Source organism: Caballeronia udeis (assembly GCF_001544555.2).
In the GTDB taxonomy this organism is placed as follows: Bacteria; Pseudomonadota; Gammaproteobacteria; order Burkholderiales; family Burkholderiaceae; genus Caballeronia; species Caballeronia udeis.
In genome coordinates this window covers 1-57,258 of record NZ_FCOK02000057.1, presented here as the reverse complement: position 1 = coordinate 57,258, position 57,258 = coordinate 1, and the positions used below count along the sequence as shown (strand labels likewise).

Sequence of the window (57,258 nt, the reverse complement as noted above, 5' to 3'; positions counted from 1 at the left end):
GCTGGGTTCAGGGCGCACCGGTCGTCGCCGTGCTGTTCTACCGCGCCCATTTGCAGTCCGGCAATACAGACGTGTTCGATGCCTTGATCGAGGCCCTGGAAGCGCAGGGCCTCAACCCGCTGCCGATCGCGATGGCGTCGCTCAAGGACCCGTTGAGCCGCGAAGTCGTGCAGCAGCTTTGCGCCGATCACGCCGTGTCACTGGTGCTGAACACGACCTCGTTCGCCGCGGGTGTCATAGACGACCCTGTGCCGTTCGAACTGGCGGGCGACGCGCCGGTACTGCAGGTCATCCTCAGCGGGGGAAACCGCGAGGACTGGTTGAAGGACAACCATGGTCTGAACTCGCGCGATGTCGCCATGCATGTCGCCTTGCCGGAAGTCGATGGCCGCATCATCACCCGCGCGATCAGCTTCAAGGGACTTGCGTATCGATGCAAGATCACGCAGGTCGACGTTGTGCGATATCAGCCCGACCTTGAACGCGTGCGTTTCGTGGCCGAGTTGAGCAAACGCTGGTGTCGCTTGCGGCAACTCGCCAACGCCGAAAAGCGCGTCGCGCTGATCCTCGCGAACTATCCGTTGAGTGAAGGCCGCATTGGCAACGGCGTGGGTCTCGACACGCCCGCGTCCGTCGTCAACATTCTTTCGATGCTCGCAAAAGAAGGGTATCGAGTAGATGAAATTCCGGCCGATGGAGACGCGCTGATGAAGACGCTGACCTCGGGCGTGACGAATGATCCGGTGGTTCGCGACTTGCGTCCCGCGTTGCAAAGCCTGTCTCTCGACGACTACCTCGATGCTTTCACCAAGCTGCCGCATGATGTCCAGCAGGAGTTGAATACACGCTGGGGTCCGCCCGAAAGCGATCCCACGATCCGCCGCGGCCGCTTCATGATCGCGGGCTGGCGCTGCGGGCATGTGTTCATCGGTATCCAGCCGGCGCGTTCGCGTGAGCGTGGCGACTATGCCAGTTATCACGACGCGGAGCTTGTGCCGCCGCACGCGTATCTCGCGTTCTACTTCTGGCTGCGGCTGCGATTCAAGGTGGATGCGATCGTTCACGTCGGCAAGCATGGCAACCTCGAATGGCTGCCGGGCAAGAGCGTTGCATTGAGCGCATCGTGCTGGCCGGACCTGACGCTTGGCGCCATGCCGCATCTGTACCCGTTCATTGTCAACGATCCGGGCGAGGGCAGCCAGGCGAAGCGGCGGACGCAGGCGGTCATCATCGACCATTTGATGCCGCCGCTCACGCGCGCTGAAAACTACGGTCCGCTGCAGGACCTGGAGCGTCAGGTCGATGAATATTATGAAGCGCTGATGGTCGATCCGCGCCGCGCAAAACTTCTGCGCAAGACAATTCTTGCAAGCATTGTCGAGCACAGGCTGCATGAAGAACTCGGACTCGATAAACCCCGCGATTCCGATACCGAGGACACGTTGCTGACACGTGCCGACGCGTATTTATGCGAGCTTAAAGAGGCGCAGATCCGCGATGGCTTGCATGTGTTCGGCGCGTCACCGCAAGGCGTGCAACGCCGGGATACCCTGCTTGCCCTCGGCCGTTATCCGACCGGCGATGCACAGGGCGCGAACGCGAGTGTGCTGAGCGCGTTGGCTCGTGACTTGAACCTGGGCGAGACATTCGATCCGCTCGATGCCGACTGGACCGCGCCATGGACCGGCCCCCGTCCTGCTGAACTCGAAAGCGTGATTGACACGCCTTGGCGACACCATGGCGACACCCGCGAGCGTCTTGAGTTGCTCGCCACGTCCTTGCTCGACCGGCAATCCGGCACGGCGGGGCCGAACACGTCGCAGGTACTGACGCGCCTGAACGGCGACTTGCTCGCACGGCTCGACGCGTGCGGCCCCCAAGAGCTAAAGCAGCTTCAACGCGGTCTCGACGGACGTTTCGTACCGCCGGGTCCTAGCGGATCGCCCTCGCGTGGAAGGCCCGACGTCCTGCCCACCGGGCGCAATTTCTACTCCGTCGATACCCGCGCCGTGCCAACGCGCGCAGCATGGACGCTTGGCCTGAAATCAGCCAACCTGCTGATCGAACGCCACCTCCAGGAACACGGCGATTACCCGCGCGCGATTGGTTTATCGGTGTGGGGCACGGCCACCATGCGCACCGGCGGCGACGATATCGCCCAAGCCATGGCGCTGATCGGCGTACGACCGAAGTGGGCGGCGGGCAGCAACCGCGTGACCGATTTCGAGGTGTTGCCTATCACCATTTTCAATCGTCCGCGGATTGACGTGACGCTGCGCGTTTCGGGATTTTTCCGCGATGCGTTCGCGAACCTGATGCATCTCTTCGATGCCGCCGTGCAAGCCGTGGCCGAACTTGACGACGAAGCTGAGGACATCAACCCGATCCGTGCACGCATCATGCGCGAACGCGACGAGCACATGGCGCGTGGGCTGGACGAGCAGGAAGCTCGCTTGCGTGCGGGCTGGCGTGTGTTCAGCACGAAGCCCGGCGCCTACGGCGCGGGCCTGCAGGAGATGATCGACGCGAAGCAATGGCAATCCGATGCCGATCTGGCCCGCGGTTTTCAAAGTTCGGGCGGTTATGCGTATTCGCAAAAGGGCGATGGCGTGGAGGCTCGCGAGTGCTTTGGCGCGCGCCTGTCGACTATTGATGTGGTGGTGCAGAACCAGGACAATCGCGAACACGACCTGCTGGATTCGAACGACTATCACCAGTTCCAGGGCGGCATGGTGGCAGCCGTGCGGCATCTTTCCGGTACCCAGCCGCAGGCGTATAACCCCGATCACAGCAACCCCGCCGCGCCGCGTATTCGTACGTTGCAGGAAGAAATCTCACGCGTGATCCGCTCTCGTGTGGTCAATCCGAAATGGATCGATGGCGTGAAGCGGCATGGTTACAAGGGCGCGTCGGAACTCGCCGCGACGGTGGATTATCTGTTCGGTTACGACGCCACTGCGCGAGTTGTATCGGATCATCAGTATGCGCTTGTTGCCGACGCTTACGTCAATGACACCGCCACGCGCGAGTTCATGCAACAGCATAATCCGCATGCGCTGCATTCGATCTGCGAGCGTTTGACCGAAGCGATGCAACGCGGCTTATGGCAAAGTCCGGGCGCGTATCAGGAGCAGATAGAACACCATCTGCTGAACGCCGAACAGCAACTCGAAGGGCAACGAACGTGAACGAATTCATCTTCCCGTTTGCCGCATTGGTCGCACAAGAACCTTTGCAGCAAGCACTTTTACTCGCTGCGGTCGATCCCGCACTGGGCGGTGTGCTGGTCAGCGGTCCGCGTGGCACTGCGAAATCGACAGCCGCGCGCGCACTCGCCGCACTGCTGCCCGAAGGCCAGTTCGTGACTTTGCCGCTGGGGGCGAGCGAAGAGCAGTTGATCGGTTCGCTGGATATTGAAGCTGTGTTGCGCGACGGCGGCGTGCGGTTTTCGCCGGGTTTGCTCGCGAAGGCGCATCAGGGGGTGCTGTACGTCGATGAAGTCAATCTGCTGCCCAATCCACTCGTGGACCAGTTACTCGATGTAGCCGCGAGCGGTGTGAATGTGATCGAACGCGACGGGGTTTCGCATCGGCATGAAGCGCGGTTTGTGTTGATCGGGACCATGAATCCGGAGGAAGGTGAGCTCAGGCCGCAATTGCTGGATCGCTTCGGTCTGGCGGTCTCGCTACGGAACTGTTTTGATGTGGAAACACGCCAGGAAATCGTCAAGGCGCGTCTCGCATTCGATACGGGTCCTGACTCTTTCTGTTCGCGATTCGCGGGGCAACAGGGTGCTTTGGCACTAAAGATTCGCCAAGCGAGAGCAAGGCTTCAGGCCCTCGAATTCGACGACGCGATTCATGCACGCGTCAGCGAGTTGTGTATCGAAGCACACGTGGACGGCTTGCGTGCCGATCTGGTCATGCTGCGCGCAGCGCGAGCGCTGGCCGCATCGGAAGAAGCTTCAGCGGTGAACGTGGAGCATGTCGAGCGCGTGGCGGAATCGGTGTTACTGCATCGGCGCAAGGAAGGCCGTGCTCCCGGCGATCAAGGCGCTGCTGAGGCTCGTGCACAACAACGTCCCCAAGACACCGACGAAGCCAGCCATGGCTACATGCCACCGGAGCCTGTCGACATAACAGCAGTCAAGAACGTAAGGCCGCTTGCCGCAAAAAAATCCTGAGCCATCGAAGGCCGGATGCACAGGCCGAACCCGGCCGCCTTCGATGGCTAGGCACTTCGGCCTCAGGAAAAACGCGATCACGCGAGGGTGAACCCGGCACGCGTATCGACTGGTTGCAAACGCTGCTGGCGAAGCGCAATCAGCCTTTGGCCAAAACGCATCTGAGGTTCCGTCGTGAGCAAGGCGATAGCACCGCGTTGCATTGCTTCGTGCTCGATTGCTCCGGATCGATGCTGAGCGGCAAGCGGCTTGCGCTGGCCAAGGGCCTGGTCGTAGCGTTGTTCGACCAGGCGTATCGCGAGCGCGCGGAGGTGGCGCTGGTCTGCTTCGGCGGCGCGACGGCGCAAGTGCGTCGCGAACCCGGCGCGGCGCATTGGTGGAACGATCGATGGCTTGCGCCCATAGGGGGTGGCGGGGGCACGCCGCTCGCTCTGGGCGTGCGCACCGGCAGCAATGTCCTTGCTAAAGCGGCTCGCCGCCAACCCTCCCAGCGGCGTTTCCTGTGGTTGCTGACAGATGGCCGCAGTCCGGAAACCCCGTCTCGTCCGGATGCCGCGGATCAGATCGTCATCGTCGATTTCGAGAGCGAGTCGGTGCGTTTGGGGCGTTGCGTGACGCTCGCCGAGTCATGGCAGGCCGAGTATCGGACGGCCGCTTCCATGACCTCCGCCTAGTTCACTCGTACCAGCGCGGCGTGTATACCCAATCGCCATTGCCGTCGGTCCGTGGAAAACTGCGCGTAGTGGACGAGCCAATGATCACCATTGTGCGCATATCGACCTGACTGGATTCCAGCTTATCCAGCGTTGTGGTGGTCAGCGTTTCGCCCGGCCTGCCGATGTTCCGGCCCAGCACGATAAGGGTCGCGCCGCTGCGGTGCTCCCGCACGATATCCAGCGCACGATCGAGTTGCCAGGGCCGTGCACGGGATACAGGGTTATAGAACGCCATCACGAGATCGGCTTGAGCGGCGTGACGTAAGCGCGTTTCTATTACGGCCCACGGTTTGAGATTGTCCGAAAGAGACAGCATGCAGAAGTCGTGGCCAAGCGGTGCACCGGCGCGAGCAGCAGTCGCGAGCGCTGCGGATACACCCGGTACGATCGACAATCCGACGGCGTTCCACTGCTCGTTATCGCGGGCCTGGTCGAGCGCTTCGAGCACGGCTGCGGCCATTGCAAAGACCCCGGGGTCTCCCGACGATACGACCACCACATGACGTCCGGTACTCGCCAGTTCGAACGCATGACGCGCGCGCTGCATCTCTTCGCGATTGTCGGTGCAATGAAGCACCTGATGCGGCGCGAATGGACCGGCCATGCGCACATAGGTCTCGTAACCGAGGATATCGTCGGCTTGCGTCAAGGCGAGTCTTGCTGCGGGCATCATCAGATCCGAGCTGCCGGGGCCGAGACCAATCACGGTCAGTGTGCCGCGTGCTTGCCCGAGCGTCGACGGATCGACCGGTTGAGGCGAGAGGGCAATCATGATGCCGTCATCACGAGCCCCAAGCGTTTCGAAGCCTGCAGGAAGCGTTCCGAAGCGCAGCGGCACATCCAGCGCCCGCGCTGCTGCAGCTAACGGCGCAGAGGCCATCATGCTCAAAGGCGCGAGCACGGCCGCCAGCGACATCGGTACAAGGCGATGTTCACACAACGTTTCACGCACGCGTTCGACGACTGAGTCCTCTGAAGACAACGCCGTCAAGCATGCAACCACGCAGCGCGGATGAATCATCAACTCACCGGCAACGTCGCTTGCATACGGTGTGACGCGGATCGCGAGGTCAGCGTGCTCGGCTCGCGGCAGGTCCGCTGTATCGAGCCACGGCGCATCGCCATCCACGCGGGTCGTGGCGCCGGCCAGCAGGTCGGACACAAAACGCTTCCCGTGCTCGATATCGGCGAGCACATAACCCGTCGGCGGGTTCAGCAGGCACGTGCCGAAGCGTAGTTCTCCGCTTGTGGTGATCGCCGGTGCGACGTCCAGCACCTCCGCTATTTTACGCGCCATCACGTTGACGCCGCCCAGGCCGCCAAGCAAAGGCACGACCGCACTGCCGTCCTCGGCGACAGCCAGCACAGGCGGTTCAATGGTCTTGTCCGCGAGTTGGTCCGCCAGCGCAGACGCGAGGCAACGGATCACGATACCCGCCGCGCATAACGCGACGATCGGCGTGTTGCGGGCATAGAGGTCACGCAGATGCGGGCCCAGTTCCGTGAACGCGACGTCGCCCTGCACGCGGCTCGCAAGCCCATGAATGAGCGAACCCGGATACCGCGCTTGAATACGACGAGCGGTGTCGAGTGCCCCCATCCCCAGCACCACGATTGCCGCAGGAACCCGATCGTTCAACACGCTCACACCTGCCATTTTTCCCCCGGCACGACGAGCAGCGAGAAGTAGGGCGACGCCATGGGATCGACTTCTTCCAGCGGCACGATGCGCTGGTTCGCCATGGTCGCGCGCTCGACATACAACGCGCGTTTGTCCAGCCCGAGTTCGGTCAGCACACGGCGCACCTTATCGAAGTTGCGGCCGAGTTTCATGATCACGGCGGCATCCGCGGTGCCGAGGCGTTCCCTGAGATCCGCTTCCGGCAGCACGCCCGATAACACCGACAAACTCTGGTTCCGGTACACGAGCGGCACGCCCAGCACGGCGACGCCTCCCAGCATGGAACACACACCGGGCACGACGTGCGCTTCGAAGCGCTCGGCCAGCCGGTCATGCAGATACATGTACGAGCCGTAAAAGAACGGATCGCCTTCGCAGATGACGGCGACATCGCGGCCCGCTTCGAGATGATCCGCGATGCAGAGGGCGGATTCATCGTAGAAGCCGGCGATGATCGTTTCATAGCAAAGCGGCGGTTCAAGCGCTTCGGTCGTGACGGGATAAACCAGCGGCAAACGCGTCTGGGTCTCCTTGAGATGCCCTTCAATGATCCCGAACGCGTTGCCTTTCTTGCCCTTCGCCACGAAGTAGGCGACCACGTGCGCGGAGGTCAGCAAACGCAGTGCCTTCACTGTGATCAGCTCGGGGTCGCCAGGACCGACACCAAGGCCATAGAGGCGTCCGCTCATCTATTCGGTCTCCGTTGCCAGCGCGTTCACGGCGGCCGCCGCCATGGCGCTGCCACCACGTCTGCCGCGCAATGCGACGAACGGCACGCCGCGGCTATCGGCAGCAAGCAGCGCCTTCGATTCCGCTGCGCCTATAAAACCGACCGGAAAGCCCAGGATCAGCGCAGGTTTGGGCGCGCCCGCGTCGAGCATGTCGAGCAGATGGAAGAGCGCGGTGGGCGCATTGCCGATCACCACTACGCTGCCTTCAAGATCCGGTTCCCATAACTCGAGCGCAGCCGCGGAGCGCGTGTTGCCAAGCGCTCGGGCGCGTTCAGGGACGGAAGCATCGTTGAGCGTGCAGATCACGCGGTTGTCTGCCGGCAGCCTTGCACGAGTGATGCCCTCGGCGACCATGCGTGCATCGCAGAAAATGGGGGCGCCTCGGCCAAGCGCTGCACGGCCTGCCGTGCCCGCGCCCGGCGAGAACACGAGGTCGTCGATCACATCCGTCATGCCGCATGCATGGATCACGCGCACGGCAAGTTTCTCGAGATCGGCGGGGATGGCCGAGAGGTTGGCCTCGGCGCGAATGGTCGCAAACGACGCGCGATAGATCGCCTGGCCGTCGCGAATGTAGTCAAGCATCGAGGGGGCTCCGGGCTAGCCAGCAGGCTGCCTGTTCAATGGTGAGATGGCGGGCGAGTGCTTCAGGCGCGTCGCCGTAAAGATCGTAACGGCCGGGTGCGACGGCCATCAAGGTGGTCCTGACAGGGTGAGCCGCCGCGCATGAGCGCGCGCAGCCGCTCAGGTGGACATCACCCATAGATGGCATCGACCGCGCGAGAAGGTGGGCGTCGGCTTTGGTATCGGTGAAACTTTTGGTGCAGCCTTGTGAACCTGTGCACGCGATCAGGCGCGCGAACGGTTCGTCGGGCGTGGTCGCAAGGCCGAGTGCAGCGAGTTGTTCAAGCACCGCTTGCGCCGCGGCGGGCGGCACGTCGAGCAGCATGACGCTTTGCCAGGGCGTCATGCGCAATCGCGGTGCGAGATCAGCGAGGGCGGACAATGTCGCTGCACTCAACCGTCCAAGCGGGACCTGCGCACCAACGCACACGCTGTCGCCTGTTCCTTGACGATGCACGCCGAAACGCAGCCGTGCATCGGAAGCGGGACGACGCCAGTTTTCAACATCGTGATGCAAAGGGGAACCAAGCTTGTCCTGAACGCGGCCAAGAATTTCTTCGATGGAACATGTCGTCAGCAGATCACGCATCCTGGTCTGCGAGGGCAGCGCGAGATCGAGGAAGGTATGCAACAGGGCATTGACCAGTGCGGGGACGTGAGCGGTTTCCAGCACGGCCAGCGCAGGCGCATCGTGTTCAGCTCTCGGTGGACAACCCGCGAGCCCGAATGCAAACCGCTGCGCCGACACCGCCGAAATCCATACATCGTGAGGATGATCGAGCATTGAAAGCCGCTCGCCGCCGTCCACCATCAACGCAAATTTTGGCGAAAGCTGATGCAAACGCGCGTCGCTCTGTAACCGGTCGAGCAGAACGGAAGCGAGCGGCGTGACATCGAAAACAGCGTCCGGGTCCAGGCCCGCGAGCGGACTCAGCATCACATTACGCAGGTCATCGGAACCCGGCGTGGCCGGTCCAAGCCCTGCACCGAGCACTCGCGAGATCAATGCTTCCTGCGAGTCTTCCTGTACGCCTCGGATCTGCAGGTTCGCGCGATTGGTCACGTCGATGACACCCGAACCAAATGCCTGCGAAACCTCCGCGACCACGCGCGCCTGCGCCGCACTCAGTTCACCCCATGCAAGGCGAACGCGGCACAGGCCGCCGTCGCGCGCAGGCACGATCAGCATCAGGCCCGGACAAGCCGATGGCCGTGATGCTTGCGTTGCTGCCTGCATGGTAGTGAGTGATTCGTTCAAAGCGTGACCCGTTCGGTCTCGCGCGGCGCCGCGAGCATGCCGGACCCTTGGGGCGGAGCGGCACGTTCGTGGCATCGGTACACCCCGCCCGATGTTGGCTTGCACGAAGAATTCCGGTCGGCAGGTCTCTTGGCTCGCAGGTCGCCGTCCGTACCGGCCTTCCCAGTCGAAACCAGTGGCAGTGGAGCGCGGACTCGCTGCGTACAATTGCGGGGGCAGCCACAGTTTTGCTGTGTTCCCTGTTAGGCCCGTGAGGGCACCGACTAACGCGGTATTATGCCCGTTTTTGCTGCGGTTAAAGCGCATCGGCGTCAGGCCGGGCGTGCGTTAACCGCGTTATAGACGCGACGTAACCAGTGAATGAGCCAGCGAATGAATCAAGTGAGGATCGGCGCATGTCACCGTGGCTGACCGTGGTGGGGATCGGGGAGGATGGCTGGCGTGGACTGAACCGGCCTGCGCGCCAGGCGCTGCTTTGTGCCGATACGATTTTCGGCGGAGCGCGTCATCTCGCGTTGTTGCCGGCCCGCCTGGGTGGCGAGCGTCGCGCATGGCCCACGCCGTTCACGATCGCGCCCGTGCTTGAACGGCGCCACGAAAACCAACGGGTGTGCGTGCTTGCAAGCGGCGACCCGATGCTGTTCGGCGTTGGCAGCACGTTCGCCCGCGAACTGCCAGCCGCTGAGTTCAGCGTGCTGCCCGCGCCGTCTTCGTTGTCACTCGCCGCAGCGCGCTTGCACTGGCCGCTGCAGGACGTCGCGATGGTGTCGCTGGTCGGGCGCCCGGTCGCGGCGCTTGAAATGCAGCTTCATCCCGGTACGCGTCTGTTCGTTCTCAGCAGCGGCGCGTCGAGTCCGGCTGCAGTTGCCGAGTTGCTGACCAGGCGCGGTTTCGGCGCGAGCCGCCTGAGTGTGTTCGAGCATCTGGGCGGCGAGCGGGAGCGTCGTATCGATCAAGTGGCGAGTGACTGGCAGGCAAGTGATGTGGCCGCGCTGAATCTTGTCGCTATCGAATGTATCGCGGAGAGCCATGCGCTGCGTCTGCCGCTGACGCCGGGTCTTCCCGACAACGCATATCGGCACGATGGCCAGCTTACGAAACGCGATGTCCGTGCGATCACGCTGTCGCGGCTCGCGCCCGAGCCGGGAGAATTACTGTGGGACGTAGGCGCGGGATGCGGGTCGATAGGTATTGAATGGATGCGTTCGCACCCGAGTTGCCGTGCGATTGTGATCGAAGCGGACAGTGAGCGTCAACGCCTGATCGAACACAATCGCGACGCGCTTGGCGTGCCCGGACTGCAACTGGTCGAAGGTCAAGCGCCCGGTGCATTGACCGGACTTCCGACGCCCGATGCGATTTTTATCGGCGGTGGCGTAACCGCGCCGGATATGCTCGACACCTGCTGGTCTCATCTGAAGAAAGGCGGCCGGATGATTGCCAACGCCGTCACCATCCAGAGCGAGGCAACACTGGTCGCGTGGCGCGCGCTTCATGGCGGCGAATTGACGCGTATTGGCGTTGCACACGCACAGCCTTTAGGCGCCTTCGATACCTGGCGCCAGGCGCTCCCCATTACGCTGCTGCATGTGGTCAAGCCATGACGTCCATCCTCACCCGGCATCCGGCGCAATGAAACGGATCCTGCTATTGGGCGGCACCGGCGACGCATTGACCATCGCGCGACGGCTTGGTCACGGTCACGTCTACAGCCTTGCCGGACTCGGCCGCATGCCGGGTGATCTCGCCTGCAGTGTGCGCGTGGGCGGCTTTGGCGGGGTAGAAGGATTAAAGGCCTTCATTGAAGCGCAATCCATCGGCTTGATCGTCGATGCAACGCATCCTTACGCCGCGCAAATGAGCCGTCACGCGAGCGCGGTCAGTGCATTGACAAGCGTGCCGTGCTGGGCGCTTCGGCGTGCACCATGGCAACCGCAAAGCGGAGACGCATGGTGCGAGGCCACCGACTTCTCGTCCATCCTCCAATCCATTGCGCCTTACCACCATCCCCTCTGGACGCTTGGCCGCGAACCGCTTGCGCATCTTGACGAGATTCCCCCTTCACAACACTGGACCATCCGCTGCCTCGATTCGTATCCCGGGAACGCGCGGGCGACCATCATTGGTGCGCGTGGCCCTTTCTCGCTCGATGGCGAACGTGCGCTCTTCAACACACAGCAAACCGATGTGCTCATCAGCAAGAACAGCGGCGGTGCGGCAACCGAGGCGAAACTGGCGGTTGCGCGGGAACGAGGCTTGCCCGTGGTCATGCTGCAGCGGCCGAGCTTACCGCCGGTCGAGTGCGAATTTTCCGATGCAAGCTCGCTTCTGGACGCGCTCGCTGCATGGCTCCATCCGCATCCACTTTTCGATAAAACCCCTTAAATGACGGTCTATTTCATTGGCGCAGGTCCCGGAGATCCCGAACTCATCACGGTGAAGGGGCAGCGCCTCATTCGCACGTGCCCGGTTATCCTGTATGCCGGGTCGCTCGTGCCGGACGCCGTGTTGAGCGGACACAGCGCGGCAAGCGTGGTGAATACAGCCGATCTTCACCTCGATGAAATCGTCGCGTTGCTCGAAGCCGCGCACGCCAGAGGGCAGGATGTCGCGCGTGTGCATTCCGGCGATCCGTCCTTGTATGGAGCGATCGGCGAACAGATCAGGCGTCTGAATGCGCTCGCGATACCGTACGAAATCGTGCCTGGCGTCACGGCGGCCGCGGCATGTGCCGCGTCGCTTGGCTGCGAATTCACGTTGCCGGGCATCTCGCAGACCGTGATTCTCACGCGCTTCGCCACGAAAACATCGATGCCCGAGGGTGAGCAACTTGCCGATCTCGCGCGCCATCGCGCGACCATGGCTATCCACCTTGGGGTGCGCCATATCGAACGGATAGTCGCTGACCTGATTCCGCATTACGGCCAGCAGTGCCCCGTGGCCGTGATCTTCCGCGCAAGCTGGCCTGATGAAGAGAAAGTGCTGGGCACCCTTGCTGATATCGCTGGAAAAGTGCTTGAAAAAGGCATCGAAAGGACAGCGCTGATCGTGGTCGGGTACGTGCTGAATGCGGAGGGTTTTGCGGATTCTTCGCTGTATCGCAAGCCAGTCTGAGCCGTCTCCCATGCGCGATCTCGACACCGTGTTCGACGCCTTGTCGCATTCGAATTTTCGGAAGCGTTTCCGGCTTGGTGCACGCGAGGAAGCCTATCTGCGCGAGCACGGCATGATGGAAGTGATCGGCCATGCGCGTGAGCTGATCACGCGGCGGCTTGCACCGGAGCAACCGCCGAATGACGGCAAGCAGACGCCGTTTCGCGGCCATCCGGTATTTATCGCGCAGCATGCCACGGCGACTTGCTGCCGGAGTTGCCTCGCCAAGTGGCACGGCATAAGCGCGGGGAAACGACTGGACGATGAAGAACGAGAGCATGTGGTGCAGGCAATCGAGCGCTGGCTGACGGCGCAGAAAGTGGCCGGCGCCGATAAACCGCCGCGTCAACCCGACTTGCCGTTCTGAAAAAAACGCCGCGCGGTTTGAGGCCGCGCGGCGTGATGGGGCTGTTGCGGGTTATCGCGCCATCATTCGAAAGCGCGCTTCTTTTTCGCCCTTCGCGACAGCATGTTCAGCCCCTCGACCAACGCCGAGAACGCCATCGCCGCGTAGATGTAGCCCTTCGGCACGTGCGATCCGAAGCCTTCGGCGACCAGCGTCATCCCGATCACGAGCAGGAAGCCGAGCGCGAGCATCACAACGGTCGGATTCCTTTCGATGAAACGCGACAGCGGTCCCGCTGCGAACATCATCACTGAAACGGCCCCGACCACCGCCACGAACATGATGGGAATGTGTTCCGTCATGCCGACCGCGGTCACGATACTGTCGATGGAAAACACGAGATCCAGCACCAATATCTGGCCGATCGCCGACCACGGCGTGAGTGTGGACGTCTTCACGGCACCGCCGCCATTTTCGCCTTCACCGGAGACATGATGATGGATCTCGGTGGTCGCCTTCCACACGAGGAACGCACCGCCGGCAATGAGGATCAGGTCGCGCCACGAGAAGTCATGACCGAACGCGGTAAAGATCGGCGCGGTCAGGCGCACGATCAGCGCGACCGTGCCGAGCAGGCCAAGCCGCATCACCAGCGCCAGGCCGATGCCGAGCCGCTGGGTGCGCGCACGATGCGCCTCAGGCAATTTGTTCGTAAGAATGGAGATGAAGATCAGGTTGTCGATACCTAGCACGACTTCCATGACAAGCAGCGTCGCCAGTGCGGCCCACGCGCCGGGGTCGCTTGCCAATGCAACTAAATAGTCCATGAGATCCGAGGGTCTTGGGGAAGTAGAAAGAAACGGTGTAGTCGCCTGCGCGGCGGCCGATCGCGATGATACGTGACGCGTCAGGCAAAAATGAAAGCTTAATGAAATAATTGAGAGCGGCGCGGAGCCGGAAAGTTCGCCGGTCGAAAGCGTGGTGTCGGCCTATCCCCAAAATGGTGCGTCACCAAATACGGGTAAACTCCCGTGCTGATCGCTGACTCGTCAGTGCGCATTACTTTAGCCGGAACCGCATTGGAACTGGCGCCTTCAATTTTCGCTGCCCGTTTTCGGCAGTCCTTTTCAGGTTTCGCATGCAGGGAAAATCGCAACGGCTGGTTGAGCTGGATTTTTTTCGTGGCCTTGTACTGCTGGTGATCCTGGTCGATCACATTGGCGGCAGCATGATCTCCCGCGTAACGCTTCACGCGTTCGCGCTCAACGACGCCGCGGAGGTGTTTGTCTTTCTCGGCGGCTTCGCCACTGCCACGGCCTATGTGTCGATGGCCGCTCGCCGCTCGGAATCCGCTGCCCGCGTGCGGTTTTTCCGCCGCGCGTTCGAGATCTACCGCGCGTTTGTAGTGACCGCGGTCCTCATGCTATTGACGAGTTTCTTGCTGCGGCCATTTTTCGGCAGCGCGCCGAATCTGGCTATCGCCGACCTGGACAGCTTCCTCGCCGCGCCGTTCGCTGCGATCACCGACGTGCTGCTCCTGCGCCGTCAGCCGTATTTGTCGTCCGTGCTGCCCATGTATGCGTTCTTCGCGCTGGCCGTGCCGCTTGTCTTGCCGCTCGCGCGTAACAAGCCGTGGCTTCTGCTTGGCGCGAGTGTCGCGCTGTGGGCAGTGGGGGTGCCTGTTGCCGAGTATTTGCCGTCGGCGAACGACTTGCTGTGGGACTTCAATCCCGCCGCGTGGCAGTTGATGTTTGTTCTCGGTGTGCTCGCTTGCTGCGAGCCTGTTTATCAGCGCGTGAGTTCGCATCGGTTCAGTTGGGTTGTCAGCCTCGCGGCGCTCGCGATTGTCGCGGTCATGGCGTATTACAAGTTGCTCGTGCTACCCGTTTCCTTCGATGGCGACATGAAGCGCAACCTGGCTGGTGCGCGCATCGTCAATTTCCTGTGCATTGCATGGCTCGCAAGCGATCTGGCGCGACGCGGAGTGGTGAAGCAGATTGCTCGCCGGTTGCCATGGGTTGGCGCAGTCGGTCGTGACGGCCTCGTGTGTTTCGTGGCGGGCGCGGTGATCTCGTTGACGGTCGATTCAGTGTTGTTCACGCTTACCAACGGGCTGATCGACGTTCCGCTGGGTCTTGCCGCCGACGCTCTCGCGGTGGGCCTGCTGCTCGCGATTCCACATCGCCAGCGTGTTTTCGAGGCAATGCGTTCAAGGTCAGTCGCGGCCGTGGCGAAGAGGGAAGGGTAGCGCCGCGTGGTTCGATGAAAGGCGGGTGGCCTCGTCGTTTGTCGAGCAAAAAGCGACTAACGGTCTGCGTCCGCTACATCCGCTTGCTGCGGAAGACATCGTTGGATCAGAACGGTTTCTAGGGCGCAAGCACTGAACCCGATCCACTCGCTGCCGGTAACAACGCATCGCTATCGTCCTTGAGCTTGACGCCAGTCAGCTTCAGCCTTGTCGCTTCGGTCAGCAGGTAATGCAGCTTGAAAGCGGCCGCGTCGTAGCCAAGCCCTTCAGGTCGCACGTTTGAAATGCAGTTGCGTTCGGCATCGCTTTTGCCAACGCGCGGCTCATACGTCAGGTAGATACCAAGGCTGTCGGGGGAACTCAAACCGGGCCGTTCGCCGATCAGCATCACCATGATCCGCGCCCGTAAAAGCTCACCAATACCATCACCCAGCGCGACTCGCGCCTGTCGTGCGACGACTATCGGACCCATGCTCACGCCCGCCAGCTTCGAGCGCATCCGTTCGAGCAACGGCACCGCATGACGTGTCGAGGCGTAAGCCGACAAACCATCGGCGACAACAAACACCACATCGAACGCCGCCGCAGCAGCCGCGTAGTCGCGCAGCCGCACCGTGCTTTCATCGCTGAGTTTGCGGCCGAGATCAGGACGACGCAGATAATGCTCGCGATCCGGTGCGGCGCTTTCCACGTCGAGCGTATCGAAGCCGGACTCGCGCAACGACGCATGCAGCGCGGCCACATCAAGCGGTTGATGCACGGCGTCACGCGCTTGCGCATGCGAGAGATTGAACGCAAGCAATGGCGCGGTCGGCAGGCTGCTGCCGGCGCGGCCCAGCGCAATGCGCGCGTTCGTGAAACGACGCAACGCGTCCCACGGGTTTGCGTTCACGGACGAGGGGGGATCGTTGGAATCGGTCATTACGTGCTCATCCATTCAAGCAGCGGTTGCGGTGCGGACTGATTCAGCAACATGCCGCGCGTATCGACGATCCGCATTGATTCAAGCCATGCTTCGAACTCCGGCGCACGACGCAAGCCGAGCACATTGCGCACATAAAGCGCGTCGTGGAACGACGTGCTTTGATAGTTGAGCATGACGTCGTCGGCGCCGGGAATGCCCATGATGAAGTTGACGTTGGCAACACCGAGCAGCGTAAGCAGGGTGTCCATGTCGTCCTGATCGGCTTCGGCGTGATTCGTGTAGCAGATGTCGCATCCCATTGGGACACCGAGCAGCTTGCCGCAGAAATGATCTTCGAGCCCGGCGCGAATGATCTGCCGGCCATCGTACAAATACTCGGGCCCGATGAAACCCACCACCGTGTTCACCAGCAGCGGCCTGAACTTGCGCGCGACTGCGTATGCGCGCACTTCGCAGGTCTGCTGATCGACGCCGTGATGCGCGTCGGCGGACAACTCGCTGCCCTGGCCGGTTTCGAAATACATCAGATCATCGCCAACGGTGCCGCGTTTCAGCGACAACCCCGCCTCATGCGCCTCCTTGAGCAACGCCAGCGAGACACCGAAACTGCTGTTCGCTTTCTCGGTGCCCGCAATCGACTGGAACACGAGATCGACGGGCGCGCCTTTCTCGATCGCGGCAATGGTGTTGGTCACATGCGTAAGCACGCACGACTGCGTCGGGACTGCGTAGCGTTGCCGGAAGTCGTCGATCATCACGAGCAGCGTCGTGATTGCGCTCAAGGAGTCGGACGCCGGATTGATGCCGATCATCGCGTCGCCGCAGCCGTACATGAGGCCGTCGAGCATGGATGCCGCGATGCCCTTGACGTCATCGGTGGGATGGTTCGGCTGCAGGCGCACCGACAGATGGCCGGGCAAGCCGATCGTATTGCGAAAGCGCGTGACCACCGGCCGTTTTTTCGCGGCGAGAATCAGGTCCTGGTTGCGCATCAGCTTCGATACCGCCGCGACCATCTCGGGCGTCAGCCCCGCGCTCACGCGGACCAACGCGGCGGAATCGGTCGTGTCCGCCAGCAGCCAGTTGCGGAAATCGCCTACCGTGAGGTGCGAAATCTCGGCGAAAGCCTGCGGAGAATGATCGTCGATGATCAGCCGCGTGACCTCGTCGCTCTCGTACGGGATCACGGCTTCGTTGAGGAACGTGCGCAGGGGGACTTGCGCCAGCGCGATCTTCGCCGCCACGCGTTCTTCTTCGGTGTCGGCCGTGACGCCGGCAAGCTGGTCGCCGGAACGCTGCGGGCTGGCTTTCGCCAGCAGCGTCTTCAGGTCGTCGAAACGGTAGGTCCGCAGACCGATGGTCTCGTTATAGCTCATCGTGTAATCCTCGTTCCAAGGCTTCGCTAGGCACTTGCTTTGCCCCGGCTGGCCGGACGGCAGATCCTGTGAACGTCATGCCGCAGGTCGATTGGCCGTCGATTCAGGCCTCTATCTCGAAGTATGCGGGAAAACACCAAGAGGCCAAAAATGCCGGAACGGTAATTTGAATGACGCAGGCGGATGCCCATTCCCGTTCAACGGTCCGGATGGCGCGCCGGCCACGCGGCGACCCGATTTTCCGCATGCGATAATCCCGGTCTTCCCATCCGGGTACTTTTGCGCGCCGCACCTTGAAAAACCTGCTTGTTTCCCTCGACCGCCTGGCTGATTTCGACGAAATAATCGACGTCCGCACGCCACTCGAATTCGCTGACGACCACATTCCCGGCGCGATCAACGCGCCTGTGCTGAGCAATGAGGAGCGGGTGCTGGTCGGGACGATGTACAAGCAGGTGTCGCCGTTCGAGGCGTCCCGCGTGGGCGCGGCGCTGGTCGCACGCAATATCGCGCAGCACCTCGACACGACCTTTGCCGGCCGGCCGCGCAACTGGCGCCCGCTGATCTATTGCTGGCGCGGTGGCACCCGGTCCGGCTCCGTCACCACGGTATTCAGCATGATCGGCTGGCAGGCGCGGCAACTGGAAGGCGGTTATAAGACCTACCGGCGCGCGACCCTCGATACGCTCGACCACCTGCCCACCACGTTCCGGTACATCGCGCTAACCGGCCCCACCGGCAGCGGCAAGACGCGTTTGCTGCACGCGCTGCGCGAGGCCGGCGCGCAGACGCTGGACCTGGAGCAACTGGCGGCGCATCGCGGTTCACTGCTCGGCGCGCTGCCGGGCGAGCCGCAGCCATCGCAGAAATGGTTCGACACGCTGCTGGTCGGCGCGCTGCGCAGCTTCGACCCGGCACGGCCGGTGTTCGTCGAGGCGGAGAGCCGGCGGATCGGTGCGATTTCGTTGCCGCTGGCGCTGGTGGAGTCGTTTCATCGCGGCGCGTGTGTGGAGGTCGAGGCAAGCCGCGAGGATCGCGCCACGTTCCTGCTGCACGACTATGCGCATCTTTTCCAGCGTCCGGAGTCGTTCAAGGAGCAGTTGTCGCGGCTGATCGGACTGCATAGCCGCGAGCGGGTGAGCGGCTGGCATGCGCTGATCGACGCGGGGCGGGAGGCTGAGCTTGCCCGCGAACTGATCGACCTGCATTACGATCCGGCCTACGCGCGCAGCAGCCGCCAGAATTTCAGCGAGTTGTCCCGCGCCACGCACATGCTGTTCCGGCCGAACGGCGCCGATGTCGTCGAGCAGGCAAGGGCGCTGCTGGCACGGCTCGACTCCGCGCGTTCCGCGGAAAGGCCGCCCGTCAGTCCGCCCATCACGCCGGCCTGAAGCCGTTTCATTCCAATACAAACTAACCAAGACCATGCAATCCACTCTTCGACAACCCCGCGTCGCGCTCGGCTGGATCACATTCCTGCTGATCGCGGTCGTCGGCCTGTTCTACGTCAAATGGTTTCCGTACTACAACCGCGCGTTCGTGGCGGCCAGTCAGCATTCCATCGGCAAATCGATCCTGATGGGCACCGCCGCGAGCGCGCCTGCGCCGTCGTGGCAGGCCGCTATTGACTATGCGATTGCCTATGGCAAGGCGATCTGGCAGGCCATGGTGCTCGGCCTGTTGCTCGGCTCGGCTGTACAGGCGCTGATTCCGCCGCAATGGGTCGCACGGGCGCTGGGCAAGAGCGGCTTCGGCAGCGTCGTGAACGGCGGCCTGATGTCGCTACCCGGCATGATGTGCACCTGCTGCGCAGCGCCGGTCGTGGCGGGCCTGCGGGCGCGCCACGCGGCGCCGGGTGCGGCTATCGCGTTCTGGCTCGGCAACACCGTGCTGAATCCGGCCACGCTGATCTTCATGGGCTTCGTGCTCGGCTGGCAATGGGTGGGGTTGCGGCTCGCGCTGGGAATCGTGATGGTGTTCGGTCTTGGTTACGTGGTGAACCGGATGGTGACGCCGAAGGAAGCGGAAGCGTCACGCAGCGCGATGGCGACGCTGGTTATCGAGGAAGATCCGGGCACGGCATTCACGCGCTGGGTTCGTATTCTCGGGCGCATGACCATCCGGCTTGTGCCGGAGTACATCGTGCTCGTGCTGGTGCTCGGCGCGGCGCGGGCATGGCTGTTTCCGCATATTGGTCCGAATATCGACAACAGCGTGCTGTGGATCGTGGCTCTCGCTATTGCGGGCACGTTGTTCGTGATCCCGACGGCCGGTGAAGTGCCGATCATCCAGGCAATGCTGTCGCTCGGCATGTCGGTTGGTCCTGCAGGCGCATTGCTGATGACGCTGCCGCCCGTCAGCTTGCCGTCCGTCGCCATGCTTGGCCGCTCATTTCCGCCGCGCGTGCTGACGGTTGTGGCGGTCTCGGTCGTGGGCTTGGGGATTGTCGCGGGGTTGCTTGCGGTGGCGCTGGGGTTCTGACACACGCCGACGATGCAGCAGTACCTGAGGTTGCGTTAAAAACAGGAGAGGCCGTTTTCAACTCGCATTGAAAACGGCCTCTTTTTCGTACACGTGAACGGCTCATTGCAGTGGGAACGCGCGCCTGATGCCCTTGCTACACCGCTAATGCGCGGCTGCCTGAATCAGCAGCTTGAAGGGCAACGCCAGCAGCATCGCGCCGCCTACGCCGACGCACCATAGCGCGACGAACCACAACGCGCTCTTGAGCCGCGTGCTCTTGCTGCGTTTGATATCGTTCTCAGTGATAGTGATGTTCGCCATGGCGCACCTTGCCGCGAAAAACCCAGTAGCCGAGCGTCGTGTACGCGATGATCACGGGCAAGATCACCGCCGCGCCAATGAGCGTGAATTTCTGGCTCGAGTGGGGAGCCGCGAGCTCCCAGAGCGACACGCCGGGGAAGATGGCATGGGGCGAAATGCTCGCCACCAGGCCGCTATAACCAAGCAGGACGAACGCCAACGCCATCATGAACGGCCGCGTTTCATGCCGTGAACGGATGGACCGGCGCATCAGCCATGCACACGCGACCACCAGCACAGGCACCGGCAGGAATCGATAGAACCAGGGGGTATCGAACCAGCGCGTTGCAATGCCGGCGTCCTGCAGCGGCGTCCAGATACTGACGACCACGATAGTCCCGAGTTGCAGCAGCGTCAGCGGCCACACCATGCGATAAAAGCGGCGTTGCAGATCGCCTTCCGTTTTCGCGATCAGCCAGCAGCAGCCGAGCAGCGCATAGGTGACCACCAGCGCGAGTCCGGTGAACATGCTGAAGGGCGTGAACCAGGTGAAGGCATCGCCGGAAAAACGGCCGTCCGCGACCGGAATGCCGTTGAGGAACGCGCCAAGCGTCACGCCCTGGAAGAACGTCGCGCCCGCCGATCCGCCGATAAACGCAAGATCCCACATGTGCTTCGTGCGGGTTGCCTTCGAGCGAATCTCGAACGTGACACCGCGAAAGATCAGGCAGACCAGCATGAACATCAACGGCAGGTAAAGCCCCGACAGCACGGTTGAATAGATCATGGGGAACGCCGCGAACAGGCCGGCGCCGCCCAGCACGAGCCAGGTCTCGTTGCCGTCCCACACAGGGGCAACGGTGTTCATCATGACGTCGCGATCACGCTCCTCGGGGAAGAATGGAAACAGGATGCCGATGCCAAGATCGAAACCGTCCAGCACGACATACATCAGCACGCCCAGCGCGATGATCGCGGCCCACGTCAGGGACAAGTCCATCTCAGGCTCCTTTTATTGAATGCGTCGCAGCGGACAGCGGCCGGCGAGCGGTGTGGTTGTCGTCATCCACGCGCGGTGCGTGAGTGATGGTGCCGGGCAATGCGGGACCTGTTCCAAGCAGCTTGAGCAGGTAGTAGATGCCGGTACCGAACACGATCGTATAAACAATCACGAAGATCAGCAGCGTCACGCCGACCTGCTGCGCGGTCACCGGCGACACGGCCTGCGCCGTGCGCATCACGCCGTACACCACCCACGGCTGGCGACCCGCTTCCGTCGTCACCCAGCCGGCCAGCAGCGAGATGAAGCCGGACGGTCCCATCACGAGCACGAAGCGCTGGAACATCTTCGACTCGAACAGCTTGTTTTTCCGCCGCAGCACGAAGCCGGCGATACTCATCAGGATCATCAGCACACCAAGCCCGGCCATGATCCGGAAGCTCCAGAACACGATAGTCGAATTCGGCCGGTCCTCTTTCGGAAACGATTTGAGACCACGGATTTCTCCGTCCCAGCTATGCGTAAGAATCAGGCTGCCCAGGTGCGGGATGGAGACCGCGTATTTCGTGATTTCGGCTTCCATGTCCGGGATACCGAAGAGGTTCAGCGCAGTGCCGCCTTTCTCCGTGTCCCACAGGCCTTCAATAGCCGCGATCTTCGCCGGTTGGTATTCGCGGGTGTTCAGGCCGTGCTGATCGCCGACTACGGCTTGAAGCGGGGTGAGCACCAGCAGCAGCCAGAGCGACATCGAAAACATCTTCTTGATGGCCGGGTCCTTGCGGCCCTTCAGCAAGTGATAAGCCGCGCAAGCCGCCACCACGAACGCCGCGACAATGAACGCCGCGATCACCATATGCGAAAGCCGGTACGGAAACGACGGGTTGAAAATGATCTTGAACCAGCTGACCGGCACCACATGGTCGCCTTCAATACGAAACCCCTGCGGCGTCTGCATCCAGCTATTCGACGCAAGAATCCAGAAGGCCGAGATCAGTGTGCCGATGGCGACCATCAGCGTGGCGCCGAAGTGCGCCTTCGGTCCAACCTTGTTCCAGCCGAACAGCATGATGCCGAGGAATCCCGCTTCCAGGAAAAACGCGGTCATGACCTCGTAGGCGAGCAGCGGACCGGTGATCGGGCCGGCGAAGCTTGAAAAACCGCCCCAGTTGGTGCCGAATTCGTAGCTCATCACGACACCGGACACCACGCCCATGCCGAACGCGACGGCGAACACCTTCGACCAGAAGAGGCATAACTCCTTGTAGACCGGCTTGCCGGTTTTGAGCCACATACCTTCGAGCACAGCGATAAAACTCGCCAGGCCAATGCTGAGCGCAGGGAAAACGATGTGGAAAGAAACCGTAAAAGCGAACTGGATACGCGCTAGATCGAGCGCTTGCTGAGTGGTATGCATGGCAGGTTGTGCAGCCGTCGCGGGCGCACTCGAAACGAGCTCGCGAGCGGGCGCTGGTTGGTTGAACTATTGGCTGGATCAAGTACGACGGGAGTGACTCTAAGCCAGTTTTTGAGATGATTGGTGCGACGCGGCAGGAGGCGGGAATGTGCGGAAATGTCGCAATTTTTGAGATAGTTGATCTGTAACTGACTGTTTAATCGATGTTTTTTTGAGCGATTGAGTTAACGCCTGCAATCGCGGGTTCGCCAATTCCGCGACAATCGACCGCACTGCGTCAAATGCGATTGACCGCATGCAGGCGAGCCGGAACGCCTGGGGCTCGTCGCGAGCTGTGACCTTCCTGGCGCGATTCTGCGGTGATGTACCGGCGCACGGCGGGTACCATGACGAAACAGCATCGCCGGCGTTTTCGTGGTCGGAGGAATAGACCTGCGGCCGTGCAAACCAGACATCGCGACGGGAGAAAAACCATGCGTCTTGATGACGAAGCAGAGAGCCGCAATGTGGAGGACCGGCGCGGCGCCGGGGGAGGGGGCGGCGGAGGGTTTCGCATCGGCGGAGGGCGCTCGATTGGTATCGGCACGATTGTCATCGCGCTGGCCGCCGCCTATTTCTTCGGCATCGATCCCATGCTGATCCTGGGCGGCGGCTCGACCGGGAAGAGCGGTTCATACAGCCAGCCGCAGTCGCAGCAACGCCAGGTGGACCCGCGCGCTCAGCCGCAGGCAAGCGCGAGCGATCAGGATGCCGTGTTTGTGCGCCGTGTACTCGGCAATACCGAACGCACATGGCAGCAGATTTTCCGGACCCGCTACAACCAGGATTATCCGGCGCCGAAGCTGGTCCTGTTCACCGGCGGTACCGCTACGGCGTGCGGCACCGGTCAGTCAGCCATGGGGCCGTTCTACTGCCCGAACGATCGCACGGTCTACATCGATTTATCGTTCTATCGGGAATTGCGCGATCGGTTCGGTGCAGGCGGAGATTTTGCGCAGGCGTATGTGATTGCACACGAAGTCGGCCACCATGTGCAGAACGTCCTGGGCGTCATGAACAAGGTCGATGCCGCGCGGCAGCGGATGTCGCGGGAACAGGCCAACCAGTTGTCGGTGCGTGTCGAATTGCAGGCGGATTGTTTCGCGGGTGTCTGGGCGAACGTCGCCCAGAAGAACAACGCGAAGCTGATCGAGCCGGGTGACTTTCAGGAAGGGCTGAACGCGGCGGGCGCGATAGGCGACGACCGGCTGCAGAAGCAAACGCAAGGACGCGTGGTTCCGGAAGCCTTCACGCACGGCGCGAGCGCGCAACGCCAGCGCTGGTTGAATCGCGGATTGGCGACGGGCGATATGGGACAGTGCGACACTTTCGGCGCTAAAACGCTCTGAGGGTGGTTCTTTTACGGTCATTGGACAACGCAATTTTCAATGGCAAAGCGCCTGTACGTTCGGCGCTTTGTTCATGAAAGACCGTGAAATAGTAGTTAAAACCGTTATTTCGACGGATAATTCGGGCAGAACACGCAGCGCAAAACTTACACATGCTGACAGCGCGGCATTACGCCAATTTATAGAATCCCGGTTTTCAGATCGATCATGATCCGAACGCCTTTCGATTTGCCGAGAGCGCTAGCGGTCACGCGATCCAGCCGCCAAGCGGTTCCGGTTCATGCGTCGCCGCACGAAGCCACGCGCTGGCGAAATAAAGGTCCCATAGCATTCCCATGAAGCGAATCCTGATTGTCAAGGTGACATCGTTGGGCGATATCGTAGAGACGCAGCCTGTCGTCTCCGATCTTCGCCGTGCATTTCCGTCTGCCAAGATCGACTGGGCGGCAGACGCGGCTTTCGCCGACATCATTCGCTGGAATCCAGCCGTAGACCGCGTGTTGAGCGCGCCGCTGCGCAAGTTCAAGAAAGCACGAAGCTGGGCGGATTTGAAAGACATCGCCGCGTCTATCGGCGACTTGAGGGCCGAGAAGTACGATGTGATCCTGGATATCCATGGCGTGTACAAGAGCGCGATCATCGCGTTCCTGGCCCGTGGGCGGCGGCGTTACGGTTACAAGAACAGGGACCTGGGCGAACTCGGCGCGGCGTTTGCGTACAACAAGCGCTTCGGGCCACGGCCGAAAACGGATGCGTGGCGCGGCATGCGTGTGAGCGTGGCCGACGCGTTGGGCTATAGCTTCGACGAAACCCCCGACTTCAATCTCCGGCTACCGCCGCTGGCTACACCGCTTCAGCTTCCCGAGGGCACGCCTATCGCCATGCTGTTCCACGCCACATCAGCCGATGAAAAGAAATGGCCGATCGACCGGTGGGCCGAGACGGGGCGTTCATTGACGGCGCGAGGTTATCGGATTGCGCTGCCGTGGGGCACGGAAGGCGAGCGCCGGGAGGGCGAGCAGATTGCGGCGCTCGTGCCGGGCGCGATCGTGTTGCCGAAGCTGACCGTGACCGAGTGCGCGCATTGCATCAATGCATCGGCGCTGGTCGTTGGCATGGATACGGGGCTGGTCCACCTGGCGTATGCGCTGGGCCGGCCCACGGTGATGATTTTTACGGCAACGTCGCGCGAGCATTTCGGCATTGCTTCGTCAGAGCATTCGATTTCGGTCGGCGACCAGAGTGCTCCGCCCGATGTGGCGACGGTGCTCAACGCGGTAGAAGGCGTGCTGACGGGATCGATGGTGCCTGCCGCTCACGATGTCGCGACAGGGACTGTGTCCTGATTCGAGCTTCTATAGCGCGCCGAAGCACGCTATAGAACGCTTAAGCGGCCGAAAATCCTTCCGGGAACAAACGTCCGAGCGCTGCTTCGAAATGCTCGATTGGCGCCGCGCCGCGCAGCGCGATGGGCGGCGGCGGTTCCTGTTCGCCCACGCCGTCACGCGAGAGCACGGCGAACGGCACCCCCGTCACGCCGAGCTTCTTCGCGAACTCTTCGTCTTCGATGACCGCGTCAGTCAACTCATCGCCTAGCAACACTTCTTCCAACGATTCAGGATCAATGCCGCAGGTAGCAGCGATATCCAGGAGCGCATCGGTGTCGCCGATATCGATGCCGTCCTCGAAATACGCCTTGAAGATCGCACGATGCACAACGTCGAAACGACCCGATTCGCGCGCGAAAAACGCGGTCTCGAACGCCTTGCGGCTATGCGGTTGAACCGGCGGCAGGCGCAGCAACAAACCGCGTTCGTTGGCTATGGGATAGACCGAGTTTTCCCAGGTTTCTTGCAGGGAGTCGCTATCCGGATCGATCGCGGAAGCGGGTTCTGGGCGCAGTTCAAACGCGTGCCAGCGGACTTCGACCGCGTCGCCATAAGTATTCTTGAACTGGTCGATGACCGGCACTTCCAGATAGCAGAAAGGGCAGACGAAGTCGGACCACACGTCGAGGTACAGCTTGGAGCTTGTCATATAAGGGCGGTCCGGAATTGGTCCAAAGTTAGTCCAAAATTCTACCCGACATCGAGCTTTATCTCCGTCCACGCTTTCCCCGCAGAGCGATGTCATCCCGGTGGCCTGCATGGCCGCTCGCTGCGTTCTTCGACGATTTCGTCGGGCGCAGCGCGCGCAACAGGACACGGCCGAAAAGGATCGGACGCCCGTTCGTGATAGGATCCGCCCACTATTAAACAGGGGGCCTCCATGGCATTCAAAGAAACGAAGGGCAACAAGACCGTCGAGGCGTTGGTAAAGTCAGCACCGGGCGCAATGTTCAAGGGTTATATCCGAGTCGTGACTCAGAACGGTAACGAGTCCATTGGGCAGACATTTGGACGTGGATGCGGACGTCCGGTGAAAACCGAGCAGGCTGCGCTTGAACTCGCAGAGATCGAAGCACGCCGAGTCATCTCGGGCAAGTAATTTTGTAAAGCAGCTCTGAGCGACTGCTCGGAGCTGGCTGGCGGCAAGCTTGTTGATGCCTTTCCGGCACCCCTGCTGCGAGGGACCTGGCCGTGATAAAAGCCACAAACATCCTCTGTAAAATTCTGCGTTCCTCCGTTTTTCTCGCTTAAAACCCACCATCCAATTCTATCTTTGTGCCGTCGCTGAAGCGGCTCAGCCGGAATGCTTGCGGGTCCACCAGCGGCTTGTCGTTCGCGACCATGTCGGCCATCAGCTTCCCCGCCCCAGGGCCAATTCCGAAGCCGTGCCCCGAAAAGCCGGTGGCGATGAACATGCCCTGAACCTGCTGCGCGGCTGAGATCACAGGCACGGCATCCGGGGTGACGTCGATATAACCCGCCCCATGCCAGCGCTATCTTCACGTCCCCGAGGGCCGGGAAGAGCGCACGGAACGCGTCGATGGCGACATCGATCCTCCTTGAACGGGGCCGGCCCCGGAAAATGGTTCGGCAACGCATGCGCTTTGCTTCGGGCATCCTAAGTGCTTGCTCAACCCGATGGCGCGTCAAAGCCGGCGCGCGCGTTTCAACCGGCTTGGCGGTCGATCCATGCTGCGGCGGTATTGCGTGGCATTTCCCCCTGACTTTCTGGAGAACACTCGTGCAAAAGACAGCATCGGCCAAATGGAGTGGTGGCATCAAGGACGGTAAAGGTTACATTTCGACGCAAACTGGCGTGTTGAAAGACGCGCCTTATGGGTTTTCAGCCCGTTTCGAAGGTGGTCCCGGAACGAATCCCGAGGAGCTGATCGGCGCTGCGCATTCGGGCTGTTTCACGATGGCGCTGTCCCTGCAACTTACGCAGGCGGGCCTCACGGCGGAAAGCATCGAAACGAAGTCTACTGTGACGCTGGATAAGGACGGCGACGGGTTCTCTATCACCGCCTGCCATCTGGATGTGACAGCGAAGGTGCCCGGCACGGACAAAGCCACGTTCGAGAAGCTCGCCAACGCGGCGAAAGAGGGCTGCCCGGTGTCCAAGCTGTTCGCCGGAAACACGAAGATCACGCTGAAGACGGAATTCGTTTCCTGAGTTTCGTCTGAACGAAGTGTGAAGGGGCGCGGCCGGGAAACCGGCGGCGCCCTTTCTTTCGTGCAGGGTTAGTCGCCCGTGGTCATCGCTCGGCAGGGCAGATGGAGCGCGTGGACCCGCCCACGGATACTCAACTGACACAGGGCACCGATTAGAATCAGTGCCGTGACTTATCCACATTTTTTGTGGATAGCCATGTGGACAACATGCGTGAGCCGCCTCCAACTCGCTGACGCGTAACGGTTTACAGCTTCCTAACGTTTCGCAGGCAGGAACGCTGCCTATAGCCGCTCATGCATCTTCGGGCAGTTGTTGCAAGCCCTGCAACGGCCCGTGTGCGCCAAGAACCTGTAATCTGACGGCACTTTCAAGTAATCGGGCCGGACTAAACCCTGCAGCCGGTCAGCCTTCCTGACACTTCCATCCACACGCAGCACAGCCCTGGAGCATCGATGAAATTCAAGCTGGACTGGACGTGCATCGCGCCATTTGCCGCACTTGTCATCCTGGGAGTGACGTTCGCGATGCCGAACGGCTTCCTGTTCGTACTCGCGGCCATCGCACTCGCGGCGGCCGTGTTTGCCGCAGTCCATCACGCCGAAGTGGTGGCGCATCGCGTTGGCGAGCCGTTCGGCACGCTGGTGCTCGCGATCGCGGTCACGGTGATCGAAGTGGCGCTGATCGTCTCCGTCATGGTCTCGGGGGGGCCGGAAAAAGCGGCACTGCCGCGCGACACTGTGTTCGCCGCGATCATGATCGTGTGCAACGGAATTGTCGGGATTTGCCTGCTCGTGGGCGGTATGCGCCATCACGAGCAGAATTTCCAGTTGCAAGGCGCAAGCGCAACGCTCGCCATCCTGTGTGCGCTGTCGGTACTGACAATGGTTTTGCCCAACTTCACCAGCACGGTGATGGGGCCAGGGTTATCGACATCGCAACTGGTGTTTGTCGGCGTGACGTCGCTCGTGCTTTACGTCGTGTTCGTTTTTGTGCAGACAGTGCGGCATCGCGACTATTTCCTGCCGCCAGTGCCGGCAATTGATCCGAATCAAGCCGAATCCGATGACGTTCACGCACCGCTGCCGACCAACGGTTACGCGTGGGCCTCGGGCGGTTTGCTGCTGCTCTCGCTGATTTCGGTTGTCGGGCTCGCGAAGCTGCTGTCGCCGGCGGTCGAGGCGGGTGTTGCCAGCGCCGGTGCACCGGAAGCGGTGGTCGGCGTGGTCATTGCCGCGCTGGTGCTGCTGCCGGAAGGCGTGGCCGCCTTGCGCGCGGCCCGGCTGAACCGGTTGCAAACGAGTTTGAACCTGGCGCTGGGGTCGGCGCTCGCGAGCATCGGGTTGACGATTCCGGCCGTAGCGGTCGTGTCGCTCGCGATCAGCCAGCCGATCGCACTCGGTCTTGGTCCAAAGGAAATCGTACTGCTCGCGTTGACCCTGCTGGTGAGCGTCCTGACGCTTGGCACCGGACGCTCGACCGTGCTTCAGGGGGTGGTCCACCTGGTTATTTTCGCGACCTTCCTGTTTCTTTCCGTCGTCCCCTAAGGGCTTCCAGAGGGGCAGGCGACGTGTTCCGCGTGCCGGCGTTTAAAAGGGCCGGACCTAGCCGGACCCGACGCGGGCTCGATCTGCGCGCTGTTGCGTAGACACTTCATTTAACCCGTCGATCTCAAATCTTTTTTGCAACGCAGCATTGGGTGCGTATAATTAGGGTATTCCCTAAAGGGTATTCCCTAAAGGGTATTCCCTAAAGGGTAATCCCTAATTCACGCTGAGGTGCTCTCATGAAAACCACCGCTCAAGGTTCGCTTCTCGTTTCGTTCGGTTCATGGTTCCGCAAGACGAAGGCTGTCGTTCGCCGCGAAGCTGTTCGTGCGTTGAACCTGCATCTGCAAAACTGCGCAGTGCTGGCTGAAGCGTATCGCCGGAAGTAAATCGCTGTAGTTTGACCAACGACCAACCGCTGAATCGACGCACCAATCGAGCCGTTTCATCGCTCTTGAACGTCGTTCATCGGCGTTGTCCGAGTCAGGACGGTTGCCGGAAAAATTGCCGGCAACCGGGATGCGAATCCTGCATGTGCTGATTGCGCCAAATTGCGCCAGATGCTCACCGCCCGTCAGGTCAGATAGCCCATCCGCCGAGATAAAACGCGGCGAGCACTGCGGCGATCACCACCGTGCCAACGTTGAGCTTCTTGTATTCGCCGGCTACCACGCGCCCGATCACGAGCGTACAAAAGCCGAGCATGATGCCGGTCACAATATTCGCCGACAGCACAATGAACACGGCGCAGACAAGACCTGACATGGTGTCGACAAGATCGTCCATGTGAAGCTTGCTCACGCTTGCGAGCATCAGCAGGCCGACGTACATCAGGGCCGGAGCCGTCGCGTACGAGGGCACGAGTCCGGCGAGCGGCGAGAAGAACATCACCAGCAGGAACATCACGCCAACGGTAGCGGCCGCCAGGCCCGACTTCGCGCCTGCCGCCACGCCCACCGTCGATTCAATATAAGCCGCCGCTGGCGCACCGCCCAGGCACGCGGCGACGATCGAGCTGACCGAGTCCGCCGTCAACGCCCGTCCGCCGTTCACAATCCGGCCTTTCTCGTCTATCTGACCGGCCTGTCCCGCAACGGCGCGAATCGTGCCGGTGGCGTCGAACACCGCCGTCATCACCAACGCGAACACGCTAGGCAGCACGGCCAGCGAAAGCGCGCCGCGAATGTCCATCGCGCCGATCAGCGAAGCATGTCCGGGCGCGCTCAGCGAGGGCAACGCGAACACGCCGGTAAAACGGACGGCGGGATCGAAGGCCAGTCCCAGCGCCGACAAACCGACCACCACCAGCAAGATCCCGCCCGGAACACGCCGGCGCTCCAGCCCGATGATTGCCGCGAGTCCGAAGATCGACATCAGCACCGGGAACGCTGTGATATGGCCAAGCGAAACAGGCAAACCGGCACCCGGATTCTTGACGATCAGGCCGACATCGTTAGACGCGATCAGCAGCAGGAACAAACCGATGCCGATGCCCGTGCCATGCGCCACGCCTGTCGGCAGATTGCGCAGGATCCACGAGCGCACGCCGGTGACGGAGATAGCGGTGAAGGTGACGCCCATCAGGAAGACGGCGCCAAGTGCAACCGCAGGCGAGAGCCCTTTGCCCAGCACCAGCCCGAACGCAGTGAACGCGGTGAGCGAGATTGCGCAGCCGATCGCGATCGGCAAGCGAGCCCATATGCCCATCAGGAGCGAGCCGAATGCCGTTGTCAGGCAGACCGCCACGAAGACCGCGCGTGTGTCGAATCCGGCCTTGCCGAGCATGGCCGGGACGACGAACACGGAATAAACCATCGCCAGGAAGGTGGTGATCCCGGCAATCACCTCGCGCCGCTGGGTACTGCCGCGCGCACTGATTTGAAAGTATCGGTCGATCAATCCGCCTGGTTGGGACGCGGCTGCGTCATCCGGGATGTCGATGCCGCCAAGCGGCTGGGCGTGGGGTTCCATCATGAGCTGTTCTCCTTTATCAGCAGGCTGAAACAAGCGGGCCGGGCGGTCTTTTGCAGACCGGGCACGCCGTCTTCAGGGTCGTCTCGATAGGTTTATTTATGGTGTTGGCGGGAGCCAACGCACTGGACTGGGCCAGCACAGAGACTAGGGCAACATTAACCCGCCTCCAATCTCAAAAATGGGATTCCAGTCATGCCGCGATCCTTATAAGGTCCGTTTCAATACGGCTTCGAAGGCATATGGGCACGGCAGAAAATAAAAAGGGCCAGGTCTGATACGACCTGGCCCTTTTGTCTGATACGAACAACCTGGAACGACCGCGAGCGCTTACTGAATCACACGCGTGACGCCCCGGCCACGTGGATCAGCGGCGGGTTCCGGCGTTGTTCCATTGATCTTGATGACCTGGATATCGCCGTTGAAATCCTGCCCCGAGAGCTTATATCCCTTCGCTTCCAGTTCCTTCGCGAGATCGCCGTCAATGGGCTTGTACGGCTCCCAGAAAATCGTGTTCGGCGGCAGCAACTGGTGATGGAAGCGCATCGCCGCGACTGCTTCGGGCAAGGGCATGGAGAAGTCGTAGACGTTGGTGATCACCTGGAAGATCGAGGTAAAGATGCGCGAGCCGCCCGGTGTCCCGATCACCATCGCGACCTGATCGTCCTTCGTGAGGATGGTCGGTGACATGGAAGAAAGCGGGCGCTTGCGCGGTTCGATGGCGTTCGCGTCGCTGCCCACCACGCCGAACATGTTCGCCACGCCCGGCTTCGAGGAGAAGTCGTCCATCTCGTCGTTCAGCACGACACCGGTGCCGTCCACCACCACACCGGAGCCGAAATAGCCGTTGATAGTGTACGTATTCGATACCGCGTTGCCCCACTTGTCGATCACCGAGAAGTGCGTGGTTTCAGCCTTTTCCGGCATCGTGGTGCCAAGGCCCGGGAGGACGCTCTTGGTGTCCGACGGCGTGTCGGGATTCACCTCGGATGCACGCTTCAGGATGTAGTCGTCGTTAGTGAGTTGCGCGACCGGTACCTTGTAGAAATCGGGGTCACCGAGATACTGGGCGCGATCCGCGAACACGCGCTTTTCAATTTCCGCGGTCAGGTGAATGTATTGCGCCGAGTTGAGCGGCACGTTGGCATATTTGTCCTTGAGATCGGCCTTCATCTTCAGCAACTGGACCAGGCCGATACCGCCGGAACTCGGCGGCGGCGCGGTGATGATGCGGTAGCCGTTCCAGCTCGCGAGCACCGGCTGGCGCCACACCGCCTTGTATTCCTTCAGGTCCTGTGCCGTGATCAGGCCATGGCCGGTCATGGCTGTTGCGATCAGGTCCGCCGTCCGGCCTTCATAGAAGCCCTTTGCACCGTTGTCCGAGATGCGTTGAAGCGTCGCCGCCAGTTCCGGCTGCTTGAAGTTCACGCCTTTATTCAGGCCTCCGAAGTAACTTTCGAAGTTGGTCTTGCCCGCGAAGTCCTTCGATGCGGCGTCCTTGCGCTCCTGCAACTGGTCGCTGACTTCAAAGCCGTCCTGCGCGTACTTGATCGCGGGCGCGACGACCTGTTTCCATTTCAGCTTGCCGAAGCGCTTCTGCGCTTCCCACATACCCGACACCGTGCCCGGCACGCCGACCGCGCGGTAACCGAACAGGCTCATGCCCTTGATGACTTCACCCTTGTCATCGAGATACATGTTCTTCGTGGCCGCAATGGGGGCGCGCTCGCGATAGTCGAGGAAGTAGGGACGATGATCCACGTAGAGCGTCATGAAGCCGCCGCCGCCCAGGTTGCCCGCTTCCGGGTACGTCACTGCCAGCGTGAACGCGATCGCGACGGCCGCATCAACGGCATTGCCGCCTTCCTTGAGGACCTGCTCGGCGGCGTCCGCTGCGAACTTGTCGGCGACTGCCACCGCCGACGCCGTCAGGACAACGGGTTGCGCCGGGACTTTTGCATAGGCGGGGGTGCTTTCGACAAACCCGAGCGAGAGCGAAAGCGCCGTCGCGGCGAGCGTTCCAAGGGCGAACGGACGTGTGCGATACAACGAACTCACGGACTTCTTCATGGACATCTTTGCTCCTCCTGAAAATGGGTACCCGCCCCGGGGGTAATCGTCTTGCCCCGTCGCCTTTTCCGGCGCAGCGCTCAGGCGGGAACGCTCCGGGGCTTATACCACGGGCGTAATTGATTCCGAAATGGTGGGAAGCCCCGTCCTTGACTTGGCGCAGGAGCATGACGGTCAGGGCTGCAGGGAGCAGTTACGCGATCGGTTTGGCCACCGGAATGGATCGCGACCCTATTGAAGGGGTCGCGCCGGACGAGATGAACGCGGGGCGGACCGCGCGTTCAAAAGCGGCGGACGTATGCCTCAGGCCTCGGCGCCAGCGGATGCCGGTGCTTCGTCGAGGGAGTACGTTGCCACAACACGCAACACGGACTCGCGGAACGAAGCGACCAGGTCCGAGCGTATGCCACTGCTCGGATACGACAGCACGTATTCGTATTCGATTGCGGCGTCGAACGGGCGCACGACCACGCCGTGCGCGCGCCACACCTTGGCTGCAAACGGTTCGACGATCGATACACCCAGACCGCCCGCGACCATCGCATAGCGCGTGTGCGCGGTGTCGGTCAGCACGGTGTAGTTCGCCCGGTCTTCGCCGGCGGCGAACAACGATTGCTCGGCCGCGTAAGGCTGCCGTGAATTCGGTACCCAGCCGATGATGCGTTCGCCTCGCAGATCCTGTGTCCGCACGGTTTTTTTCTTTGCCAGCCGATGCGATGCAGGCATCGCGCATTGCGCCCGCGCGTGCAGCAATTTCTCCACCTCGATCCCCGCAACCGCCGCAAACGCCTGGCTGATGGCGACGTCCGCCTTGTGGTTTTGCAGGATCGTGAGCACTTCGGGGACTTTGACCGAGTCGACACGAATAGGCACGCCCGGATGACGCTCGACAAAGTCGGCCAGGATGGGAGGCAGCAGGGTGCTGGCAATTACCGGCTGGCACGCGACGGTCAGCCCTTCGGACGCCTCGTCGCGAATGATCTCGGCGACCTGTTTCAGGCGTTCCAGCCCCAGGAAATTCTCTTCGACCGATTTATAAAAGCGCAACCCGGCGTTGGTCGGATTCAAGCGGCCGCCCACGCGGCTGAACAGGCTGAAACCGAGGTCGGCCTCCAAATCCGCGATCAGGCGGCTGATGGCGGGCTGAGTGACATGCAGCGCGCGCGCCGCCCCGACACTGGTGCCCGTCATGATCAACGAGCGGAAAGCTTCTATCTGGCGAAAACGTATCATTGTGTTGAACCTACGTCCACGAACCTCAAGGACGCCGATGGTAGCGCGAACCACGCGTGCCCGCTAATTTACGGCCGCGCGCGCGTGGATAAAGCACGAGTGAAACCCGCCTTCGTCTACCTATACCCAAAACACATGCCCTATAAGCACATGTGAGTGGATTCCGCTTTATTGCTCTGAAATACTCCCGGCGAACTCGGTTCTGTCGTCAGTTCGTAGGGTCTGTGTAAAGATTCTTAAAGCGACGTGTCAGAGAAGAAGACAAATACGAGGTGAGGGCAAGCACACAATGCCTGCCCTCGAGCAGTAAGCGCGAAAGCAAAATGTTAGGTGGTCTAAGATGCTGGCCGCCGTCCGTCTGCTTCGGCATGCGAACTGCGGTGCGTAGCGGCGGATAGCCACGCATCGACATGTTGCACAGGGTCAAAAGCTCTTGTAATCCAGCGTTCAGTGCTTGATGAACACATAAATAATAAGGATTCCCATGACGTTGTTTGCAGTTCTTGTTGCTCGTAACACACGCGTTGACGCGTTTTTTCGTCCGGGCGATGCTGTTCATCGCCGCGTTTCAGGCAAGTGGCTTACCGTCCTTGCCGCGAGTGTCTGCGTTGCAGCCGCAAGCAATGTTCACCTGGCTCATGCGGCTCTCGTGCCGTCCGGTGTGCAGCTTGCGGCCAAGCAAGAGCTGGTGCGCAACAACGCGTCCGAGGTCGAGACGCTCGACCCGAACCTGGCTGAGAGCGTGCCGGCCAACAACGTGGCGCGCGATCTGTTCGAAGGGCTGACCGCCACCGATGCCGACGGGACCGTCGTGCCAGGCGTGGCGGAAAAATGGGAGCAGAAGGATGCAACCACGTGGATCTTCCATCTGCGAAAGAATGCGAAGTGGTCGAACGGAGAGCCGGTGGTCGCGAGCGATTTCGTGTACGGCTGCCAGCGCCTTGTCGACCCGAAGATCGCCTCGCCCTACGCGAGTACGTTCGGCGTCTTCCTGTTGAACGGCGCCGACATTGTGGCGGGCAAGAAGTCACCCGACACGCTGGGCATTCGCGCAATCGACCCCTACACGGTCGAAATCAAGACGCCGTATCCGGTGTCGTTCATTCCGGAGTTGGTGTCCAATACGAATCTCGGTCCGCTGAACAAGGCCTCTATTGAAAAGTATGGCAAGGACTGGACCAAACCTGGCAAGCTGGTGAGCAACGGTGCGTTCATGCTGAAGGACTGGCAGGTGAACAGCAAGCTCGTGCTGGCACGCAACCCGCAGTACTGGGACGCGGCGCACGTGCAGTTGTTGCAAGTGACGTATCTGCCGGTCGAGAGCGAGACCACGGACATCAAGCTGTTCCAGTCGGGCGACAACGACTGGGTGTCACAGTTGCCATCCGGCATGTACCCGAAATACAAGCAGGAATTCCCCGCCGACATGAGGATCGCGCCCATGCTCGGACTGCGCTACTACTCGTTCAATAACAAAGACCCGTTGCTCAAGGACGTGCGCGTGCGCCAGGCGCTCTCCATGGTGATCGACCGTGACATCCTCGCACAACGTGTTACCGCGGACGGTCAGATTCCGGCGTACGGCGTCATCGTGAAGGGCGTGAAGGGTGCGGACGTGACGGCCTACGACTGGTCGACGTGGCCCATGGCGAAGCGCGTGGACGAAGCGAAAAAGCTGCTCGCGCAAGCAGGCGTGAAGCCGGGTACGACGCTGCACTTCGCGACAAACACCAGCGACTATCACAAGAAAATGGCTATTTTTGCGGCCTCCGAGTGGAAAACAAAGCTCGGTCTGGACACGGAGATCGACGCGATGGAGTTCAAGGTGCTATTGAAGAAGCGTCATGCCGGCGACTATCAGATTGCACGCAATGGCTGGGTCGCAGACTATAACGACGCGACCACGTTCCTGCAGCTGGTGCAATGCGGTTCGGACCAGAACGACAGCGGCAATTGCAATCCCAAGGCCGACGCGCTCATTAAAGAAGCGAACGCAAGCACCGATCAGGTCAAGCGCACGCAGTTGCAAACCCAGGCCGCGAAGCTTGTAATGGACGACTATCCGATCCTGCCGCTCTTGCAATACACCACCGTCAGGCTGGTGAAAAGCTATGTTGGCGGGTATTCGGTGAAGAACCCGATGGACCGTTACCGCAGCAAGGACATGTATATCGTGGCGCATTGAGCGGGACGCAACGACCCGCAATGACCTGAAATAACCCGCAATACTATCCAGCAAACAGCAAGATGCGGTTGCCGTGACGCGGTTTGTCAAGGCGCCGCCAGGAGAGATGTCCCATGTGGTCTTATACGTTGAGGCGCGTGCTGTTGACGGTGCCTACCCTGCTGATTGTCGTCACGGTATGTTATCTGCTGCTGCACGCCACGCCGGGCGGTCCGTTCGACGGTGAGCGCAAAGTGTCCGCCGAGGTGTTGGCCAACCTGCAGGCGAAATACCATCTTGGCGAGCCGCTCTGGAAGCAGTATCTGTTGTACCTCAACAGCCTGCTGCACGGCGACCTGGGGGCATCGTTCCGGTACGCTGACTGGAGCGTCAACGACCTCGTGCTGCGTGCGTTGCCGGTGTCGTTGACTATCGGCGGTGTATCCATGTTGCTGGCCATCGTGTTGGGCGTCGTGCTCGGCATTTTTGCGGCGCTTTATCGCAACAGCCCGGCGGACTATCTGCTGATGATCATCGGCAACGCGGGCAGCGCGTTCCCTTCGTTCGTGATCGGACCCGTGCTGATCCTCGTGTTCGCGATTCTGCTGAAATGGCTTCCGGCCGGCGGCTGGAACGGCTTTCATGTGCGCTACATGGTGCTGCCGGTGCTGCTGCTGACCATCATCAACGTGGCGACGGTAGGACGCGTGACACGCGGCAGCCTGATCGAAGTGCTGAACACCAACTACATTCGAACAGCCTACGCCAAGGGTTTGTCGCGCTGGACGGTCGTGCTGCGCCATGCGCTGCGGCCGACCATGATTCCCGTGGTGTCGGTGATCGGTCCGCTCGCCATCGGCTCGATCACGGCCGCGGTCGTTACCGAGTCCGTGTTCTCGTTGCCGGGAATCGGCAAGCTGATAGTGAACGGCGCGGCCAATCGCGATTACACGCTCGTGCTGGGACTGGTCGTGCTCGTAACGGTGGTCGCGGTGCTGCTCAATCTGCTGGTCGATCTCGCGTACGCGTGGCTCGATCCGAAAATCCGTTACTGAAATAATGAGTCAACCAGCCTGAGGTCCGCAATGAAACAAGGAACGCTCGTCCCCACGCTCGAGAGCGTGCTGGCCGTGCCGGTGGAAGGCCGCAGCCCATGGCAGGACGCCCGTATGCGCTTCGCGCGCAACAAGGCCGCCGTGGCCAGTCTCGTCATCCTGCTGCTGATTACCCTGGCCTGTGCGTTCGGCCCCATGCTGCTGCCGAACGCCTTCGACTCCACCGACTGGAACATGATGAGTTCCACGCCAACGTTTGCAAACTGGCACCTGTTCGGCACGGACGAAACCGGCCGCGACCTGCTCGTGCGCTGCCTGGTCGGCGGCCGTGTCTCGCTGATGATCGGTGGCCTCGCCACGCTGACGTCGGTCACGCTCGGCATAGTGTGGGGTGCGATCGCGGGCTTCGTAGGCGGCCGTGTGGATAACGCAATGATGCGGATTGTCGACATGATGTACGCGATCCCGTACCTGCTTATCGCCATCCTGATGGTCACGCTGCTTGGCCGCGAGTTCTACCTCGTGGTGCTTACCATTACGGTGTTCTCGTGGATGGACATGGCACGCGTCGTACGTGGTCAGACGCTGGCAATCCGCTCCAAGGAATACATTGAGGCGGCGCGCGCTATTGGCGTTTCCACCAGCGGCATCATCGTGCGTCACATCGTTCCGAACCTGCTCGGCATTGTGGCTATTTACACAACGGTTACGGTTCCTGGCGTTATTCTTACGGAGTCCGTGCTATCGTTTCTTGGACTCGGCGTGCAGGAGCCCATGACCAGTTGGGGCGTCTTGATTCAGGACGGCGTTGGCGTGATGGAAACAGCGCCCTGGATTCTCCTGTTCCCGGCGGCGTTGTTGTCGGTGACGCTGTATTGCATCAACTTTGTTGGCGACGGTCTGCGCGACGCGCTCGACCCGAAGGATCGGTAAGCACCATGTCACTGCTCAAGGTAAATAATCTGGAAGTCGCCTTCGACTCGCCCGACGCCGTGGTCCGCGCAGTCAACGGTGTGAGTTTTGACCTGGAAGAAGGCAGCACGCTCGGCATTGTCGGCGAATCGGGGTCGGGCAAGAGTCAGAGCGTGCTCGCCATGCTCGGGCTGCTCGCGACCAATGGGCGCGCAAAAGGCAGCGCGATCTATCAGGGTGAGAACCTGCTGACCATGCCGGCGAAAAAACTGAACCGCATTCGCGGCAATCGCCTTTCCATGATCTTCCAGGACCCCATGACGTCGCTGAATCCGTATCTGACCATTGAACGCCAGATGACGGAAGTGCTCGAACTGCACAAGAACATGACGCGGCGCGCCGCGAAAAAACGCTCTATCGAAATGTTGGAAGCGGTGCGGATTCCCGAAGCCGCGCATCGTATCGATCAATATCCGCATGAACTGTCCGGCGGCATGCGCCAGCGCGTGATGATCGCAATGGCATTGCTGTGCGAACCGCAAGTGCTGTTCGCCGACGAACCCACCACGGCGCTCGACGTCACGGTCCAGGCGCAGATACTTCAGCTCCTGCGCAACCTGCAACACGACTTCGGCACGGCGATCGTGCTGATCACGCACGACCTCGGCGTGGTCGCCGGTCTGTGCGAGCAAGTCATGGTGATGTACGGCGGCCGCGTCATGGAACAATGCAACGCGGACAACCTGTTCGCCCGTCCTTCGCATCCCTATACGATCGGTTTGCTGCGCGCACTGCCGCGGCTGGATCAGAGCGACGCGCCGCTCGTCGGCATTCCCGGCAATCCGCCGAACATGGCGCATCCGCCGTCGGGCTGCCCGTTCCAGGAGCGCTGCATAGACGCCAGCGAGCGCTGCGCTGATTCAGTCCCGCCGCTCGAATCGTTTGGCGGCGACACCACCTGGCTGCGAGCCTGCAATCGCCCGGTCGAGCAGATGAAGTCGTTGCACGAGGTGGCCCATGTCTGAGCAAACCATCCTGTCCGTGCGCGACGTCCAGGTTCATTTCAACGTCAAGGCGAAGAGCAAGTTGCCGTGGGCGCCATCGCGCACGCTGAAGGCCGTGGACGGCGTGAGTTTCGACCTGAAGGCCGGCGAGACGCTGGGTGTGGTAGGGGAATCGGGCTGCGGCAAGTCGACCTTGTCGCGCGCCATCCTCAACCTCATTCCCGCCACGCATGGCAAGATCGTGTGGATGGGCAAGGATCTCAGCGGCGCCACGGCGAAGCAGTGGCACGGTGTGCGGCGCGACATCCAGATGATTTTCCAGGATCCGCTGGCGTCTCTCGATCCACGCATGACGGTGGGGCAGATCATTGCGGAACCCTTGCGTGAACATCGTCCGGAGATGTCGAAGGACGAAATGAACCAGCGGGTGCGCGCAATGATGGCGAAGGTCGGTTTGCGCGAGCAGATGATCAACCGCTATGCCCACGAATTTTCAGGCGGCCAATGTCAGCGTATCGGGATTGCGCGTGCGTTGATCGTGGAGCCGAAGCTGATTGTCTGCGACGAACCCGTGTCCGCGCTCGACGTGTCAATCCAGGCGCAGATCGTCAACCTGCTCAAGTCCTTGCAGCAGGAAATGAAGCTTGCGCTGATTTTTATCGCGCACGATCTGGCCGTCGTCAAGCATATCTCGGACCGCGTGATGGTCATGTATCTGGGCCACGTCATGGAGCTTGCCGACAAGCATTCTCTCTATGCGCGTCCCCGGCATCCGTACACGCGCGCGTTGCTCTCAGCGGTACCGGTGCCGAATCCGGCTATCGAACGGACGAAGGTCGTGCAGATCCTGTCCAGCGACATTCCCAGTCCGATCAATCCTCCAACGGGTTGTGTCTTTCATACCCGTTGCCCCAAAGCGGAGGCGCGTTGTTCAGTTGAAGTGCCGCCGCTGCGCACGCTTGAACATGGAGTCGCGGCAGCCTGCCTATTAGCCTGATCACTCGCCTGACTTATTGCCTGACTTAGCACCTGACTTAGCCGCCGTTTCGACACCCCTGCGAAAGCCGATGGTCCCCGTTCTTGACGGGGCCGGGGAGTCGTTCGGCCAATCGTGACGCTTTCGTAGTCCCCGTAGTCCCCGTAATCCCTGTCGTTCCCGCAGTTCCTGCAGTCACAACCCTCCGGTGCGTCGTTCCGAGCCCGGCGTGAGTGTTTTCGCTCGCGCTGAAATTATATGAGAACGGCCATCGGCCTCTTTACTCGCTGTCCATAAGAATTAAGAGACAAGCACATGAAACAACAAAAACGTTCACTCGCTCTATCTCTAATTGTTTTCAGTGGTTTGATGAGCCCCGCCATGTCCGCATTTGCGGACGATGACGATGTTGCAACACGACATACTGAGGCGCCTCCCAGCTCTCCGCCGAATTCCGAAGCGGATGCGCCGATCAGTAATCAGGCGAAGTCCCAGGGGTTTATCGAAGATTCACATTTAAACCTTCTGTTTCGCAGTTATACCGAACACTTCGAAGCGGACGGTATCAAAAAGAAGGATGCTTCGGTTCTTGGCAATCAGGCGGTATTTGAATCGGGGTATACGCGCGGATTATTCGGCGTCGGTTTTGATGCGTCGTTGTTCAGCGCGTTCAAGCTGAACGGCGGACAAGGCGCCGGCAACCGCGTGCATTTGAATCACGACGGGCAAACTGGGCAAAACCAGCTTGCCTGGACGTACCCGGGCGTGTGGGACGTGAAAGCGCGGGTATCGAATACGGTTGTCAAATATGGTCAGCAGTTATTCGATAATCCTTTTCTTGTTCCCCACGATAACCGCGCACTGCCGCCAACTTACCGCGGCGTTTCCGTCGCAAGTGAGGAGATCAAGAACCTGACGCTCAAGGCGGGTAGTGTGGACGCGGTGCTGGCCCGCGGTCAGACCAGTGTCTCGTCGTTGTCGACCGAGTACGGCGGGACGCACTTCAGCCGCTTCACGTTCGCGGGCGGCGACTACACGCCCAATGACGACACCGCCGTGTCGTTATACGGAAGCCGCGCTGAAAACGTGTGGGATCAATATTATCTGTCGCTCTCGCGCAGCATTGGTGACCCGTCGCAGATTCGCTGGACGGGCGGCCTGACGTATTACTACACCCACGACGTGGGGCAGAGTCGCGAGGGCTCCATCAATAACCACGCGTATAGCTTGCAGCTCTCGGGAACGCACAACGCGCATACGGTAGCCTTGGGATTCCAGCAGATCGCGAGCAACCAGTTCTTCGATTATGTCGGTCAGTCGGCAGGAGATTATCTGGCGAATTCACTGGATGTCGACTACAACGCGCCGCACGAAAAGTCCTTGTCGCTCAGCTACACGGTTAACATGAGCCGGTACGGTGTTCCGGGTCTGAAAATGACGATGTGGACCGCGTATGGATGGGGTGCGGATGCATCCGACATGGCGAACCGATACGCCGATTCATCGAGCGCACTGCATGATCTCTATTGGAAGAATGGTGAACCGGTTCACGGCACCCATTATGAGTTCGGTTTCATCCCGTCTTATACGTTTGGCTCGGGAAAACTGAAGGGAACGACTGCCAAGTTCTATTACATGCATCACCACGGCAGCAAGTACTACTCGGATTCCACCAGTGATGTTTATCGTTTGATGGTGAATGTCCCGGTGAACGTGTTTTAAAGCGTGTTTTGAGGGTCTGTTAAAAAGTCGACGGCCGCTGGATAGCTGAAAGGGTGCGGTGAGCGGCGTGATGGGCGCGGCTCACCGACATGCAACCCAGTCGACCGCGTGGATCTTCAACCACGCGTTCAGCCCGCCGGGTTCGCCCCGCGGGTTTTTTTCGATGCACGCAGATTGGACTGCTAACGCTGTACGCCCCAACGACGCACGGTGAGCCGTTCGAAGGTATCGAAGACGAGATGTTCGACGACCAGGCCGATCACGATCACTGCCGCCAACCCCGCGAATACTTTATCGGTGTACAGCTCGTTACGGTTCTGAAAGATATACCAGCCGAGGCCGCCATTCCCGGAACTGGCGCCGAACACCAGCTCCGCCGCAATCAGCGTTCGCCATGCAAAGGCCCAGCCCACGCGAAGCCCGGCGAGGATCGAAGGCAAGGCTGCGGGAACCAGGATCAGCAGTACATGCCGAAGGCCTTTGAGCCCATAGTTGCGGCCGGTCATGCGCAGCGTTTCCGGTACGGATTGAAAGCCGGAGTAGGTGTTCAACGCGAGCGGCCACAGCACCGAATGCACGAGCACGAACAGCAGACTCCCGGTCCCCAGGCCGAACCATAACAATGCAAGGGGCAGCAGCGCGATGGATGGCAAGGGATTGAACATGGCAGTCAGCATGGACAGCAGGTCCCGGCCAAAACGCGTGGACACTGCAAGCGATGTCAGCACGAACGCAAGCACCACGCCGAGCAGATAACCTCGCAACAGCACGGACAAGGAGATCGCCGTTTTAGCGATCAGCTCCCCCGACCAGATGCCCTGCACGAAGGCGGTGAATGTATCGGTGAAGGTCGGTAGCAGCAGGTCGTTGCCGACTGCACGCGCGGCCGCTTCCCAGATCCCGATCAGGACCAGGGCGATCAACGCCTTGCGTAACCACGTCTGATTCGAAAGCCGCTTCCCGAACGGCAGGGGCGCTTCCACGGCGACATCCTGCAGCGGTTCGGGAATGCATTCGTATTCTTCGCGAATCGGCGGCACAGGCGCGACGGATTCGAACGATGGGATAGCCGGCGTGCTCATTGAACCGCCTCCGTGTCTTCAAACAGCAGCCGATGAATGCGCGCGACACTCTGCTGAAAGTCGTTGCGTCCCGAGCTGTCCTTGGTGAACTGGTGGCTGTTCAACTCGGCGCGAACCCGGCCGGGATGCGGCGTCAGCAGCAAGATGCGGTTGCCAACAATCAGCGCTTCCTCGATCGAGTGCGTGACGAACAGCAGCGTGAAACTCGCCTCGTCCCATAAGCGCAGCAGTTCCTCCTGCATCTTGCGGCGCGTGAGTGCGTCGAGCGCGGCGAATGGTTCGTCCATCAGCAGCACGCGGGGTTGCATCGCCAATGCGCGAGCGATTGCAACGCGCTGCTTCATGCCACCGGAAAGGGTGTGCGGGTAGGCATCGGCGAATGCAGCGAGGCCGACCTTGTCGAGGAAATGCAGGGCCCGTTCGCGGGCTTCCGCGCGGCTCAGTTTCTTGGCGACACGCAACGGAAAGGCCACGTTTTGCAGCACGGTTTTCCATGGCGGCAATTGATCGAATTCCTGGAACAGGACAATGCGATCCGTGCCGGGACCTCGCACCGGCTTGTCGTCGATCCGGATGGCCCCTGCGGTGGGTTCAATGAAGCCGGCTACCGCTTTCAGCAGCGTCGACTTGCCGCAACCCGAGGGTCCGAGCAGCACGAAACGGTCGCCGCCGTACACGTCGAAGCTGACCTCATGCGTCGCGCGCACGATCCGCTCGCGGGTACGATACTCGAGGCTGACGTTATCGACGGTGAGAAGCTTCGCGCTTGTCGCGGGAGCATCACTGGGCCCGGGTGGCGGATAGAGAACGGTAGGATTGGCGGCCATGGCTGTGCATTCATGCATAAAACACGACCTTAGCGGGGCGCCTCGCGCGAGTGAACCAATCATTGAGCATATTCAAAACACGCCGACGCATAAGCAACGGTTTTGGCGCTCCAGTGCCGTGATTTTATGTTCGAGCGATAGTCGAAAAAACGCTCGCGGGCGTGAACTGCGTCGCGGGCGTTGTCAAAACCTGGCCATGCATCAGGCGCAGGTTCAGCTTCCGTTGCCTAGCGCCGGATCGGCGAAGAAATAGTCTTGCCATGACTTTGGCTCGTTCTTTATCGCGCCGACCCGGTACATGAACTGGGCGAGCCCGAGCGTATTTTGCGGCGTGATCTTGAACTGCGTGTCCGGATTCTTGATGATCCCGATCAGCAGCTTGCGATCGATCCTGGCATTGTTCACGCGGATATAGGTGTCCGCAGCCGCTTCCGGATTCGCCGAGACAAAGCGCGCGGCATCCGCGAGCGCAGCGATGAATGCGCGATACGTCTTCGGGTTGTTATCGCGGAATTTTTCGGTCGCATAAAGCACGGTGGCCGAACTGGGACCGCCGAGGACGTCGTAGGAATTCAGCACGATGTGCGCTTTCGGATTACCCGCGAGTTCCTGTTCCTGGAACGGCGGATTGCCGAAGTGTCCGGTGATCTCCGTCCCGCCCGCAATGATCGCCGCGGCGGCATCAGGATGCGGAACGGCTTGAGTCAGCTTGTCCAGGTGATCGTAGTCCTTGTCGCCCCAGCGCTTTGCGGCGGCGAATTGCAGCACGCGCGATTGCACGGACACCGACACCGCCGGCACCGCAATGCGGTCCTTCTCCGTGAAATCCGCGATGGTCTTCACGTTCGGATTATTCGATACGAGGTAGTACGGCAGGTTGCCGAGCGAGGCCACGGCCTTTACGTTCTGCTTGCCGTGCGTGCGGTCCCAGATCGTCATCAGCGGACCGACGCCGGCTGCTGCGATGTCGATGGAACCGGACAACAGCGCGTCGTTGACCGCCGCGCCACCCGACAACTTCAGCCAGTCCACCTTGATGTCGACGCCGGCCTTCTTGCCTTCCTGCTCGATCAGCTTCTGGTCGCGCGCGACGTTCAGCAGGAGATACACCACGCCGAACTGCTCTGCGATACGGAGGGTGCCCTCGGCGTGCGCGGGCGTGGCCGTGCCGAGCGACGAGATGGCAACGGCGAACGAGACAAGTGCCGCAGTAAAGGCGCGCAGCGACGAACGGGAACCCCGACGTCCCCGCCGGGGAAGGGACGCAAGCGAGAACGAAAACGGCATCGAAAGTCCGAAGAAGTGTTTTTAGAATTGAAGTCGAAGCAGGACGTGTGGATGCTCAGAACGGCGTATCGCCTTCTATCGTCGTTCTATACATCTTTCTGCGCAGATGATCGGGCGTGCCCGCTGCGAGGTGCATGAGTGAGCGGTTGTCCCAGAAGACGAGGTCGTGCTCGCGCCATGCATGCCGGTAGAGATGCTCGTCGCGAACGCTGTGCTCGAAGAGGGCTTGCAGCAGGTCGCGGCTCTCGTCTTCCGGCAAGCCGATCACGCGCGTAGTGAAATGCTCGCTCACGAACAACGCCTTGCGGCCGGTCTCCGGATGTGTGCGCACGATCGGATGCACAACCGGTTTTACCTGCGCGATCTGCTCGGCGGAGAGGTTGGGGCGCCACGGGCTGCGCTTTTGCAACTCGGCGTATTTCGCCAGGTAGGTGTGCTCGGCAGAGCGTCCTTCGACGGCGTCGCGGAGCGCTTGCGGCAGCGTATCCCATGCCAGATGCATGTTGGCGAACAGCGTGTCGCCGCCTTCCGCGGGCAATTCCTGCGCGTGCAGCAAGGAACCGAGGCTTGGCGTTTCCTTGTACGACAGGTCGGAGTGCCAGAAATGCCCGGCATCGCCGAGACCGATCGGCTTGCCGTTTTCCATGATGTTGGAGACGATCAGGATTTCCGGGTGGCCGGTCAACTGGAACTGGTGCAGCACGTGGATTTGCAGCGGACCGAAACGGCGGCTGAAGCTGATGTGCTGCTCGGGCGTGATGCGCTGGTCGCGGAACACGACCACGTGATGATCGAGATGAGCGCGATGGATGCGCTTGAAGTCTTCGTCTGCAAGCGGCTGGCTCAGGTCAAGACCTATCACTTCAGCGCCCAGCGGCGAGCCTTCAAATGGCGTGATCTCGAGGGTCTGGCGTGGGGATAAGGTTGTCACGAGGGACTCGTTAATTCAATTCGGGGCGGGAACGCTTTGGGCGGAGCGGCGGTGATTCACCAAGAGAATACGCCGCAAGAGCCCAAGTTAGACGTCGAATCTAAAATGCCGTGCGAACCAGGTCAACGAACCAAATCCCATACGCTTATCTGTTTTAGCGATAAACGGGCCGCTCCAGTAGAGGGGCGGCCATTCAGACCCGCTGGATCAATGATGGTTATGCGCCGGATCGCTGCAATGCGCGCATCCCGCCGCGCTGTCATTCCACGACGACCCCAGGATCAGGCTGCAGAAATTGAGGCGCTTGTAGGTGGGATCCTTGAGTGCGAGGACATCGGCTTTCACGTTGCCGAACGTGGTCTCAGGCTTCTTGATCGTGCCGTGAGCGAATGCATCGATGATCCCTTCCTTGAAGTTCACCTCGCGCGGATGCACAGCAATGACCTGCTTGCGCTGGGACTCGGTGAACTCGTCGTAAGCGAGGCCGAGCACGTCCATCTCCACGCCCGCCGTGACCAGCGCGACGACCGGCTTCTTGTGCTGCGGAATCCCGGGGGTGGTGTGCAGCGCGATCGAATCCCAAACCTGTTCTATGTCGTGCTCGTTAATGCCATAACCCTTGAGGAAGTCACGCGCGGCGTTCGCACCGTCCACTTCGAAGCGATCATTCGGGCTGCTGTACGCATCGATCAGGCCCATGTCATGGAACATCGCGCCGATGTAGAGCAGCTCTGCGTCGTAGGCGAGCTTGCGACGCTCGCCGGTCAACGCGCCAAACAGGAACACGCGGCGCGAGTGGTTATACAGCAGGTCCGGCTCGGTATCGCGAACGAGTTCGGTTGCGGCGCGCGCCATGGCGCTGTCTGGAACGCGGATGCCGGCGATGGTCGTGGTCATGTTCATTGCTCCTTGAATGGTGCGCTTGTCCTCGATGCCGCGCTCGATGCCGTGAGCACCTTGCTAAAATGCTCAGTTCCGCGTGGGTCATCGGGAGAAGCGAAAGGGGTGTGGACGACGAAGCCAGTGTCGCCGCGAGCGGTCATGGCGGCAACGCAATGGGTCCGTCGAAGTCTGCCAACCGCACGGCGTCTCCTGCCAAGCTTACAAAACGTGGGTAAGACGCGTGAAAAAACAGCCCTTTTCCCTAATTGGAGCAAGACTTCATGCGTAGCGTCGCCATCGCGATTTTTCCGCAAGTGCAGGCGCTCGATGTCGCGGGTCCACTCGACGTATTCGCAGAAGCGAACGGTTTCGTCGCGCCGGATCAGGGGTACACGATCACCCTGGTCAGCCTCGACAACACGCCGGTGCGCGCGTCGAACGGCACGCGGATGCTCGCGGACGTGACATACGACGCGCCGCATCAGCGTTACGACATCGCCCTCGTGGCGGGTGGTCCGGGGCTGCCTTCCGATCCTCCCGATCCGCGCCTGGGCACGTGGCTGCGTGAAGTTGCTTCGCATTGCGAGCGCTACGGTTCCATCTGCACGGGTGCGTTCGCGCTCGGTCATGCCGGTCTGATCGATGGCCGTCATGTCACAACGCACTGGCAGAATGCGCCGCAACTCGCGCGGCAATTTCCGCTGGCCCGGGTCGAGCTCGACCGCATTCATATTCGCGACGCCAACCTGGTGACATCGGCGGGCGTGACGGCGGGGATTGATGTCGCGCTCTCGCTTGTCGCTGAAGATCATGGCCCGCGTATTGCGCTCGCGGTTGCCAAGCGGCTCGTGGTATTTGCGCAGCGCCGCGGCGGGCAGTCGCAATTCAGCCCGTACCTGAGCGCGCCTGCCGACGAGACGTCTCCCGCAGCGAAGGTGCAGGCATACGTGATGGAGCATATTGGCGAACGGATGACGGTTGAAAAGCTGGCGCAGATCGCGGGCATGAGCGAGCGCAATTTCGCACGTGCATTCGTCGAGGAGACGGGCGTGACGCCGCATGATTTCGTGGAGCGCGCGCGCATTGATGCCGCGCGCAACGCATTGGAAAGCAGCGAGTCGCCGTTGAAAACCATTGCGTACGAGTGTGGATTCGGCACGGCGGACCGTATGAGAATTGTGTTCCGGCAACGCCTGGGCGTGTCGCCGAATGATTATCGTATGAGCTTTCAGGAGCTCGGGACGAACGCTTGAACATGGCTCGCGAACTCGTGCTGCCGCTTGACCGCAGGCTGGATCACTTCATGCTCAAGCAGCACACGAGCACCCGCGAGTGAGCCGCCAACTTTATCGATACTCTCGGGACAAGTCACACCGTGAGGGAATGACCGTGGACGAATCGCTCGGACCCGGTCCAATAAATCTGGAGATTTGAATGAAAGATGCTTATGAACGACGTGCGCTGTTGCTGCATCTGGGCGATGTGCTCGAGGCGCTGTCGTGCTTGTCGCGTAACGCAAGGCAGTACGCCACGCTTGGCGATGCAATTGCCCGTGAGGACTCGCTTGCCAGCTTCACGTGGCTCGGATATCTCGATCCCGCCACGACCCCGCAACAGGTGAACGAACGCGCGACCGCCGCGTTTTTCCTTTGGCCGAAAACCCTGCTCGATGAAGACCTGAACCGGTCATTGCTGGCGTCGACGGTGCAGCACGATCTCTTCGCCGGCAACGGTGCGGGTTGGGAGCGTTATGTGAAGGAACGCAGAATCGACGTGGCGTGGTTTGCGGAAGGTTTGCAGCCAATACCCTCGGACGAAGGCAAGCCGGAATCACGGTTCAGCCGCTGGCCCTGGCCTGCGGAGACAGGGGCTTCCTGAACCGATCACCACCGGCGCGTCTGGTCGCCGTCATGTCGCCGTCATGCTGCCGGTTCGCGCGACAAGACCGCTTGCAGGAAGCTGCGCGTGCGCGCTTCGCGGGGCGCGGCGAAAATCTGCGCGGGCGGTCCCGCCTCGATCACGCTGCCGTGGTCCATCACCACGACCGTATCCGCCACGTCGCGCGCAAAGTTCATTTCGTGCGTGACGATCAGCATGGTCATGCCTTCACTCGCGAGCGTCTGCATGACTTGCAGCACTTCGCCGACCAGTTCGGGGTCGAGCGCGGACGTGGGTTCGTCGAAGAGCATGACTTGCGGGCGCATTGCAAGCGCCCGCGCTATTGCCACGCGCTGCTTCTGGCCGCCGGACAAAGTGCCGGGATATACGTCCGCCTTGTGCTCGAGCCCGACCTTCGCCAAGAGGGTGCGCGCTTGTCGTTCAGCATCGGCCGCGCTCACGCGCGCCAGCGAGCGCGGCGCGAGCGTCACGTTTTGCAGCACGGTCAGGTGCGGGAACAGGTTGAACGATTGAAACACCATGCCCACGTCCCGGCGGATGCGGTTCAGGCCGTTCTCATCGATCATCCGGCCGTTGTCGACCAGCGCGTGGCCGCAGATGCGGACCGTGCCTTCTTCAGCCGTTTCCAGCCCGTTCAGGCAGCGCAGGAACGTGCTTTTGCCCGAACCGCTTGGCCCGATCACCACGATCACCTGGGACGGCTGGACGTCGATATCGATCCCGTTCAATACGCGGTTGGAACCGAACGACTTCGCCAGTTGCCTGACTGAAACAATGGGTTCATTCACGGGTGTGTTCATGCTCAGACTCTCCCGTCTGCACGCAGCGATCGTTCGGTCTTGCGCAATACCAGCGAAGTCGCGCTCGTCAGGATCAGGTAGATGAACGCGATCGCTATATACACTTCAAGCGACCGGTACGACACGCTGATGATCTTCTCGCCTTCGTGCATCAGGTCATTGATTGTCAGCAGCGAGACCAGCGCCGAGTTCTTGATCAGCGCGATGAACTCGTTGCCGAGCGGCGGAATCATGCGTACGAACGCTTGCGGCAAGATCACCTTGCGCATGGCCATTCGATAAGGCATCCCAAGTGATCTTGCGGCTTCCATCTGCCCACGATCCACCGATTGGATCGACCCTCGTACGATCTCCGACACATACGCACCGCTATAAACGCCGAGCCCCAGCACGCCGCAGGCAAACGCGGGCAGCATGATGCCGAACTGCGGCAAGCCGAAGAAGAGGATAAAAAGCTGCACGAGCAGGGGGGTGCCGCGGATGAACGTGAGATAGGCGGTGCAAATGCCGTAGACCACGCGGCGCTGCGGCGCGAGCCTGCCGATGCCCACCAGCAGGCCCAGTACACAGCCGAGCACGAGTGAACAGGCCGTGACTTCGATAGTCGTCGCTGCTCCAGTCGCGAGCGCTTCCCAGCTTGCCCATACGGGCGAAAAATCGAGCGTCATCGGTTACTCCAGTCGGGACTGCCGCGTCACTGCTTGCCGAACCACTTCGTCGCGAGGGAGTCGTAGGTACCATTGGCGCGCAGCGTCTGCAGCGCCTTGTTCATCTCGGCGGTCAACGCGGTTTCGTCCTTGCGCAACGCGAAGCCGTACAGCTCGGTGGTGAGCCCCTTGTCGAGCACCCGCACGTTGGGTTGCACCTTTGCGTATTCCACGGCGGCAGGGCGTCCGGTGACCGCGGCATCGGCGCGGCCTATGTTGACCAGATCGAACATCTCCTGGTTCTTTTCAACTTCCACACGCTGCACCTTCGGGTAGTTGTCTTTAAGGAAGCCAACCGATTTCGTGCCCACCTGCACAGTCACTTTCTTGCCGTCGAGATCGGCGGGCGTCTTGATCGACGTGTCGTTCTTGCGCACCAGCACGACGAGGCCGCCCTTGTAGTACGGATCGGTGAAATCGACGACCTTGCGACGTTCATCCGTCATGTAGATGCCCGACGCGGCGACGTCAAAGCGATTCGCGATCAACCCCGGAATCAGCCCCTTGAAGTCGATGTCCACCCACTGCACTTTCTTGCCCATGACCTTGGCCATGGCATCAATCAACTCGATGTCAAAGCCCGTGCGCTTGCCGTCCTTGACGAATTCGAGCGGAGGAAAGGTCGCGTCGGTCGCCACGCGGATGGTGTCATCGGCGGCGCGGGCGGCGGGCGCGGCGGCTACGCTGACTACAACGCCGAGCGCGAGGGCGGAAAGTGCCGGGATCAGTTTCATGCTGGTTTCCTTGGATGCGTGGGCAATCAAAGTTGAAAATAAAGGGCTCAAAGTTTGTAGCTGATGCGGTCTGCCGCGGCGCGCGTGAGCTGCGCCAGTTCGGCTTCACGTCCTGCAATGCGCACAACCGGCGCCATCAATGTGATGGTTCCTTCCAGCCGTCCTGCATCCGATATAAGCGGGGCGCTCACGCCCCACACGCCTATGTCGACTTCGCTCTCGCTGGTCGCGAAGCGCCGGCGGCGAATCTCCTCCAGTTGCGCGCGCAGCGCGGCGGCGCTTGTGGGGTCGTCGGGTGTGCTGGCGGCGATCAGGGCGTCGGCCTGCGACTCGGGCAGGAACGCGAGCAGCGCTTTTGCAGAGGCGCCGCGCGTCAGCGGATGCGTCCGGCCTCGGGAGAACGAGCAGCGCAGCGGCTGGTCGCTTTCGACCATCGAGAGGCACACGACCGCGTCATTGATCGGCACGAGCAGGCCGACACTCTCGCCGGTCCGCTGCACGAGCGCCCTGATTTCGTCGCGGCTCTGTGTCACGAGCTGGGCGTTCTGGTCGAATCCCCAGGCGAGTTGCACGCTGGACGGACCCGGCTCGAACAGGCCGGAATTCGCGTGCTCCTGCAAGAGGCCCCACTGTTTGAGCGAGCCCAGCAGCCGGTATACGGTGGACAACGGCGCGCCCATGTCCGCTGCGATCTGCTTGGCGCCGATCGGGCGTCCCGCCCGCGCGACGCTGGTCAACGCGTGGAGCACGCGATCGATGGCGGAGGAGGTTTCGGCCGGCTGTCTCATGACGAAAGTCTCCCTCGCCAATTCTCAAAAAAGGAAATCATTTCTTACTGGATGGGAAAATGACTTGATGAGACAGGTTTTTATCCTGGCGCTACACGATCATCGGCAGAAAAATCCGGCTTGCAGCAGAATCCGGGCGTTGCGCGACTGAATCGACCAAGGTTCGTGCGACCACCAGCGCAACATCATTCAAGGACCGAGACATGGACTACCTGACAAGCCTCAAAGTGTTCCGCGCGGTCGTGGAAGCGAAAAGCTTCACGCGGGCCGCGGATCTGCTGGGCATGTCGCCGCCGGTCGTGTCGCGGGCCATCGCCACGCTCGAGCAGCGCCTCGGGAACCTGCTCTTTCATCGCACCACGCGCCATATCTCGCTGACCGAGACCGCCGAGCAATTCTTCGCGGGCTGCTCTCGCGTGCTGGATGAGCTCGACGCGCTGGAGGCGCAGGCGTCTGATCGCACCAGCGACCCGACGGGCATGCTGCGCGTGGTCGCCCACACGACGGCAACGGTCAACCGGCTGGTCCCGCTGATCGCTACTTTCCGCCGCCGATACCCGTTGATCGGACTCGACGTCACCCTGACCGAGCGTCCCGTGAACCTGGTCGCGGACGGTTACGACCTGGGTGTCGTGCTGCCCTTCATGTTGACCAGCGACACCACGGTCACGCGCCTGCTCGAACGCATTCCGCTCGTCATCGTGGTGACGCCGGGGTATCTGAAGGGCAAGGAGCGGCCGACGCATCCGTCCGCGCTCGCCGGGCTTGAATTCGTCGCCATGCACGCGTCGATCCGCAAGCCCATGCTGACGTTCCGGCTGGACGGCGGCGAACAGATCACGGTGCCGCTGAAGGCGGACGTGACCTCGAACAACGCGGTGCTCAACCGCGAACTGGTGCTGGAGGGCTTCGGCCTGGGCGTGCTGCCGGCGGCGCTGGTACGCGACGAACTGGCGTCCGGCAGGCTGGTGTCGCTGCTGGACGAGTTCGAGATCATCGACGGCGTGATCGAAATCCGGCTGGCCTACAGCAGCCGCACGTTACTGCCGGCCAAGGTGCGGGCGTTCATCGAACACGCGGCGGAATTCTTCGAAGCCTGAGCATAGGGCACAGACAGCGCAGGCTTTCATCTTCATTTCGCATCGGTTTCTTTTCGATTGTTAACAGATTCGTCATTAATTAATGCGCGTCATGACGGTTGACTACGTGCATATGCACACATAATCTGTGCACATGCACACACACCCTCCCGGACACGACGACTGTTTTGCAGTTCGCCAGGCTGCGCGGCACATCTCGCAGTTGTATGAGCGGCATTTGTCGGCGGTACAGATCACACCGACGCAATTCAGCATTGTTTCGGCTCTCGAGCGTACGCCGGAGATGACGATGGCGGAACTCGCGCAGGCCATGGTGATGGAACGCACCACGCTAGTCAGGGTGCTGCAGCCGCTGCTGCGCGCCGGGCTGGTCCTGGCGAAGCTGGGCGGGCCTTGTCAGCGGCGTTTGCAGTTGACGCTGACCGAAGGCGGCCAGGCCAAGCTTGCCGACGCGCTGCGGCACTGGCTGGCGGCACAAGAAGAATTCGAGGCGAAGTTCGGGCGGCGACAGGCAGCACGTCTGCGGCGCGAACTGTTCCGCCTGACCAGCGAGTAGATCATGCGGCCCCGCTCACCATGCCCATGCCGGCACAAACCATTCGATGCAACCAACAGGATCCACCGATGACCACTCCTTCCTCGCCGCTTGCCTCCAGCGCCGCGCCCACGGCTGAGCGCGGAGCGCGGCGGCCTTTTCGACTCGGCTGGATGCCGCTGGCGATCATCGTCGTGGTGATCGTCATCGCTGCCGCTGGGACGTACTGGTTCACCGTGCTGCGTTTCATTCAAAGCACGGACGACGCATACGTCGGCGGCAACGTGACGGTGATGGCGCCGAAGGTGAACGGTTTCGTGACCGAACTGCTGGTCACGGACAACCAGCGTGTGAAGGCCAACCAGGTGCTGATCCGGCTGGATTCGCGAGACTACGACGCAAGGCTTGCGCAGGCCGACGCCGACGTGCAGGGCGCACGCGCCGCTGTCGCCGAGCTGGAGGCGAGGCAGCAACTGCAGGCCGCCGTGATCAACCAGAGCCAGGCGCAGGTGCGGGCGTCGGCGGCGGAAGTCACACGCAGCGCGTCCGATCAAGTGCGTTACCGGCAACTCGTCAAGGACGAGGCGGTATCGAACCAGGTGGTCGAACGTGCGGATGCGGATTACCTGAAGGCCCGTGCGACGCTCGATAACAGCAATGCAGCGGCGCTTGCCTCGCAACGCCAGCTCGCCGTGCTTGCCGCACAGATAGACGACGCCCGCGCGCGGGTTGCGACCGCTGAAGCGTTGCGGCGCGTAGCCGAACTGAACGTGGAGTACACGACCATCCGGGCGCCCGTGGACGGGTATGTCGGTAACCGCACGGCGCGCGTCGGCATGCTCGCGAACACGGGGGCGTCGCTGCTGACCATCGTGCCCGCCGACGGCTTGTGGATCGATGCGAACTTCAAGGAGGACCAACTCAGGAAGATGCATGTGGGCGACCGCGTGGACGTCTCGCTTGATGCCTCCAGCGGGACCTTTCACGGTCATGTGGAAAGCCTGGCGCCCGCGACCGGCGCGACTTTCAGCGTACTGCCGCCCGAGAACGCGACCGGAAACTTCACGAAGATCGTGCAGCGCGTGCCGGTGCGGATCCGCCTCGACTTACCGAAGGACATGCAGAACGTGCTGCGCCCCGGCCTCTCGGCAACGGTGACCGTGCACCTCGACAGCGCGAGCCGCTCATGAGCCCGGCCGTTGCACTGAACCCCGCCAACCAGCCCACGAAACAGCGTGTTTTTGCGTTCGCGCTGATGTGCCTGGGCTTCTTCATGGCGACGCTGGACATCCAGATCGTGGCGTCGTCGCTGAAGGAAATCGGCGGCGGTCTGTCCGCGAGCCAGGATGAACTCTCGTGGGTGCAGACCTCGTATCTGATTGCGGAAATCCTCGTGATCCCGATGTCCGGCTGGCTCTCCAAAGTGTTCTCCACACGATGGCTGTTCGTGGCTTCCGCGGTCGGTTTTACCATCACGAGCATGCTATGCGGCCTCGCGTGGGACATCAATTCGATGATCATTTTCCGCGGCCTGCAAGGCGCACTCGGCGCGGCGATGATCCCGACCGTCTTCACCACGGCATTCGTGCTGTTCCCCGGCAAGCAGCGGCTGATTGCATCGACCACGATCGGCGCGCTCGCTTCGCTCGCCCCGGCGATCGGTCCCGTGATCGGCGGATGGATCACGTCACAATGGTCGTGGCACTGGTTGTTCTATCTGAATCTTGCTCCCGGGCTCGTCGTTGCGATCCTGGTGCCGAAGTTCGTGCATATCGACGAACCCGACCTGTCGTTGTTGAAGAAGGGCGACTACCTGGGCATCGCGTTGATGTCGGGTTTTCTGGGCTGCCTTGAATACGTGCTCGAAGAGGGCCCGCGCAAGAACTGGTTCGGCGACGACGTGATCATCACCTGCACCTGGATCTCCGCCATTTGCGGTTTCCTGTTCCTCGTGCATGCATTCACTGCGAAAGAGCCCGTTGTCGATCTGCGCGCGCTCGCAGTCAGGAATTTCGCAATCGGCTGTTTGCTGTCGTTCGTGACGGGTATCGGGATCTTCGTCGCGGTGTTTCTCACACCGCTGTTCCTCAGCCGCGTGCGTGAACTGGATTCGCTGCAGATCGGCATTGCCTTGCTCTCGGTGGGCGTGTTCCAGTTGCTTGCGCTTGCCGCCTATGCGTTCACCTCACGTCTTGTTGACATGCGCTGGTGTCTGCTCTTTGGCCTCGTGTGTTTCGGCCTCGGCTGTTATTTCTACGTGCCGCTCACGAACGATTGGGGCTGGCAGCAACTGCTGTTGCCGCAAGCGCTGCGCGGTATAGGCCAGCAGTTCGCGGTGCCGCCTATCGTGACAATGGCGCTTGGGTCCCTGCCGCAATCGCGCCTGAAGTCGGCAAGCGGCCTGTTCAACCTGATGCGTAATCTTGGCGGCGCGATCGGCATTGCGGTCAGCGCGACCATGCTCAACGACCGGCTGAATTTTCACTATCTGCGCATCAGTGAAAGTGTCACGACGGGCAGTCCGGAGACGGAAGCGTTCCTGTCGCGGCAGTTCTCGCACTGGGGATCGGTGGCGGGGGACGCGCTGAACGCAACCGATGCGGGTCTTGCCAACCTACATGCGCTGGTGTTTCGCGAAGCGCTGGTGATGACCTTCTCCGACACCTTCTTCGTACTCGCGATGTGCTTCGCCATCGGCATAGTCAGCGTGATTTTCGTGCGGCCTATCGGCGCCGCGCCGCCTTCCCCTGACGCTCATTGAGATCGACCATGCATAAGATTTTATTGGCGCTGGCAGCCAGCATGACGCTCGCGGCGTGCGCCGTGCAGCCTGCGAGCCATGCGGATCTGCCATCGACCATACAGTCGATAGCGCCCGCCAACTGGAGCGCCGACGCGCCGCAGGACAGCGCGAATGCCGACACATGGTGGCAGCAGTTCGGCGACCCGGTGCTGCATGAACTGGTGAGCTCGGTGCTGAGCCAGAACCTGGATGTTCAAGCCGCACTTGAGCGGGTGAAGCAGGCCCAGGCCGTGACGACCCAGCGTCGCGCGGCGCTCCTGCCAGAACTCGACGCGACGGCCACGGCCGCCGATGCGCGCCAGAACACGCCACCGCCGCTCGGCTATGTTCGCCAGGCGGGCGCTGGTCTCGCGCTTGGCTGGACACCCGATGTATTCGGCGGGGAGCGCCTTGAACTGCTGGCGGCACAGGCGCAATTGACGGGCCGTCAACATGATGTCGACACACTTCGTCTCGCGCTTGCGGCAAACACAGCGTCGGCGTATGTGGACCTGCGCTGGGCGCAAAGCGAACAGAAGATCCTGCAGGACAATGTCGCGATCCGGGAGCGTGCGCTGCGCCTGACCCAGGAACGCATGCAATACGGGCTCTCGCCGCGTCTCGACGTCACTCGCGCGCAGAACCAGTTGAGTGAACTGCAGGCGCGTTTGCCGCGTGCCGCCGCCACCATCCAGCATCAGCTAAGTTTGATCGCGGTGTACTCGGGACGCACACCCGAATCCGTGGATGCTCTCGTGCTCGCGACGCCCGGGAGCATCCCGACGCCATCGAGCGCCGTGCCCCGGATGCTGCCTTCGGAGTTTTACCAGCGCACCACGATCCCTTATAAATCAATGCCTTACGCAACTCGCAAACTGCAAAACCA

General features: G+C 61.3%; 52 protein-coding genes, 1 pseudogene and 1 riboswitch (1 of these 54 only partly in view). Of the genes and pseudogenes, 29 read left to right on the top strand and 24 right to left on the bottom strand.

Annotated features, from left to right (window positions below; genetic code table 11):
• The 3 genes from cobN to AWB69_RS31245 all read left to right on the top strand — a co-directional run.
• A protein-coding gene (gene cobN / locus AWB69_RS31255; RefSeq protein ID WP_062090691.1) for a cobaltochelatase subunit CobN crosses the window boundary here: on the top strand, positions 1-3,188 show its 3' portion. It extends 586 nt beyond the left edge of the window; 3,188 of the gene's 3,774 nt are visible here — the last part of the coding sequence; its start codon lies beyond the left edge, outside the window; its stop codon occupies positions 3,186-3,188.
• Positions 3,185-4,183, top strand: coding sequence for an ATP-binding protein (locus AWB69_RS31250; protein ID WP_062090690.1), 999 nt, complete (start codon positions 3,185-3,187; stop codon positions 4,181-4,183). Before cobN ends, AWB69_RS31250 begins: the two co-directional genes overlap by 4 nt.
• A 146-nt stretch (positions 4,184-4,329) precedes the next feature.
• Entirely contained in the window at positions 4,330-4,857 is a 528-nt protein-coding gene (locus AWB69_RS31245; protein ID WP_331712699.1) for a vWA domain-containing protein, read from the top strand.
• 1 nt (position 4,858) lies between these two features.
• On the opposite strand, the gene cobJ is transcribed toward AWB69_RS31245, so the two are convergent.
• The 4 genes from cobJ to cobG are packed head-to-tail and all read right to left on the bottom strand — an operon-like array spanning position 4,859 to position 9,193.
• Positions 4,859-6,556 (bottom strand): precorrin-3B C(17)-methyltransferase, encoded by a 1,698-nt coding sequence (gene cobJ / locus AWB69_RS31240; protein WP_062090688.1) that lies wholly within the window; start codon positions 6,554-6,556, stop codon positions 4,859-4,861.
• Positions 6,544-7,269, bottom strand: a complete 726-nt coding sequence (locus tag AWB69_RS31235) for a precorrin-2 C(20)-methyltransferase (RefSeq protein WP_062090687.1) — start codon at positions 7,267-7,269, stop codon at positions 6,544-6,546. The genes cobJ and AWB69_RS31235 overlap by 13 nt, the downstream gene beginning before the upstream one ends.
• Entirely contained in the window at positions 7,270-7,896 is a 627-nt protein-coding gene (locus AWB69_RS31230) for a precorrin-8X methylmutase (protein WP_062090686.1), read from the bottom strand.
• On the bottom strand, positions 7,889-9,193 hold the full coding sequence (cobG, locus tag AWB69_RS31225) for a precorrin-3B synthase (protein WP_231937292.1): 1,305 nt from the start codon (positions 9,191-9,193) through the stop codon (positions 7,889-7,891). The genes AWB69_RS31230 and cobG overlap by 8 nt, the downstream gene beginning before the upstream one ends.
• Positions 9,194-9,295: 102 nt before the next feature.
• A riboswitch (cobalamin riboswitch) is annotated at positions 9,296-9,472 on the bottom strand.
• Between the two features lie 116 nt (positions 9,473-9,588).
• Between cobG and AWB69_RS31220 the strand changes: the two genes are divergently transcribed.
• The 4 genes from AWB69_RS31220 to AWB69_RS31205 are packed head-to-tail and all read left to right on the top strand — an operon-like array spanning position 9,589 to position 12,713.
• Complete coding sequence (locus AWB69_RS31220) at positions 9,589-10,797, top strand: bifunctional cobalt-precorrin-7 (C(5))-methyltransferase/cobalt-precorrin-6B (C(15))-methyltransferase (RefSeq protein WP_062090684.1); 1,209 nt, start codon at positions 9,589-9,591, stop codon at positions 10,795-10,797.
• A gap of 28 nt (positions 10,798-10,825) precedes the next feature.
• Positions 10,826-11,578 carry a cobalt-precorrin-6A reductase gene (locus AWB69_RS31215; RefSeq protein WP_062090683.1) on the top strand — a complete coding sequence of 251 codons (753 nt, stop codon included), beginning with the start codon at positions 10,826-10,828 and terminating at the stop codon, positions 11,576-11,578.
• The gene (cobM, locus tag AWB69_RS31210; protein WP_062090682.1) at positions 11,579-12,307 is read left to right on the top strand and encodes a precorrin-4 C(11)-methyltransferase; all 729 of its coding nucleotides are present in this window, start codon (positions 11,579-11,581) and stop codon (positions 12,305-12,307) included.
• 10 nt (positions 12,308-12,317) lie between these two features.
• Positions 12,318-12,713 carry a DUF4186 domain-containing protein gene (locus AWB69_RS31205; protein ID WP_082913661.1) on the top strand — a complete coding sequence of 132 codons (396 nt, stop codon included), beginning with the start codon at positions 12,318-12,320 and terminating at the stop codon, positions 12,711-12,713.
• 62 nt (positions 12,714-12,775) lie between these two features.
• Here the strand turns inward: AWB69_RS31205 and AWB69_RS31200 are convergent, their stop codons facing one another.
• Positions 12,776-13,519, bottom strand: coding sequence for a TerC family protein (locus AWB69_RS31200; protein WP_062090680.1), 744 nt, complete (start codon positions 13,517-13,519; stop codon positions 12,776-12,778).
• Positions 13,520-13,830: 311 nt separating this feature from the next.
• On the opposite strand from AWB69_RS31200, the gene AWB69_RS31195 reads away from it, so the two are divergent.
• Positions 13,831-14,940, top strand: coding sequence for an OpgC domain-containing protein (locus tag AWB69_RS31195; protein WP_062090679.1), 1,110 nt, complete (start codon positions 13,831-13,833; stop codon positions 14,938-14,940).
• A 118-nt stretch (positions 14,941-15,058) separates the two neighbouring features.
• Here AWB69_RS31195 and eutC read toward each other — a convergent pair whose 3' ends face one another.
• Both eutC and AWB69_RS31185 read right to left on the bottom strand, forming a co-directional pair.
• Complete coding sequence (gene eutC / locus AWB69_RS31190; RefSeq protein WP_062090678.1) at positions 15,059-15,862, bottom strand: ethanolamine ammonia-lyase subunit EutC; 804 nt, start codon at positions 15,860-15,862, stop codon at positions 15,059-15,061.
• On the bottom strand, positions 15,862-17,241 hold the full coding sequence (locus AWB69_RS31185; protein ID WP_062090677.1) for an ethanolamine ammonia-lyase subunit EutB: 1,380 nt from the start codon (positions 17,239-17,241) through the stop codon (positions 15,862-15,864). Before AWB69_RS31185 ends, eutC begins: the two co-directional genes overlap by 1 nt.
• Before the next feature lie 293 nt (positions 17,242-17,534).
• Between AWB69_RS31185 and mnmH the strand changes: the two genes are divergently transcribed.
• Complete coding sequence (mnmH, locus tag AWB69_RS31180) at positions 17,535-18,632, top strand: tRNA 2-selenouridine(34) synthase MnmH (RefSeq protein WP_062090676.1); 1,098 nt, start codon at positions 17,535-17,537, stop codon at positions 18,630-18,632.
• A gap of 34 nt (positions 18,633-18,666) precedes the next feature.
• Positions 18,667-19,722, top strand: coding sequence for a permease (locus tag AWB69_RS31175; protein WP_062090675.1), 1,056 nt, complete (start codon positions 18,667-18,669; stop codon positions 19,720-19,722).
• Between the two features lie 144 nt (positions 19,723-19,866).
• On the opposite strand, the gene AWB69_RS48095 is transcribed toward AWB69_RS31175, so the two are convergent.
• From AWB69_RS48095 to AWB69_RS31165, 3 genes are read right to left on the bottom strand one after another with little or no spacing between them, the layout of a single operon-like run.
• A complete protein-coding gene (locus tag AWB69_RS48095; RefSeq protein WP_156529021.1) occupies positions 19,867-20,025 on the bottom strand; it encodes a hypothetical protein in 159 nt (52 codons plus the stop codon).
• Positions 20,003-21,004, bottom strand: coding sequence for a cytochrome d ubiquinol oxidase subunit II (cydB, locus tag AWB69_RS31170; protein ID WP_062090674.1), 1,002 nt, complete (start codon positions 21,002-21,004; stop codon positions 20,003-20,005). The genes AWB69_RS48095 and cydB overlap by 23 nt, the downstream gene beginning before the upstream one ends.
• A 1-nt stretch (position 21,005) precedes the next feature.
• Positions 21,006-22,418 (bottom strand): cytochrome ubiquinol oxidase subunit I, encoded by a 1,413-nt coding sequence (locus AWB69_RS31165; protein WP_062090673.1) that lies wholly within the window; start codon positions 22,416-22,418, stop codon positions 21,006-21,008.
• A 473-nt stretch (positions 22,419-22,891) separates the two neighbouring features.
• Between AWB69_RS31165 and ypfJ the strand changes: the two genes are divergently transcribed.
• Complete coding sequence (ypfJ, locus tag AWB69_RS31160) at positions 22,892-23,806, top strand: KPN_02809 family neutral zinc metallopeptidase (protein ID WP_062090672.1); 915 nt, start codon at positions 22,892-22,894, stop codon at positions 23,804-23,806.
• 335 nt (positions 23,807-24,141) lie between these two features.
• Positions 24,142-25,152 (top strand): lipopolysaccharide heptosyltransferase I, encoded by a 1,011-nt coding sequence (gene waaC, locus AWB69_RS31155; protein ID WP_062090671.1) that lies wholly within the window; start codon positions 24,142-24,144, stop codon positions 25,150-25,152.
• Positions 25,153-25,192: 40 nt separating this feature from the next.
• Here the strand turns inward: waaC and AWB69_RS31150 are convergent, their stop codons facing one another.
• Entirely contained in the window at positions 25,193-25,843 is a 651-nt protein-coding gene (locus AWB69_RS31150) for a DsbA family oxidoreductase (protein WP_062090670.1), read from the bottom strand.
• Between the two features lie 231 nt (positions 25,844-26,074).
• Between AWB69_RS31150 and AWB69_RS31145 the strand changes: the two genes are divergently transcribed.
• The gene (locus AWB69_RS31145; RefSeq protein ID WP_062090669.1) at positions 26,075-26,293 is read left to right on the top strand and encodes a hypothetical protein; all 219 of its coding nucleotides are present in this window, start codon (positions 26,075-26,077) and stop codon (positions 26,291-26,293) included.
• A 148-nt stretch (positions 26,294-26,441) separates the two neighbouring features.
• On the opposite strand, the pseudogene AWB69_RS49710 reads toward AWB69_RS31145, so the two are convergent.
• Positions 26,442-26,733, bottom strand: a pseudogene (locus tag AWB69_RS49710) (NAD(P)/FAD-dependent oxidoreductase); the annotation flags it as partial.
• 202 nt (positions 26,734-26,935) lie between these two features.
• Here AWB69_RS49710 and AWB69_RS31135 point away from each other — a divergent pair.
• From AWB69_RS31135 to AWB69_RS48850, 3 genes are all read left to right on the top strand, one after another.
• Positions 26,936-27,367: an OsmC family protein gene (locus AWB69_RS31135; protein WP_062090700.1), complete on the top strand. Its 432-nt coding sequence runs from the start codon at positions 26,936-26,938 to the stop codon at positions 27,365-27,367.
• A gap of 452 nt (positions 27,368-27,819) precedes the next feature.
• The gene (locus tag AWB69_RS31130; RefSeq protein WP_062090667.1) at positions 27,820-28,911 is read left to right on the top strand and encodes a calcium:proton antiporter; all 1,092 of its coding nucleotides are present in this window, start codon (positions 27,820-27,822) and stop codon (positions 28,909-28,911) included.
• A 239-nt stretch (positions 28,912-29,150) separates the two neighbouring features.
• Positions 29,151-29,300 (top strand): hypothetical protein, encoded by a 150-nt coding sequence (locus tag AWB69_RS48850; RefSeq protein WP_165936641.1) that lies wholly within the window; start codon positions 29,151-29,153, stop codon positions 29,298-29,300.
• A gap of 190 nt (positions 29,301-29,490) precedes the next feature.
• On the opposite strand, the gene AWB69_RS31125 is transcribed toward AWB69_RS48850, so the two are convergent.
• The 3 genes from AWB69_RS31125 to AWB69_RS31115 all read right to left on the bottom strand — a co-directional run bounded on the left by AWB69_RS31125 (position 29,491) and on the right by AWB69_RS31115 (position 34,185).
• On the bottom strand, positions 29,491-30,885 hold the full coding sequence (locus AWB69_RS31125) for an NCS2 family permease (protein ID WP_062090666.1): 1,395 nt from the start codon (positions 30,883-30,885) through the stop codon (positions 29,491-29,493).
• Positions 30,886-31,212: 327 nt separating this feature from the next.
• Entirely contained in the window at positions 31,213-32,952 is a 1,740-nt protein-coding gene (ggt, locus tag AWB69_RS31120; RefSeq protein WP_062090699.1) for a gamma-glutamyltransferase, read from the bottom strand.
• A gap of 303 nt (positions 32,953-33,255) precedes the next feature.
• Positions 33,256-34,185, bottom strand: coding sequence for a LysR substrate-binding domain-containing protein (locus AWB69_RS31115; RefSeq protein ID WP_062090665.1), 930 nt, complete (start codon positions 34,183-34,185; stop codon positions 33,256-33,258).
• A gap of 484 nt (positions 34,186-34,669) precedes the next feature.
• Here AWB69_RS31115 and AWB69_RS31110 point away from each other — a divergent pair, with 484 nt between their 5' ends.
• The 6 genes from AWB69_RS31110 to AWB69_RS31085 all read left to right on the top strand — a co-directional run bounded on the left by AWB69_RS31110 (position 34,670) and on the right by AWB69_RS31085 (position 42,018).
• Entirely contained in the window at positions 34,670-36,370 is a 1,701-nt protein-coding gene (locus AWB69_RS31110) for a peptide ABC transporter substrate-binding protein (protein ID WP_082913658.1), read from the top strand.
• 113 nt (positions 36,371-36,483) lie between these two features.
• Positions 36,484-37,404 carry an ABC transporter permease subunit gene (locus AWB69_RS31105; RefSeq protein ID WP_062090664.1) on the top strand — a complete coding sequence of 307 codons (921 nt, stop codon included), beginning with the start codon at positions 36,484-36,486 and terminating at the stop codon, positions 37,402-37,404.
• Between the two features lie 30 nt (positions 37,405-37,434).
• Complete coding sequence (locus tag AWB69_RS31100; RefSeq protein ID WP_062090663.1) at positions 37,435-38,337, top strand: ABC transporter permease subunit; 903 nt, start codon at positions 37,435-37,437, stop codon at positions 38,335-38,337.
• 5 nt (positions 38,338-38,342) lie between these two features.
• Positions 38,343-39,341, top strand: a complete 999-nt coding sequence (locus AWB69_RS31095; protein ID WP_062090662.1) for an ABC transporter ATP-binding protein — start codon at positions 38,343-38,345, stop codon at positions 39,339-39,341.
• On the top strand, positions 39,334-40,317 hold the full coding sequence (gene oppF, locus AWB69_RS31090; RefSeq protein ID WP_062090661.1) for a murein tripeptide/oligopeptide ABC transporter ATP binding protein OppF: 984 nt from the start codon (positions 39,334-39,336) through the stop codon (positions 40,315-40,317). The genes AWB69_RS31095 and oppF overlap by 8 nt, the downstream gene beginning before the upstream one ends.
• Before the next feature lie 360 nt (positions 40,318-40,677).
• Positions 40,678-42,018: an OprD family outer membrane porin gene (locus AWB69_RS31085; RefSeq protein WP_231937291.1), complete on the top strand. Its 1,341-nt coding sequence runs from the start codon at positions 40,678-40,680 to the stop codon at positions 42,016-42,018.
• A gap of 182 nt (positions 42,019-42,200) precedes the next feature.
• On the opposite strand, the gene AWB69_RS31080 is transcribed toward AWB69_RS31085, so the two are convergent.
• The 5 genes from AWB69_RS31080 to AWB69_RS31060 form a co-directional block, all read right to left on the bottom strand.
• The gene (locus AWB69_RS31080; RefSeq protein ID WP_062090659.1) at positions 42,201-43,100 is read right to left on the bottom strand and encodes an ABC transporter permease; all 900 of its coding nucleotides are present in this window, start codon (positions 43,098-43,100) and stop codon (positions 42,201-42,203) included.
• Positions 43,097-43,927, bottom strand: coding sequence for an ABC transporter ATP-binding protein (locus AWB69_RS31075; protein WP_062090658.1), 831 nt, complete (start codon positions 43,925-43,927; stop codon positions 43,097-43,099). The genes AWB69_RS31080 and AWB69_RS31075 overlap by 4 nt, the downstream gene beginning before the upstream one ends.
• Positions 43,928-44,140: 213 nt before the next feature.
• Positions 44,141-45,214 carry an ABC transporter substrate-binding protein gene (locus AWB69_RS31070; protein ID WP_082913657.1) on the bottom strand — a complete coding sequence of 358 codons (1,074 nt, stop codon included), beginning with the start codon at positions 45,212-45,214 and terminating at the stop codon, positions 44,141-44,143.
• A 55-nt stretch (positions 45,215-45,269) separates the two neighbouring features.
• A complete protein-coding gene (locus AWB69_RS31065) occupies positions 45,270-46,145 on the bottom strand; it encodes a TauD/TfdA dioxygenase family protein (protein ID WP_062090657.1) in 876 nt (291 codons plus the stop codon).
• Between the two features lie 207 nt (positions 46,146-46,352).
• Positions 46,353-47,042, bottom strand: a complete 690-nt coding sequence (locus AWB69_RS31060; protein ID WP_062090696.1) for an HD domain-containing protein — start codon at positions 47,040-47,042, stop codon at positions 46,353-46,355.
• Between the two features lie 266 nt (positions 47,043-47,308).
• Here AWB69_RS31060 and AWB69_RS31055 point away from each other — a divergent pair, with 266 nt between their 5' ends.
• Entirely contained in the window at positions 47,309-48,280 is a 972-nt protein-coding gene (locus AWB69_RS31055) for a GlxA family transcriptional regulator (RefSeq protein WP_062090656.1), read from the top strand.
• A gap of 181 nt (positions 48,281-48,461) precedes the next feature.
• Positions 48,462-48,905 carry a hypothetical protein gene (locus AWB69_RS31050; RefSeq protein ID WP_062090655.1) on the top strand — a complete coding sequence of 148 codons (444 nt, stop codon included), beginning with the start codon at positions 48,462-48,464 and terminating at the stop codon, positions 48,903-48,905.
• 41 nt (positions 48,906-48,946) lie between these two features.
• On the opposite strand, the gene AWB69_RS31045 is transcribed toward AWB69_RS31050, so the two are convergent.
• From AWB69_RS31045 to AWB69_RS31030, 4 genes are read right to left on the bottom strand one after another with little or no spacing between them, the layout of a single operon-like run.
• Positions 48,947-49,726: an amino acid ABC transporter ATP-binding protein gene (locus AWB69_RS31045; RefSeq protein ID WP_062090654.1), complete on the bottom strand. Its 780-nt coding sequence runs from the start codon at positions 49,724-49,726 to the stop codon at positions 48,947-48,949.
• A 2-nt stretch (positions 49,727-49,728) separates the two neighbouring features.
• On the bottom strand, positions 49,729-50,394 hold the full coding sequence (locus tag AWB69_RS31040; protein WP_062090653.1) for an amino acid ABC transporter permease: 666 nt from the start codon (positions 50,392-50,394) through the stop codon (positions 49,729-49,731).
• A gap of 26 nt (positions 50,395-50,420) precedes the next feature.
• Complete coding sequence (locus tag AWB69_RS31035) at positions 50,421-51,167, bottom strand: transporter substrate-binding domain-containing protein (protein WP_062090652.1); 747 nt, start codon at positions 51,165-51,167, stop codon at positions 50,421-50,423.
• 47 nt (positions 51,168-51,214) lie between these two features.
• Positions 51,215-51,955, bottom strand: a complete 741-nt coding sequence (locus AWB69_RS31030; protein WP_062090651.1) for an IclR family transcriptional regulator — start codon at positions 51,953-51,955, stop codon at positions 51,215-51,217.
• A gap of 203 nt (positions 51,956-52,158) precedes the next feature.
• On the opposite strand from AWB69_RS31030, the gene AWB69_RS31025 reads away from it, so the two are divergent.
• The 5 genes from AWB69_RS31025 to AWB69_RS46145 form a co-directional block, all read left to right on the top strand.
• On the top strand, positions 52,159-53,055 hold the full coding sequence (locus tag AWB69_RS31025; RefSeq protein ID WP_062090650.1) for a LysR family transcriptional regulator: 897 nt from the start codon (positions 52,159-52,161) through the stop codon (positions 53,053-53,055).
• Between the two features lie 133 nt (positions 53,056-53,188).
• A complete protein-coding gene (locus AWB69_RS31020; RefSeq protein ID WP_062090649.1) occupies positions 53,189-53,611 on the top strand; it encodes a MarR family winged helix-turn-helix transcriptional regulator in 423 nt (140 codons plus the stop codon).
• Positions 53,612-53,679: 68 nt separating this feature from the next.
• A complete protein-coding gene (locus tag AWB69_RS31015; RefSeq protein ID WP_062090648.1) occupies positions 53,680-54,780 on the top strand; it encodes an HlyD family secretion protein in 1,101 nt (366 codons plus the stop codon).
• A complete protein-coding gene (locus tag AWB69_RS31010; protein WP_062090647.1) occupies positions 54,777-56,351 on the top strand; it encodes a DHA2 family efflux MFS transporter permease subunit in 1,575 nt (524 codons plus the stop codon). The genes AWB69_RS31015 and AWB69_RS31010 overlap by 4 nt, the downstream gene beginning before the upstream one ends.
• An 8-nt stretch (positions 56,352-56,359) precedes the next feature.
• A partial coding sequence (locus tag AWB69_RS46145) for a TolC family protein (RefSeq protein ID WP_197500360.1) occupies positions 56,360-57,258 on the top strand: 899 nt, incomplete at its 3' end.

Bases quoted from the DNA above. Each gene is read 5' to 3' on its own strand.
- AWB69_RS31220 (WP_062090684.1), top strand. From the start codon at position 9,589: ATGTCACCGTGGCTGACCGTGGTGGGGATCGGGGAGGATGGCTGGCGT.
- AWB69_RS31055 (WP_062090656.1), top strand. From the start codon at position 47,309: ATGCGTAGCGTCGCCATCGCGATTTTTCCGCAAGTGCAGGCGCTCGAT.
- AWB69_RS31110 (WP_082913658.1), top strand. From the start codon at position 34,670: ATGACGTTGTTTGCAGTTCTTGTTGCTCGTAACACACGCGTTGACGCG.
- AWB69_RS48095 (WP_156529021.1), bottom strand. From the start codon at position 20,025: ATGGCGAACATCACTATCACTGAGAACGATATCAAACGCAGCAAGAGC.
- AWB69_RS31115 (WP_062090665.1), bottom strand. From the start codon at position 34,185: ATGATACGTTTTCGCCAGATAGAAGCTTTCCGCTCGTTGATCATGACG.
- AWB69_RS31045 (WP_062090654.1), bottom strand. From the start codon at position 49,726: ATGAACACACCCGTGAATGAACCCATTGTTTCAGTCAGGCAACTGGCG.
- cobJ (WP_062090688.1), bottom strand. From the start codon at position 6,556: ATGGCAGGTGTGAGCGTGTTGAACGATCGGGTTCCTGCGGCAATCGTG.
- AWB69_RS31075 (WP_062090658.1), bottom strand. From the start codon at position 43,927: ATGGCCGCCAATCCTACCGTTCTCTATCCGCCACCCGGGCCCAGTGAT.
- AWB69_RS31215 (WP_062090683.1), top strand. From the start codon at position 10,826: ATGAAACGGATCCTGCTATTGGGCGGCACCGGCGACGCATTGACCATC.
- AWB69_RS31060 (WP_062090696.1), bottom strand. From the start codon at position 47,042: ATGACCACGACCATCGCCGGCATCCGCGTTCCAGACAGCGCCATGGCG.
- AWB69_RS31020 (WP_062090649.1), top strand. From the start codon at position 53,189: ATGCACACACACCCTCCCGGACACGACGACTGTTTTGCAGTTCGCCAG.
- AWB69_RS31085 (WP_231937291.1), top strand. From the start codon at position 40,678: ATGTCCGCATTTGCGGACGATGACGATGTTGCAACACGACATACTGAG.
- oppF (WP_062090661.1), top strand. From the start codon at position 39,334: ATGTCTGAGCAAACCATCCTGTCCGTGCGCGACGTCCAGGTTCATTTC.
- waaC (WP_062090671.1), top strand. From the start codon at position 24,142: ATGAAGCGAATCCTGATTGTCAAGGTGACATCGTTGGGCGATATCGTA.
- AWB69_RS31235 (WP_062090687.1), bottom strand. From the start codon at position 7,269: ATGAGCGGACGCCTCTATGGCCTTGGTGTCGGTCCTGGCGACCCCGAG.
- AWB69_RS31205 (WP_082913661.1), top strand. From the start codon at position 12,318: ATGCGCGATCTCGACACCGTGTTCGACGCCTTGTCGCATTCGAATTTT.
- AWB69_RS31200 (WP_062090680.1), bottom strand. From the start codon at position 13,519: ATGGACTATTTAGTTGCATTGGCAAGCGACCCCGGCGCGTGGGCCGCA.
- AWB69_RS31175 (WP_062090675.1), top strand. From the start codon at position 18,667: ATGCAATCCACTCTTCGACAACCCCGCGTCGCGCTCGGCTGGATCACA.
- ypfJ (WP_062090672.1), top strand. From the start codon at position 22,892: ATGCGTCTTGATGACGAAGCAGAGAGCCGCAATGTGGAGGACCGGCGC.
- AWB69_RS31035 (WP_062090652.1), bottom strand. From the start codon at position 51,167: ATGAAACTGATCCCGGCACTTTCCGCCCTCGCGCTCGGCGTTGTAGTC.
- AWB69_RS31150 (WP_062090670.1), bottom strand. From the start codon at position 25,843: ATGACAAGCTCCAAGCTGTACCTCGACGTGTGGTCCGACTTCGTCTGC.
- cydB (WP_062090674.1), bottom strand. From the start codon at position 21,004: ATGGACTTGTCCCTGACGTGGGCCGCGATCATCGCGCTGGGCGTGCTG.
- ggt (WP_062090699.1), bottom strand. From the start codon at position 32,952: ATGAAGAAGTCCGTGAGTTCGTTGTATCGCACACGTCCGTTCGCCCTT.
- cobM (WP_062090682.1), top strand. From the start codon at position 11,579: ATGACGGTCTATTTCATTGGCGCAGGTCCCGGAGATCCCGAACTCATC.
- AWB69_RS31100 (WP_062090663.1), top strand. From the start codon at position 37,435: ATGAAACAAGGAACGCTCGTCCCCACGCTCGAGAGCGTGCTGGCCGTG.
- AWB69_RS31080 (WP_062090659.1), bottom strand. From the start codon at position 43,100: ATGAGCACGCCGGCTATCCCATCGTTCGAATCCGTCGCGCCTGTGCCG.
- AWB69_RS31185 (WP_062090677.1), bottom strand. From the start codon at position 17,241: ATGAGCTATAACGAGACCATCGGTCTGCGGACCTACCGTTTCGACGAC.
- AWB69_RS31105 (WP_062090664.1), top strand. From the start codon at position 36,484: ATGTGGTCTTATACGTTGAGGCGCGTGCTGTTGACGGTGCCTACCCTG.
- AWB69_RS31095 (WP_062090662.1), top strand. From the start codon at position 38,343: ATGTCACTGCTCAAGGTAAATAATCTGGAAGTCGCCTTCGACTCGCCC.
- AWB69_RS31195 (WP_062090679.1), top strand. From the start codon at position 13,831: ATGCAGGGAAAATCGCAACGGCTGGTTGAGCTGGATTTTTTTCGTGGC.
- AWB69_RS48850 (WP_165936641.1), top strand. From the start codon at position 29,151: ATGAAAACCACCGCTCAAGGTTCGCTTCTCGTTTCGTTCGGTTCATGG.
- AWB69_RS31130 (WP_062090667.1), top strand. From the start codon at position 27,820: ATGAAATTCAAGCTGGACTGGACGTGCATCGCGCCATTTGCCGCACTT.
- AWB69_RS31070 (WP_082913657.1), bottom strand. From the start codon at position 45,214: ATGCCGTTTTCGTTCTCGCTTGCGTCCCTTCCCCGGCGGGGACGTCGG.
- AWB69_RS31145 (WP_062090669.1), top strand. From the start codon at position 26,075: ATGGCATTCAAAGAAACGAAGGGCAACAAGACCGTCGAGGCGTTGGTA.
- AWB69_RS31015 (WP_062090648.1), top strand. From the start codon at position 53,680: ATGACCACTCCTTCCTCGCCGCTTGCCTCCAGCGCCGCGCCCACGGCT.
- AWB69_RS31230 (WP_062090686.1), bottom strand. From the start codon at position 7,896: ATGCTTGACTACATTCGCGACGGCCAGGCGATCTATCGCGCGTCGTTT.
- AWB69_RS31025 (WP_062090650.1), top strand. From the start codon at position 52,159: ATGGACTACCTGACAAGCCTCAAAGTGTTCCGCGCGGTCGTGGAAGCG.
- AWB69_RS31030 (WP_062090651.1), bottom strand. From the start codon at position 51,955: ATGAGACAGCCGGCCGAAACCTCCTCCGCCATCGATCGCGTGCTCCAC.
- AWB69_RS31165 (WP_062090673.1), bottom strand. From the start codon at position 22,418: ATGCATACCACTCAGCAAGCGCTCGATCTAGCGCGTATCCAGTTCGCT.
- eutC (WP_062090678.1), bottom strand. From the start codon at position 15,862: ATGACCGATTCCAACGATCCCCCCTCGTCCGTGAACGCAAACCCGTGG.
- AWB69_RS31040 (WP_062090653.1), bottom strand. From the start codon at position 50,394: ATGACGCTCGATTTTTCGCCCGTATGGGCAAGCTGGGAAGCGCTCGCG.
- AWB69_RS31125 (WP_062090666.1), bottom strand. From the start codon at position 30,885: ATGATGGAACCCCACGCCCAGCCGCTTGGCGGCATCGACATCCCGGAT.
- AWB69_RS31010 (WP_062090647.1), top strand. From the start codon at position 54,777: ATGAGCCCGGCCGTTGCACTGAACCCCGCCAACCAGCCCACGAAACAG.
- AWB69_RS31050 (WP_062090655.1), top strand. From the start codon at position 48,462: ATGAAAGATGCTTATGAACGACGTGCGCTGTTGCTGCATCTGGGCGAT.